The sequence below is a fragment of the Labilibaculum sp. DW002 genome, from assembly GCF_029029525.1.
GTDB lineage: Bacteria > Bacteroidota > Bacteroidia > Bacteroidales > Marinifilaceae > Paralabilibaculum > Paralabilibaculum antarcticum.
The window spans coordinates 1-57,671 of sequence record NZ_JAKJSC010000005.1 but is presented as its reverse complement, the minus strand read 5'-3'; the positions used below and the strand labels follow the sequence as shown (position 1 = coordinate 57,671).

General features: G+C 34.2%; 42 protein-coding genes, 3 tRNA genes and 3 riboswitches (1 of these 48 running past the window's edge). Of the genes, 16 read left to right on the top strand and 29 right to left on the bottom strand.

The annotated features are described in order from the left end of the window. Both L3049_RS16650 and L3049_RS16645 read right to left on the bottom strand, forming a co-directional pair. Positions 1-297, bottom strand: partial view of a PAS domain-containing hybrid sensor histidine kinase/response regulator gene (locus L3049_RS16650; protein ID WP_275110950.1) — the beginning only. It extends 1,842 nt beyond the left edge of the window; 297 of the gene's 2,139 nt are visible here — the first part of the coding sequence; it begins with the start codon at positions 295-297; its stop codon lies beyond the left edge, outside the window. Positions 298-302: 5 nt separating this feature from the next. Then, complete coding sequence (locus L3049_RS16645; protein WP_275110949.1) at positions 303-1,439, bottom strand: FIST signal transduction protein; 1,137 nt, start codon at positions 1,437-1,439, stop codon at positions 303-305. A gap of 250 nt (positions 1,440-1,689) precedes the next feature. Here L3049_RS16645 and L3049_RS16640 point away from each other — a divergent pair, with 250 nt between their 5' ends. Then, positions 1,690-4,083, top strand: a complete 2,394-nt coding sequence (locus L3049_RS16640; protein WP_275110948.1) for a penicillin-binding protein 1A — start codon at positions 1,690-1,692, stop codon at positions 4,081-4,083. Here L3049_RS16640 and L3049_RS16635 read toward each other — a convergent pair. The 9 genes from L3049_RS16635 to L3049_RS16595 form a co-directional block, all read right to left on the bottom strand. Beyond that, complete coding sequence (locus tag L3049_RS16635) at positions 4,080-4,901, bottom strand: CHAD domain-containing protein (protein WP_275110947.1); 822 nt, start codon at positions 4,899-4,901, stop codon at positions 4,080-4,082. The genes L3049_RS16640 and L3049_RS16635 overlap by 4 nt on opposite strands. A 116-nt stretch (positions 4,902-5,017) precedes the next feature. Further along, positions 5,018-7,270, bottom strand: coding sequence for a family 20 glycosylhydrolase (locus tag L3049_RS16630; protein WP_275110946.1), 2,253 nt, complete (start codon positions 7,268-7,270; stop codon positions 5,018-5,020). Positions 7,271-7,420: 150 nt separating this feature from the next. Next, positions 7,421-8,494 carry a YncE family protein gene (locus L3049_RS16625; RefSeq protein ID WP_275110945.1) on the bottom strand — a complete coding sequence of 358 codons (1,074 nt, stop codon included), beginning with the start codon at positions 8,492-8,494 and terminating at the stop codon, positions 7,421-7,423. Positions 8,495-8,504: 10 nt separating this feature from the next. After that, the gene (locus L3049_RS16620; RefSeq protein ID WP_275110944.1) at positions 8,505-10,415 is read right to left on the bottom strand and encodes a TonB-dependent receptor plug domain-containing protein; all 1,911 of its coding nucleotides are present in this window, start codon (positions 10,413-10,415) and stop codon (positions 8,505-8,507) included. 87 nt (positions 10,416-10,502) lie between these two features. Then, a riboswitch (cobalamin riboswitch) is annotated at positions 10,503-10,710 on the bottom strand. 150 nt (positions 10,711-10,860) lie between these two features. Continuing rightward, the gene (locus L3049_RS16615) at positions 10,861-13,014 is read right to left on the bottom strand and encodes a TonB-dependent receptor plug domain-containing protein (protein WP_275110943.1); all 2,154 of its coding nucleotides are present in this window, start codon (positions 13,012-13,014) and stop codon (positions 10,861-10,863) included. A gap of 162 nt (positions 13,015-13,176) precedes the next feature. Beyond that, positions 13,177-13,384: riboswitch (cobalamin riboswitch) on the bottom strand. 148 nt (positions 13,385-13,532) lie between these two features. Further along, the gene (locus L3049_RS16610; protein ID WP_275110942.1) at positions 13,533-14,570 is read right to left on the bottom strand and encodes an ABC transporter ATP-binding protein; all 1,038 of its coding nucleotides are present in this window, start codon (positions 14,568-14,570) and stop codon (positions 13,533-13,535) included. Between the two features lie 8 nt (positions 14,571-14,578). After that, complete coding sequence (locus L3049_RS16605; protein ID WP_275110941.1) at positions 14,579-15,634, bottom strand: iron ABC transporter permease; 1,056 nt, start codon at positions 15,632-15,634, stop codon at positions 14,579-14,581. Positions 15,635-15,637: 3 nt separating this feature from the next. After that, positions 15,638-16,819, bottom strand: a complete 1,182-nt coding sequence (locus tag L3049_RS16600) for an ABC transporter substrate-binding protein (protein WP_275110940.1) — start codon at positions 16,817-16,819, stop codon at positions 15,638-15,640. An 87-nt stretch (positions 16,820-16,906) separates the two neighbouring features. After that, positions 16,907-17,111, bottom strand: a riboswitch (cobalamin riboswitch). A 48-nt stretch (positions 17,112-17,159) separates the two neighbouring features. After that, positions 17,160-18,158: a TIM barrel protein gene (locus L3049_RS16595; RefSeq protein ID WP_275110939.1), complete on the bottom strand. Its 999-nt coding sequence runs from the start codon at positions 18,156-18,158 to the stop codon at positions 17,160-17,162. 427 nt (positions 18,159-18,585) lie between these two features. Here L3049_RS16595 and L3049_RS16590 point away from each other — a divergent pair, with 427 nt between their 5' ends. Further along, entirely contained in the window at positions 18,586-19,173 is a 588-nt protein-coding gene (locus tag L3049_RS16590) for a hypothetical protein (RefSeq protein WP_275110938.1), read from the top strand. 314 nt (positions 19,174-19,487) lie between these two features. Here L3049_RS16590 and L3049_RS16585 read toward each other — a convergent pair whose 3' ends face one another. Next, positions 19,488-19,793, bottom strand: coding sequence for a hypothetical protein (locus L3049_RS16585; RefSeq protein WP_275110937.1), 306 nt, complete (start codon positions 19,791-19,793; stop codon positions 19,488-19,490). A gap of 506 nt (positions 19,794-20,299) precedes the next feature. Here L3049_RS16585 and L3049_RS16580 point away from each other — a divergent pair. From L3049_RS16580 to L3049_RS16570, 3 genes are all read left to right on the top strand, one after another. Then, positions 20,300-21,136, top strand: a complete 837-nt coding sequence (locus tag L3049_RS16580) for a nuclear transport factor 2 family protein (protein WP_275110936.1) — start codon at positions 20,300-20,302, stop codon at positions 21,134-21,136. Between the two features lie 77 nt (positions 21,137-21,213). Then, a complete protein-coding gene (locus L3049_RS16575) occupies positions 21,214-21,852 on the top strand; it encodes a hypothetical protein (RefSeq protein ID WP_275110935.1) in 639 nt (212 codons plus the stop codon). 334 nt (positions 21,853-22,186) lie between these two features. After that, a complete protein-coding gene (locus tag L3049_RS16570) occupies positions 22,187-23,071 on the top strand; it encodes an AraC family transcriptional regulator (protein ID WP_342753461.1) in 885 nt (294 codons plus the stop codon). 225 nt (positions 23,072-23,296) lie between these two features. Here the strand turns inward: L3049_RS16570 and L3049_RS16565 are convergent, their stop codons facing one another. The 8 genes from L3049_RS16565 to L3049_RS16530 all read right to left on the bottom strand — a co-directional run bounded on the left by L3049_RS16565 (position 23,297) and on the right by L3049_RS16530 (position 31,092). Beyond that, the gene (locus L3049_RS16565; protein WP_275110934.1) at positions 23,297-23,800 is read right to left on the bottom strand and encodes a hypothetical protein; all 504 of its coding nucleotides are present in this window, start codon (positions 23,798-23,800) and stop codon (positions 23,297-23,299) included. Positions 23,801-24,068: 268 nt separating this feature from the next. Next, positions 24,069-24,608 carry a GNAT family N-acetyltransferase gene (locus L3049_RS16560; protein WP_275110933.1) on the bottom strand — a complete coding sequence of 180 codons (540 nt, stop codon included), beginning with the start codon at positions 24,606-24,608 and terminating at the stop codon, positions 24,069-24,071. An 8-nt stretch (positions 24,609-24,616) separates the two neighbouring features. Continuing rightward, the gene (locus L3049_RS16555; RefSeq protein ID WP_275110932.1) at positions 24,617-25,495 is read right to left on the bottom strand and encodes an alpha/beta fold hydrolase; all 879 of its coding nucleotides are present in this window, start codon (positions 25,493-25,495) and stop codon (positions 24,617-24,619) included. A gap of 780 nt (positions 25,496-26,275) precedes the next feature. Further along, positions 26,276-26,779 (bottom strand): hypothetical protein, encoded by a 504-nt coding sequence (locus L3049_RS16550; RefSeq protein WP_275110931.1) that lies wholly within the window; start codon positions 26,777-26,779, stop codon positions 26,276-26,278. A gap of 162 nt (positions 26,780-26,941) precedes the next feature. Then, positions 26,942-28,012 carry a hypothetical protein gene (locus L3049_RS16545; protein ID WP_275110930.1) on the bottom strand — a complete coding sequence of 357 codons (1,071 nt, stop codon included), beginning with the start codon at positions 28,010-28,012 and terminating at the stop codon, positions 26,942-26,944. Between the two features lie 491 nt (positions 28,013-28,503). Continuing rightward, positions 28,504-29,358 carry a hypothetical protein gene (locus tag L3049_RS16540; protein WP_275110929.1) on the bottom strand — a complete coding sequence of 285 codons (855 nt, stop codon included), beginning with the start codon at positions 29,356-29,358 and terminating at the stop codon, positions 28,504-28,506. Positions 29,359-29,501: 143 nt separating this feature from the next. Beyond that, positions 29,502-30,020 carry a DUF1648 domain-containing protein gene (locus L3049_RS16535; protein ID WP_275110928.1) on the bottom strand — a complete coding sequence of 173 codons (519 nt, stop codon included), beginning with the start codon at positions 30,018-30,020 and terminating at the stop codon, positions 29,502-29,504. Positions 30,021-30,309: 289 nt separating this feature from the next. Further along, positions 30,310-31,092 (bottom strand): hypothetical protein, encoded by a 783-nt coding sequence (locus L3049_RS16530; protein WP_275110927.1) that lies wholly within the window; start codon positions 31,090-31,092, stop codon positions 30,310-30,312. A gap of 15 nt (positions 31,093-31,107) precedes the next feature. Here L3049_RS16530 and L3049_RS16525 point away from each other — a divergent pair, with 15 nt between their 5' ends. The 8 genes from L3049_RS16525 (at position 31,108) to L3049_RS16490 (ending at position 39,186) form a co-directional block, all read left to right on the top strand. Then, positions 31,108-31,383, top strand: coding sequence for a hypothetical protein (locus tag L3049_RS16525; RefSeq protein ID WP_275110926.1), 276 nt, complete (start codon positions 31,108-31,110; stop codon positions 31,381-31,383). Between the two features lie 76 nt (positions 31,384-31,459). Beyond that, a complete protein-coding gene (locus L3049_RS16520; RefSeq protein WP_275110925.1) occupies positions 31,460-31,642 on the top strand; it encodes a hypothetical protein in 183 nt (60 codons plus the stop codon). 242 nt (positions 31,643-31,884) lie between these two features. Next, positions 31,885-32,196, top strand: coding sequence for a hypothetical protein (locus L3049_RS16515; protein WP_275110924.1), 312 nt, complete (start codon positions 31,885-31,887; stop codon positions 32,194-32,196). Between the two features lie 172 nt (positions 32,197-32,368). Next, positions 32,369-32,788, top strand: coding sequence for a hypothetical protein (locus L3049_RS16510; RefSeq protein ID WP_275110923.1), 420 nt, complete (start codon positions 32,369-32,371; stop codon positions 32,786-32,788). Positions 32,789-33,017: 229 nt separating this feature from the next. Beyond that, entirely contained in the window at positions 33,018-33,281 is a 264-nt protein-coding gene (locus tag L3049_RS16505) for a hypothetical protein (protein WP_275110922.1), read from the top strand. A 90-nt stretch (positions 33,282-33,371) separates the two neighbouring features. Then, the gene (locus L3049_RS16500) at positions 33,372-34,892 is read left to right on the top strand and encodes an efflux RND transporter periplasmic adaptor subunit (protein ID WP_275110921.1); all 1,521 of its coding nucleotides are present in this window, start codon (positions 33,372-33,374) and stop codon (positions 34,890-34,892) included. A 33-nt stretch (positions 34,893-34,925) separates the two neighbouring features. Continuing rightward, complete coding sequence (locus tag L3049_RS16495; RefSeq protein WP_275110920.1) at positions 34,926-38,018, top strand: efflux RND transporter permease subunit; 3,093 nt, start codon at positions 34,926-34,928, stop codon at positions 38,016-38,018. Continuing rightward, positions 38,011-39,186, top strand: coding sequence for a TolC family protein (locus tag L3049_RS16490; RefSeq protein ID WP_275110919.1), 1,176 nt, complete (start codon positions 38,011-38,013; stop codon positions 39,184-39,186). Before L3049_RS16495 ends, L3049_RS16490 begins: the two co-directional genes overlap by 8 nt. Positions 39,187-39,659: 473 nt before the next feature. Here L3049_RS16490 and L3049_RS16485 read toward each other — a convergent pair whose 3' ends face one another. Together L3049_RS16485 and L3049_RS16480 are read right to left on the bottom strand one after the other, a co-directional pair. Then, positions 39,660-41,771, bottom strand: a complete 2,112-nt coding sequence (locus L3049_RS16485) for an LruC domain-containing protein (protein WP_275110918.1) — start codon at positions 41,769-41,771, stop codon at positions 39,660-39,662. 173 nt (positions 41,772-41,944) lie between these two features. Further along, complete coding sequence (locus L3049_RS16480) at positions 41,945-44,422, bottom strand: AsmA-like C-terminal region-containing protein (protein ID WP_275110917.1); 2,478 nt, start codon at positions 44,420-44,422, stop codon at positions 41,945-41,947. A gap of 253 nt (positions 44,423-44,675) precedes the next feature. Between L3049_RS16480 and L3049_RS16475 the strand changes: the two genes are divergently transcribed. From L3049_RS16475 to L3049_RS16465, 3 genes are all read left to right on the top strand, one after another. Then, positions 44,676-44,749: transfer RNA gene (locus tag L3049_RS16475), tRNA-Arg, on the top strand. A gap of 150 nt (positions 44,750-44,899) precedes the next feature. Beyond that, positions 44,900-44,962 (top strand) — tRNA-Arg (locus tag L3049_RS16470). Between the two features lie 800 nt (positions 44,963-45,762). After that, positions 45,763-45,836 (top strand) — tRNA-Arg (locus L3049_RS16465). 291 nt (positions 45,837-46,127) lie between these two features. Here the strand turns inward: L3049_RS16465 and L3049_RS16460 are convergent. The 7 genes from L3049_RS16460 to L3049_RS16430 form a co-directional block, all read right to left on the bottom strand. After that, entirely contained in the window at positions 46,128-47,315 is a 1,188-nt protein-coding gene (locus L3049_RS16460) for a hybrid sensor histidine kinase/response regulator (protein ID WP_275110916.1), read from the bottom strand. Continuing rightward, positions 47,312-48,571 carry a sensor histidine kinase gene (locus tag L3049_RS16455; protein WP_275110915.1) on the bottom strand — a complete coding sequence of 420 codons (1,260 nt, stop codon included), beginning with the start codon at positions 48,569-48,571 and terminating at the stop codon, positions 47,312-47,314. Before L3049_RS16455 ends, L3049_RS16460 begins: the two co-directional genes overlap by 4 nt. A 14-nt stretch (positions 48,572-48,585) precedes the next feature. After that, positions 48,586-49,047, bottom strand: a complete 462-nt coding sequence (locus L3049_RS16450; RefSeq protein WP_275110914.1) for a hypothetical protein — start codon at positions 49,045-49,047, stop codon at positions 48,586-48,588. Further along, positions 49,044-49,694, bottom strand: a complete 651-nt coding sequence (locus L3049_RS16445; protein WP_275110913.1) for a cobalamin B12-binding domain-containing protein — start codon at positions 49,692-49,694, stop codon at positions 49,044-49,046. Before L3049_RS16445 ends, L3049_RS16450 begins: the two co-directional genes overlap by 4 nt. Positions 49,695-49,940: 246 nt before the next feature. Beyond that, a complete protein-coding gene (locus L3049_RS16440) occupies positions 49,941-52,085 on the bottom strand; it encodes an OmpA family protein (protein WP_275110912.1) in 2,145 nt (714 codons plus the stop codon). An 18-nt stretch (positions 52,086-52,103) separates the two neighbouring features. Continuing rightward, a complete protein-coding gene (locus L3049_RS16435; protein WP_275110911.1) occupies positions 52,104-53,048 on the bottom strand; it encodes a PorP/SprF family type IX secretion system membrane protein in 945 nt (314 codons plus the stop codon). An 11-nt stretch (positions 53,049-53,059) separates the two neighbouring features. Continuing rightward, positions 53,060-57,671 (bottom strand): Ig-like domain-containing protein (locus L3049_RS16430; RefSeq protein ID WP_275110910.1); only part of this gene is annotated, 4,612 nt, incomplete at its 5' end.

Below are 57,671 nucleotides of genomic sequence, written 5' to 3'. Positions count from 1 at the left end.
AATCCATTCACCTTCCGAATTGGTTTGAAATATCACTTCGTTAACATTATTCACAACAGATTCTAGTTTCGAATGTGTTTTTTCAATCTCTTCCGTCTTAGAAACCACCGCCTTTTTCAACTCTTGATTTGCTTTAAAAAGCTCTTGAGAACTTTTTTCCAGAATATTCTCCAAATGTCCTAAATCAGAATCAAACCCGAGATATGCCTCATCCACTGCATTTAAAAATTCAGAAAGTTGCCCTTCCTGTTCTATAGATAAATACTTCCGAATTTGTCTTTTTAATAATCGATGCATACAATCTATTTTTCTGAAAATGTAGTAACTGTCATGGTTTGATTATGCAATACAGAGGCGCTTCCATCTTTAAATGGTGCAATCTCACCATAAGAATAAAAACCAGTGATTTTAGCCTGATTTCCAAGCACCTCCGACACCGCCTCAACTTCCTCTTCAACCAATTGTTTTAAAACCAACCTGCGGCCAACACAACTTATTAATATAGCCAATTCAGATTCTCCTTTACCAATCATTTCAATACTTGCTTCAGCGGATAACTCAGCTCCATTAATCAATCGATCTACATTTGCTTTCATCAATTTCACATATGACCCTTCAGGAATATTCCCCGCAAACACCAAACTCTGATCCTCATCATTAACACCATGAATTGTTCTTACAACCGGCTCTTCTTTATCATTTTGGCGTAAACTTAGCGGAAAAAGTAATCCTGCAGCAGGTAATTCATTTACCTTTTCACCTAAAAACTCTTTATACAATAATAATGCGGGCTGATTATCTACTTCATAAAGAACATTACCTTTCGATTTGGTCACTAGCCTTTCTAAACCAAAGCTATTCCATCCACCATTCGAACCATAAGCCACATCTAACGAATTTCCATAAAAGCCAATTGCACTAACACAGTTTTCTATTGGTTTACCCAATTTATCGTATACAAATGTTTTATTGAAATCAACACCATCACCTGCTAAACCACCTGTTACAGCAATTCCATTTGGCAATTTATTTTGTATTCCTTCAACTAAACAAGCACCATTCACATTAACACCATCACTTAGAACCATAATATGTTTCAGACCATCCTTTTTAAACTTTTCACAAAGGACTTCACCACACTCTACACTATTCTTGTAGTTCGTTAACAATACATCCTCTATTTTTATCTCTGTCAATTCAAATTCAACGGCCGTAATTGTAATGGATCTCTCATGCACTTCCAAGCCCATTATTTCACCAGCACTAGAACAACCAAATTTGATAACATCTGAAAAATTTCGATCAAGTATTTCTTGAAAATTCTGATCACATAACAATTCCCTATCTCCGAAAATAAAAAGCAGGTTTGGTTTTATTTGAATCCGTTCTAAGTTTACAAAATCTCGTTTTGATTTTATGATAACTCTATCTACTTTCATTCTCCTTCTCCTTTTAAGTATAATCAAACAGAGAAGCTCATTACATCTCCATTTTACTATTGTTTACATCAAAATCATTAACACTGGTCAATACAGCTGTACGCATCTAATTTTATACCGTTACATTAAATTACGAAAAAAAGACACACTATTGATTAAATTTAATGTTAAATTTCTCAATAGAGTTCATGATTTTTATAATCTTTGAGGCAACTTTTCGTTATTACTTAAATTCGAAGACTGTATAAGCATGGCAAAGACTATTACGAGCAAAAGAAAAACAAGCTCCAAAAAGAAAAAAATCAGCAAAAAGAAAGGCTCTACTAAACGTTCATTCACGAACTATTTGATACGCTTCGCAGTCCTTGGATTTCTTGTCGCCTCATTTTTTATTGCACTATTATTTGGAAGCGTTTACATTGGAGCATGGGGAAAATTGCCAGATTATTATACTTTAAAAAGTATTAAAAATGCAAACGCATCTGAAATTTACTCCGGAGATGGCGTAATTCTAGGTCGTGTATATGCTGAGAACAGAACCAATGTCAATTTTAAAGATATCACTCCTGATGCAATAAATGCGCTGATAGCTACGGAAGATGCACGTTTTTACGAACATCAAGGGGTAGATCAAAGAAGCTTGTTACGAGTTTTAGTAAAATCGTTGATCATGCGCAATAAAAGTGCTGGTGGCGGAAGTACCCTGAGTCAACAATTATCAAAAAACCTATATCCGAGAAGAAACTTTGGGCCTTTTAGCATGCCCGTTAATAAATTAAAAGAAGCGATAACTGCTTCCCGACTAGAAAAAATATATTCCAAAAAAGAGATTTTGCAATTGTACCTAAATACGGTTTCATTTGGGGAAAATGTTTTTGGAATTGAAAGTGCCTCTCGTCAATTCTTTAGTAAGCCTGCACATCAATTGCAAATTCATGAATGTGCCACCTTAATCGGAATGCTTAAAGCACCTACGTCTTACAATCCTAGGCTTCATCCAGAAAGATCTAAGAGAAGAAGGAATACTGTATTGAGTCAGATGGCTAAATATGAATTTATATCTCAAAATAGATTAAAAGAACTTCAAGCACGACCTTTAAAAATTCAATATCAAAAACAGTCTACGAACAAAGGCTTGGCCTCTTATCTTCGTGAAAGAATTAGAATCGAGACCAACAAAATATTAAAAGACTATCCTAAAGAAGACGGGACTTTTTATGACATCTACCGAGATGGCTTAAACATTATTACAACTCTTGATGCAAGAATGCAGAGAAATGCAGAAGAAGCGGTTGCTGAACACATGAAATCTCTGCAATCGCTATTTAAACAGCATTGGGGGAAGAAAGCTCCTTGGGGTAATGATAATGGCGTAATAGAGGATGCAAAAAAACGATCAATTCGTTACAAACGACTTATTAGCAAAGGAAAATCAGCGAAAGAAATCGATAAGGTTTTTAATACAAAAGTGAATATGAAAATATTCACATGGCAGGGCGATAAAGAAGTTAAAATTTCTCCACTAGACTCACTTAAACATTATGCTCAAATCTTAAACACTGGATTTTTAGCGATGGAACCTAGAAGTGGGAAAATAAAAGCCTGGGTTGGTGGTGTTAGTTTTGATCACTTTAAATATGATCATGTAAAGGCAAAACGACAAGTTGGTTCGATATTTAAACCAATTGTTTATGCAGCCGCTATTGATGAAGGAATATCGCCTTTTGAATATTTAAAGAATGAACGAAAAGTATACAAAGAATATGATGATTGGTCGCCTCGAAATGCAGATAATTTGTACGAAGGCAGTTACAGTATGGAAGGAGCTTTAGCTGAGTCGGTGAATACAATTGCAGTAGATGTTCTGCTTGAGACAGGTATTCGAAACACAATTGTTTTGGCTGAAGAAATGGGAATTGAAAGTAATCTTCCAAAAGTACCATCATTGGCCTTAGGAACGGCTAACATTTCTTTATTTGAGATGATACAAGTCTATGCTACCCTTGCTAATAGAGGAGTTCATAGCGATCCATATTACATTTCAAAAATTGAGGATAATAAAGGAAAACTAATTGTTGATCTTAAATCTAAACGAGAGGAAGACAGATATGTACTTTCTCCTCAAAATGCAGATATTTTAAACCATATGCTACAAGCTGTTGTAAATGATGGAACAGGTAAAACATTACGTTCTATTTATGGACTACAAGGAGACTTGGCTGGAAAAACAGGAACAACACAAGTTCAAGCAGATGGTTGGTATGTTGGTTACAACTCAAATTTAGTAGCTGGAGCTTGGGTGGGCGCAGAAGATATGAGAGTACACTTTAACTCTCTAAGTTTAGGACAAGGTGCAAGCATGGCATTACCAATTTATGGAAAATTCCTTCATAAACTGAGCAAAAATAGAAATTTTAGACATTACACAAATGCCCGCATTGTAGAGCCAGATAGTGATATTTTAGCTCAATTAGAAATCCCTCACTACCTTCCTGAAAACACAAATATTTTTGATAAGATATTTGGAGTAGAGGCCACTGATCGTGACAAATTAATGAAACGCAAAGAAAGAAAGGAAAAACGTAAAAAAGAGAAGAAATCTATTTATCAAAAAATTAAAAATATTTTTAAGCGTAAAAATTAATTATTAATTGATCTAAAGTTTTCTCGAAGCAGTTTATCAGATTTATTTTTCAGTTCTAATTTAATTTTGGTATTCCTATTTTTAATACTCTTAATCAAACGTTTAATGTCAGTTCGTGAAAACTCTGACTCCATGCAAGTAAGATAATCATCTAACACCTTATAATCATGCCAATGACCTAAAGAACTTTCTGTTTGGTTTACAATTTCAACGGCAATTTGCCTGTCTTCATCTTCGCCATTTGATAATATCAGATGATGCAAGCCCTTGACTATTTTTAGTAATTTTCTAATTTCATGATGATAATCTTCTCCATGAGAAGAATTAAATAATTTACGTACAATTTCTAATTCATCATGAATTATTCTATCAGTTAAATCTTTGATTGTGGAGAAATCCATCTGATCAATGGCTATACAAATTTGCATAGCTCGTTTCTTAAACTTTGGGATATTGAATTGATGAATTTGCTTTACTAATTTTTGAATTGCATTCTCTTTTTGAGTCTCCAGATACTGAAAAATCTCTGGGTCAATCTCAAAAGAACTCTCCTTTAACAAATCAGTACTAATTTGAACGGTTCTTAAACTACCTGCATACTTAAAAAGTTTATTAAGTTGTTTCTGCATTTGAAGGCCTTCTTCAGTATTCGAATCCATCTCTTCAACCAATAAAAGAAGGCTTTTGATATTTTTAACCGACACTCTAAATCGATGAACATCATCTTGCTTTAAATCCTTAAGCACAGACAGGTAAATTAAAAAAGAATCAAACTTTTCCCTATAGTACCCACTTAAATTTGTATTTCCTTTTTTCATATTTATCTGTATCTATATACAAGATACATAAAATCAGAGAATTACTCAAAACACATTTTAAGTAAGCTTTAAACAAACAAAAATCTCCCATTATGAAAATGGGAGATCAATATTTTTTAATGAAATAGGTTTTCTGATTTAATTGGTATTTGATCGAAGTAATTAGAACACCAAGATACTTGTTGATTGGCGTAAGGCGTATTTTTGATCATCACAATTTTTATAGGATATATTCCCTCATCCATATGTATTCTACCTCTGCGTTCATGTCTTGAATTAAGACCTTCATGACTTACGATAAGCTGATTTCCAATAGAAATTTGAGTTGGATCTATTGCGTAATTAAAAAAGGTATAAGTTGCTTTTTTATCAACCTTTATAAATCCAGTAATTTCCATAGCATAGAATTCCTCTTCGATATCTTTAGGAAACTTAATTTTATCGAGAACTCCACACTCCATTACTTCATCATTCGTTATTTCAGCAATATTATTGAATTTCCCCTTAATGATCTTGTACTTTAATCCTGTAGCAAGTCCTGAGCTTGTATCTGACACTAATGGTGAGATTTTAATGCACTCCAGACTTCTAATTTTACTTGTTAAGCCAGATTTATGAACCGTCTGTAGTTTTATCGTACTTGTATTTTTCAACACAACTGGCTTGGTGTAAATTGTAGAATTATCATCAGGATCCGTTCCATCCAAAGAATATCGAATTTTGGCATCCTCTAACTTTACCTCAAAAGGCAACTTCATCTGATCGAAAAAGAAATTTTTATTAACTCCTCCGTGCGGTGCTTGTATAAATGAATTGATGTCCTTTTGATGTAACAATTCATAATGATGCCCCATTCTTGTTTGAAAATCATTCCAATTTCGTTGATCCTTTCCCGACCATACAACTTCTGCCAAAGCACAAATTCGAGGAGCAATCATGTACTCTACCCGATCTGATGTATGCATATATTCAGTCCAAACATTTGCTTGTGCTCCCAATATGTATTTTGCCTCATCTTCATTCAATTCTGAAGGCGTTGGTTCAAATTCATATACTTTTTGTAGTGGAGAGAAACCCCCAATAGCAGTAGGCTCAATATAATTATCATCCTGATAATGATCGAAATAACAATGTGATCCAGGTGTCATAATTACATCATGATGCTGTTTGGCAGCCTCAATACCGCCTTCTGTTCCTCGCCATGACATAACTGTTGCTTCAGGAGCCAAGCCGCCTTCTAATATCTCATCCCAACCAATAATCTTACGATTCTTGCTGAGTAAAAACTTCTCAATTCGCTGAATAAAATAGGATTGCAATTCATGCTCATTTTTTAAGCCTTCTTCTTTCATTCGCTTTTGACACAAATCACAAGATTCCCAATTTGTTTTAGGACACTCATCACCACCAATATGAATGTACTTTGATGGAAATAAATCAATAACTTCTAACAGTACATCTTCTAAAAATGAGAATGTTCCCTCTTTTCCTGCGCAATAAACATCTTTAAATACACCCCATTCATTTTCCACATTAAAGGGTCCATCAACACAAGCTAAATGCGGATAAGCAGAGAGAGCAGCAACAGAATGTCCTGGCAATTCTATCTCTGGAATAACAGTTATGAATCGATCTGACGCATATTTTACAATCTCTTTTATTTGATCTTGCGTATAGAAACCACCATACCTTGTTCCATCCTTTTCAATTCGCCATGCACCAATATCGGTTAGTTTAGGATATTTTTTAATCTCGATTCTCCAACCCTGATCTTCGGTTAAATGCCAATGAAAAGTATTCATCTTATACATTGCCATTAAATCGATATACTTCTTAATAAAATCGACCGAAAAGAAATGTCGGCAAACATCCAAATGCATACCTCGATACTTATATCTTGGCTCATCTAATATCTTTACATACGGAATTTTTATACCAGCATTTATAGGAATTATTTGCAAAAGAGATTGTATTCCGTAAAAAAATCCTTTTCCAGATTTAGCCTCAATCAAAACTCCTGTAGCATCAACTATTAAAGAATACTCTTCTTCTCCCCAATTGTGGTCATTAACCTTTTTAAAAATAATTTTATTCGATGCAGGCAGTTTTCTGCTTCCTTTTTTAGGAATTCTAACACCAGTTAACTCATTTAACTGATCAGACAAATAAGAAAGCAGAATTTCCTTATCATCAACTCCTTCAGAAAAGAATATCTTCACATCCTCCTTTAGCGATAAGCTACCAGTTGCCTCAACAATTCTTGCTGGTTTTGGTATTATACTTACAGATTTATTAGCTTGAGCAATTGCGGTAGAAGTATTCATAACTTGCATACTAAACAGTATCAAGAACGAAATAGAAGTTCTCATAAAATAGATAATTAGAATTTATTTCACTTTGGCTTTTGGAACCATAAACTTAATAATTTTATCTAAGATAACGACAGAAAATATTGAGCATAAAAAAAGCGTCATTTCTTAGAAAGAAATGACGCTTAAATTTATTTTACAACTACTGAATTAGTAGCTAAACATTGTTGAATTTGGTATAGCTCCAACTGTAAATTCTTTTAATTTCTCACCATTAGAAGAGTAAACAAGTACTTTTCCAGGATTTGTCCCTTCACATAACCAAAGGTTTCCATTTTTAGGATTTACATCCATTCCGTAGAAAGTAGCATCAACAAATTTTGTTGTTGGTAAAGCTGTATCAGTAATATTCATTGCATACACGGCATCAGACATAAAGTAAACTGTCTTTTTGTCCTTGCTTATCGCAATATTTTTAATGCCACTAGTACTTAAATTTGTCAAAACAAATGAGTTCACATCTTGTGTATCACCATCAATTTTTGAAATACCAGCATTTGTATAACTAACATTTGGATAGTTGCTATAATCAGGTACACCAGAACAATAAACCCAAAGATCCCCATTGGTATCTTTTACCATATCTTTAGGACATGACTTAACGGTAATTGTTTTTACAACTTCATCGGTATCAAGATCTATTACAGAAACTGTATTATCGTCATTAGACCATCCACCACTGTTTGCTACATATAATTTATTTCCTGAAACAATCATTTTTTCGGGTCCCGCACCAACAGTAATTTCTTTTGTTTTTGTCATTGTATTTAAATCAATAACAAAAACTTCATTATTTTGCTTTACTTGATTTGGATAAGTTCCTGTAACCCCATTTCCATTCGACACATATGCTTTACCATCTGCAAAAGCAATTTCACGAGGATATGAAAAGCCTTCAATTGTTGCATAATGCTTAAAATCCACAGCTGTAACAACTTCAACATAACCAGCTCCACTTCCTGTAGTTACAACAATAAATGCATATTCATCATTCATCGCCAGAGATTGAGGATACTGACCTAATGCGATACTATTAACTGATGCAAAATAATTTAAAGTAACATTATCATCTTTATCAATTAAACTAATTGACCCGTTTGTGCTTCCTTCATTTAATACAAAATTTCCTTTTAATTGAGGAATTTCATTATCATCACTAGAACATGATACAAACAACACACTTGCAACTAACAATCCTAATGCAAGATTCAAAACCTTTTTCATAGCTAATTAATTAAAAAATTACATTCACCCCAAAATAATAAGCTCTGCCAGGCATAGGGTAAAACCTAACAATTTCATATGATTCATCCAACAGGTTTTCTACTCGACCAGTTAGTTTAATATTTGCAAATTTGGTATTGAAACGATACCCTCCGTTAATATCTACCAATAAATTTCCGTCTACCTGATCACCTTCCCAAGTATTGGTATTTGAACGTAAAGTCCCCAACACGCCAACATCCCATTTACCAAATAAATAATCAGAAGAAAATTTGACGATATGATGCGGACGATAGGCTAGCGTTTCCTTATACTCAACACTTTCCTTATCATTATTGTACGCATCGTTATAGGCATATTTTAATGAAGTTCGTAGACTATTACTCTTGACCTTCATAAGATGAGTTGCCTCAATATCAACACCTTGAAGTACTGTTTTACCAATATTGATCGGTTTCCAAAGCGTTCCTGATACGGGTTGCCATGCAATTAAATCATCATTAAGAGCCTTATACGCATTTACATCAATGGTAATATCACCATACAATGCCTTCCGTTGAAGCATTATCAAACCTAATTCGTAATTCCATCCATTCTCTGATTTTAAATCCACATTTCCAGAATTATTCCAGTAACGTTCATTAAATGTTGGTCTTCTATAGTGAGTCGATGCCTTAGCTCTAATATCAATAATATTAGGAAAAAGATGAATCAACGAACTAAAAGAATACATTTCGGGTGGGTTAACCTCCGAATTCCATTCCTTTCCATAGGTGAATATAAATGTTCCGATTAAGGGTGTATATTTGGCAGCTAAAGATAAACGCGATTCATTTTCATGAATATTACCTTGGTAATTATTTGTAATTCCTTTTAACCAATTGTACTTTCCATTAACATCAACACTCCAATTATCGGAGAAATAATATCTAAAGTTGACATCATTTAGCCAGCGCTTCGATTCTATTTCTGAAAATATTTTATATCCTGTATTCGTAGCACTTCCCCTATCGGTATACTTCAAATAATCTGATAAATATGCAGATTTCGCTTCCATACGAAATTTACCAATCAATTTTTTCCAGCCAACGTAAGCTTTAAACGACGAATCTCTTTGTTTTTGAAAGCTAATAGGAGCTCCAATTCCCATTAAACCGCCAATATTCTTTTCTTTAACCTGATACCATACACCTAAATCAATATAATTTTCTTTGATTTTTAGATGTAGGTCTTGAATTGTCCCATATGCCCTGTTTTCATTATTATTTAGTCGCTCGGTTGGCGATCCAAAATCATGAAAATCAGTGTATGAAAAATCATTCTTTCCATATTGAAAAAATGCTTGTCCCGAATAAGAAATCCACTTATCGGAATATTTCCCAAAGATTTTTGTTTTTGTATTTGAGTAGCTACCTACTTCCGACATCAATCCTAATGAAGATTTCTTCTTCCAATCGGGATGATTAGACAACTCAATAGCTCCTCCTAAAGTTCCGGAACCATACAAAGAACCAACAGCTCCGTACACCACTTGAACCTGATCAAAAGAACCAGCGTTTATTAAAGATACATCAGCAGATCCTGTTGTTAAAGAATTAACAGGAATTCCATTCCAATTAACAGAAGTATGTGTACCTGATGCTCCTCGCATTCCAACGGTAGCGAGTGCTCCATACGCACCATTTGATGAGATATTTACTAAAGATGTTTTTTGAAGAAGACCAGATAAGTCCTTCCCACTATACCTTTTTATTAAAGTAGAATCAATTAGCACTTTTTTCTCTGTAGTCGAAAAGTGATTTAATTTAGGCGCAACAATATCAATGGATTCAATCTGAATCGTATCCACACCAAGCTTTTGCCCAAAACTACACAAGCTTATAAAGCTTCCTAACAACACAAATAAAAACTTCAACTTCATCTAATATTTGATAAAGAAGAAAATACAAGGATAGAACAATAGAAATAAAATCTTCGATCGTCTTCCAAACACCTTCTCCGAATGTTTTGAAAATCAAGTTAGCATTGGCAGGTCTTCTGACTTACTCAACTTTTTCCGCCTTCCCATTCGATTATATCAAACAGTGGCATTGTGGTGAAAAAGCTTTCTTCTGAGCTTACAGCTACGGGAACAGCTCCGGACTTTCACCGGATTCCCTTTTCATCTCTATCTGACAAAAATCAGATTCACGAGAACCAATTATTTTGCAAATATAGATAAAAAAAATCAAAATGAGACTTACTAATCTCTTATTTAAAACCTATTTTAAAACACACTGTATATCAACACACAACAAACTATAAATCATAAAAAAAAGGGACATCCCATAATTGGAACATCCCCTTTTAACTGAATAAAATTCTTTTTAAAATCGATAACTAAATTTGGCAGTAATAGCTCTTCCTGGCATATTATAACCATCCTTTTCAGTATAATTCTCATCTAATAAGTTGGCTAGCGTCAATCCTAATGTGTATTTTTCATTAAATGAATAACTTGCAGAAAAATCAAACACATAAGATACAGGATGGCGTAACAAAGCTTTATTAAGTACATCTGGTCTAACTTCCTTTGCATTGTAAACAATTGGCGCTTTACTTACCGTTGGCCAATTTGAATAATCAGCTACATACATGTAATTGTTCTCGTATCGATGTCCAATATAGCGACCACTTAAACGGGTTGAAAAACCTTTCAAATTATCGAATTCAACTCCAAATGTTGCAGTATTGTCACGCACATATCGCATTTCTCCTGTTTGAGTAAGACCTGTAGCATCTTTATAAGTTACATCAGCATCAAAAAGATGAGTGTAATTCAAATATACACGCAAAGAATAATCGTAGTCTTGCACAGCCCCAAAATCATACGATGCTACGATCTCTAAACCATCCATTTCAGACTTCATTGCATTGATGTAGGTTATATCACCATTCTGCAAACTGCTTCTCACAATCTTATCTTTATGGTAGGTGTTGAAATAAGTCAAATCAAAATTAATTCCTTTTTTGAAATTTTTAAAAGCAAATCCCACATCAACAGTATTTGATTTTTCCGGGTTCAAATCTGCATTTCCAATTGTTTTTACTGTACCTCTTTGATAGAAACCAGCTACCTGATATGCCTTAGGAGCTAAAAAAGCATCTCCCCAACTAGAATGTACTGACAGATCTTTAGTCAACTGATACTTCACACCAATGTTTTTAGTAAAAACCCAATAATCTTCAGAGCTTTTATCGTTCGCCAACAATTTGTCTGCTTCCAGTTCAAATTTTATCATATCTCCCCTTGCACCTACTGACAAATCAAGTTTTTCATTCAAAAATTTAAAATGAGTTTGTCCGAAAATTCCAGTAGCAATATTATTGTAATCTGGTTGATAAGGAGCTTCTAATACACCTGCAGTATCGAAATTAGAACTTTCATATTTCTGAGTTTTATTATCAATCCCCAAGGCAACAGAATGCACATCAAAGGCATAGGTATCATATAACTGAAATCCATAATTTTTGTAATCACTCTCAAAATCGCCATAACCATCCGAACCAACATCTACCGTTTTGTTGTCTTCATCTGAATAAAATGGAGAAAAGGTAATTTTATGATTCCCAATACTTCCCAAAACATCAAATCCAGCGGTATACCGTTCAATATCTTTTGAATCCATACCTTCTGTATGCCAGAAATTACCAGGTGTTTCAATACCGTTCCCAGCATAATAGCCTCCATTTAGATTAAGTTTCCAATTTTCGGCTAGTTTAACCCCCACACGAGCATCAAAATTTGATGTCTGAAACTGAGTATTTTCCATTCTTCCGCCATAAGTAGATGGATCCAAAATCGATTTTGCATACTCCTCATCATAAAGGTTACGATCTCCAGTTTTGTAATCCTTATCCTGACTTTGTATAGCGTAACTTAGATCAAAATCCAATGCATCGGATAGTGAACCACCGATATTGAAATTTGCTTTCGAACTTGCAAAACTACCATACTCAAAAGTAACTTTGCCAGATAATTCGCCCGTGCTGTTTTTGGTCACGATATTAATCACACCAGCCATTGCATCAGAACCATACTGAGCTGAAAAAGGCCCTCTCAAAACTTCAACCCGCTCAACATTTGCAAGATCGATACTAGCAATATTTTCAGTTCCTGCAGGTTTTCCGTTCACTAAAATACTAGTATACTTTACCGATGGAGATGGTGTAAAACCGCGCATACTAACAACAGCCGATACACCAGGATATTGCAGTATATCAATTGCCACAGCATTTTTCAACAAACCTGCAACATCACTAGCAGGAGATGCTTCGATCATTCTTTTGGTAATAACCTCAACCTTTTGAGGCAGATCCTTGATTTTCGAGTTCACACGTGAAGCGTTTATCTTCACTTCTGATAGGTTTAGATGTTTCACAACCCCTTTATCATCTGTTGGGTTTGGAACTTCATCAGCTTTTACTGCAGAATTTAATAGTGATAGCAATGCAAAAGCCGTTAAAAATGTTCTTTTCATGTCTTTAAGATTAAATGAAAATAAGTTTAACTAATGCAATGCAGACAGGGAGCGAAAAGAAAATTTAGAACATGACATAGAGGACCAGTTATGACAAAGCAATCCCTATTATCGATATTGATAAAGTTTTCGTTCACTTGCTCTTTTTCCCGAAAGCAATGACTTGTATTGATTGCAAAGGCAGGTCTTCTGACTTGTTCTACTTTTTGAGGCCTTCCCATTCCGATAAAACGAAACAGTGGCAAGGAGTAATTCAAAAAGCTGTTTTAGAACTTACAGCTACGGGTATAGTCTCGGATTCTCACCGAATTCCCTTTTCATCCCACTCTTCGAAGAAGAGTATTGGGAGCCAAATGCGGTGCAAATGTATATAAAATCAGATTAATTAATCTCTTCTTTAGTATCTATTTTAAAACATAATCCAAATCAAGACACAATACAGTTAGCTAAATGAAAAAGAGACATTCCAAAATTGAAATGTCTCCTTTTCACCAAATAAAATACCATTTGGAAATTGTCTATTTTTCTTTCGACAAACTATTTCTTAAATAAAAAAGTAATTCCTGAATGCTCACGCATTTTATAGTACTTCCATTTTGCTTTACTTCCCATTCCATTGTGTCCTCCAATAGGTTAACACAACAATCTCCTACTTGCTCACAGCTAACCTGATAACCTTCACGAGACAAAGCTCTTTGTGTCCAAAAGCCCATTACATCATTACCCAAAAGCTGTATAGATTGCTTTTTCTGATAATTCATGATGAAGTTTCCCGTTTTGCGATCGAAATTAAAGGATTTGTTATGAAATGTTCCTTCAATGCTTCCATTCAGGACTAAATCTTCAGGAGCTCCAACCTTAACGGGTTCATTACGTGACATCAACCAAATTAAATCGGCGGCTTGAAGTGCTAAATCTAATTCATGTGTAGATAAAAGAATGGCTTTATTAGTTTCCCGAGCCAGTCGATGCAATAAACGCATAATCTCTACTCTATTTGGTAAATCTAAATGCGCAGTTGGTTCATCCAACATGATTAGTGGTGTGTCTTGAGCCAAAGCTTTTGCAATCATTACCCTTTGTCGCTCACCATCGCTTAATTCATTAATGAAGTTATTAGCATAATGCAACAAGCCTACTTGTTCCAAGGCCCACTTAATCTTCTCGTTGTCCTCATTAGATAATTTCCCCATCCATGAAGTATAAGGATGACGCCCTAAAGATACTATGTGGTAAACGGTCAGATTCCCAACATTAATTCTCTCGGTAAGAACGATGCTTAACAATTGAGCAATCTCTTTATAATTTCGATCCTTAATAGGAATCCCTTCTACTAAAGTACATCCAGCCAATGGAGGTTGAATACCAGCAATGGTTCTCATTAAAGTAGATTTCCCTGCTCCATTTGGTCCTAAAAGGCATACCATTTCACCCCTTCTGATGGTTAGATTTACATCAGAAAGTAAACACAAACTTTCCTTCTTTCCTTGCTTGTAACCAATGGAAAGATCTTGTGTTACCAATATATCTTGAATTTCTTTTTTTTCTGCTTTCATACGCTCAATTATCCAGCAAAAGATGCCTTTACATTTCTACTTCTCATGATTACCCAAATCACCACTGGTCCTCCAAACAAAGCGGTTACTGAATTAATTGGTAAGGTATTTTGATTGCCCGGTATTTGTGAAATGATATCGCAAACCAACATGATAGCCGCACCTATTAAAACGACTGCTGGCATTAATACTTTATGGCTTGCTGTCCTAAAAATAGAACGTGCGATATGCGGTACCGCAACACCAACGAATGCTATAGGTCCTGTAAATGCCGTTAAGGTTCCTGCAATTAATGCCGTACTAATGATAACTGCAATTCGTGTTTTATTAACTGATATTCCAACGCCGCGAGCATAATTCTCCCCTAGCAACAAGGCATCCAAAGGCTTAATCAGAAAGAATGCTATAATTAAACCGCAAAAAACAATTGGGGCCATAACCTGCATTTCGTTCCAGGTAACACCTGCCAAACTTCCAAATGTCCAAACTATGAAACTTTGAATTTGCTCCGGATCACTAAAGTATTGGAGAATATTTACTACAGCACCCGTTATACTTCCAAACATGATTCCAATAATCAGTAAAGAAACACTGTCGGAAATACGAATAGAAGCCAAAGCCACAAGCATAAACACAAGAGATGCTCCTACAACTGCTGATACAACTAAGGCCCAACTTCCCAAAAATGCAGAAATAGCTCCAAATAAAACAGGAGCAATTGCCGATGCCATAACCATTAAAGCAACGCCTAAACTTGCACCAGAACTAATTCCCAAAACATATGGACCAGCCAAAGGATTGCGAAATAAAGTCTGCATCATAAGCCCGGTTACAGAAAGTCCTGCACCAACAATAATTGCCGTGATTGCTTTTGGTAAACGGAAATTAAGAACAATATAATTCCATGAGTTTTTCACATCTCCTCCCGAAAGAATTGCAAATACTTTCTCAAAAGGAATGTTTACACTTCCAAAAATCAAATCGAGAAGAAAAACCCCAATAATAATCAGAAATAAAATCCCAAATAGGAGCGATAACCAACTTCCACCTTTCTTCAATATCATATCTTATTTTAATTGCTGATAATAATACAATTCATAATCTGGTAACAATTCAGGATGTAATATTTTAATTGCATCTTTAAAAACAACATCGGGTTGCATTACACCAGATTCAAACCAATCATTGGCACCACGGCTGTTCATTCTTTTCGTATAACAAAAAACATTTCCAGTTTTATATGGCTTAAATAAGGTATAACGATCATCTAAGTTTTTCAAATCCTCCAATGTTTTGCATTGTCCCGGACCAAACCAAATATCTGCTTCACCTTGCTTATCGAATACCACTTCGAAACTTAAAGGAATACTACCACTTGTGCTATCTGAGAACCAATAATAATCTGCTTTCCCATCACGTAAAAATTGCCCTAAGTACGATTGGCCTCCTGGCATATACCAAGTTCCCTTAAAATTGTACCCAGACAATATGGATGGCTTATTTTCTACTTCGTAAACCAACTTTTTAAGCCCATTATAGCGATCTTCAACTTCCTTAAAATGCTTTTCAGCTTCTGCTTCTTTATTAAAAAAAGTTGCAATGAATTTTGCCCATTCAGCTCTTGCTAATGGTGAAGATTCCATCCATTCGATATTATAGGCAACAGGTAAACCCGCTTGCATTAATTTGGTTTCCCTTTCGGAGATTTTCATAAAACCAGCAACCATTACCAATTCTGGATCAATCTCTACAATCTTCTCAAAGTTTAACGTCTCGGAATGACCAACAGCTTGTATTTCGCCATTTTGCGCCTTTTTATTCAAGTCCTCATCATAAATACGATCCTTAAGAGATACCGCTACAATTTTATCTTGAACATTTAAAAATTTTAGGATCCCAATTTGGGTACTCGATAGTGCAGCAATGCTTCTTATTGGCACTTCAACCAATAAACCATCACTTGGAACTGTATCTTTCAGTTCTTCACCACGATTCTTTAAATAGTACTTTTGAAATACTTTCCCTTTGTTCCAAGGATCCCAAACGGTAAGTTCTTTTAAACCATTATCCAAGATTTTTATTTCAAAACCTTTGGCATGCTTAATAATAGTAGGATGGTAAAAGGCTAAATCTATTTTAGTATTAGCATCGTTGGCAGCGATCTTTTTTTGACTTGTAAATTGACAAGATGCGCTGCTTAAAAGTACAAACAGGAGAATTGCCCAAGGGCTTTTGTTTACTACACTCATTTTCTTCCACAATAATTGTGGGGATCGAACTCAAGAAAATACAATTGCGAGAATCATACCTTCGTTACTCAGTTCCCCGAAGTTACGAAACATTTTTTTCCTTAGGCAGGTCTTCTGGCTTACCCATCCTGACGCCTTCCCATGTGAAACTACATTCACTTAGTGGCTAATCTGTCAGAACTTATCAATGAATTATTCATTGAGGGCTTACAGCTGCGGGGACAGCTCCGGTATCACACCGGATTCCCTTTTAATTCCCAAAAACTTGGAAACCTAATTGCTGCAAATCTATGGATTATTTTGGAGAAAAAAGAAATTAAAACAAAGCCCGCAGATATTCCTAGCCCAATGCATTCATTTGAGTAGCTAACTTTTCCGAAAATTCATCCATACTCTTTGTAATAAATTCATGAATCACAATCTCTGGATTAAGCTCTGCAAGAATCTCTTTCACCCTCGATGATTGAAAAGGCAAATGCTGGTCAATTTGTAAAACATGATTACGAGCACTTGAATATTTATCTGAAAAATTAAGTTCTGACCAATTGAAAGGCAATCCTTCTTGTACCTGTTTCAGTTGATATTCGCCAGATAAACTACAGTTTAAATGCAAACTCTTTATTTTCTCTTGCACATCCTTCGAAAGACGAGATACACGATCAAGAACAAAATCAATCGCTTCATCTTCACAGCGCAGAGCAATATTGGTATTCATCAGATGACCTGTATCCAGCAAGAAATTCCAATTGGAAAATTCCAATCTAGCAGCAAAGTCATCCACTTCAGCCGGAAATAAAAAATCAAGACCAGGCCACCACAAATTCTCAATTGCTAAAGTAACAGGCGGCTCTCCATCAGAAAATTCCTGTGCTGTTTTATTCAGCATATCAGCAAAACTTGCCAACACTTCGGCACTTTTATAAGTAAAATCGCGAGTAAAAGCATGCTCTAATTCAACATGAGCAGCATGCAAAACCGCATGTTGAGGATTCAAAAGGGCAGCATATTCCCACAATTGTTTTTGTGAGGCAATCATATCTATTTTATTGCTTCCACCACAACGATACTTTAAATCTTCTGCAGATGTTTTTGGGAAATAAGCTTTTGCCCCATCTTCTCCCTTTCTCCAAACATCTAACCAAGTGACCCAAAATGGTAAATGCACACTTTTCACAATCTCTTTTGGAATATCATTAGAAGGACGATCATAACCAATCAAAAGTTCTACGCCATCCAATTCTTTTCTTTCTACATATTCTTCAAGTCCCTTCCAAGCATTCTCAAATCGATTCAAATCTGGTGGGTAAATGGAAAAATCAATCAAATTTTGATAATTCATATATAATAGTGTGTTTTTACCTTGTTATTACTAAAAAAAATAGGGTGTGAATTAAAAATCATGTCAAAAATAGTCTTAATAGATCATATTTACACCCACCCTAATCCAAAAATCTGATCATTTTTTTCATGAGCCAAGTCAAAAAATGACGTTTTGCCCATTTTTCGCAAAATTCGAAAACGTTATCATAAGTCTTAAAAAGTCAAATTAAGCTTAATAATGATAAAATTCTTTATTAAATCTATGTAACGCAAACAATTTCGGGAGCTTCCGCAACCGTTTTAAGTGATTTTTTTTGTTAATTCTTCAATTTTCTGCATTATTATTTAGATCATTTCTACGATTATTACATAGATTTACAATGTCAGTTAATCACAAATAAACGATGACTGATTTAATAAATATTTAATCACTAAAAACTAAAGAAATGAAAAATTTAAAAAGAATCGTATTAGGGGTCGTCTTATTCTTAGGAGCCAATTCTGCTTTTGCAACAGGTAACATTCGTATCAACTCTTATTTAGACACCGACTATTCAATTGTGTCAATCATTAATCCTTCAGAAGCTGATCTTAAAATGAAGATTTATGATGAAGCTGGAAACTTGTATTACTCAAGAAAAGTAGATGCAGCAACAACCGCTCAAAAATTATTCGACTTCTCTTACCTTGAAGATGGTAGCTACAAAATTATTTTAACTGGAAAAGAAGAAAGTCTTGAGAAATCATTTGAAGTTGTAAACAACAAATTGGTTACTGAAGCAGCTGAAGAAATTGCTGAGAAAACTCTTTTCAGAACTGACGACAAAGCTTTATTTGTAACTTACTTGTCATTCCAGAACAATGATTTTGATATTTTAATTAGCGATGCATCGGGTAATGAAGTATTTGAAGGAACTTACTCTGCTGAACCAACTTTCTCTAAAAAATTCAATGTAGAAGCATTGCCAAAAGGAGATTATAAAGTTCGTTTAGTATCAGATAAAAAAGAGTACAATTATGCCTTCAGAAAATAGTGACCAAAGTGGTTCAAGTGACCAGATGATTCAAAAGAATCATTCCTATATAATAAGTGTAAGCCCAGAGAAATCGGACCTACACTTATTTTTTTGTAGTTAATTAAGCAAAAAAAAACACCTCACAAATAAGGCGTTTTTATTTTTAAGATTGGCTTATTAATAAAAGCTTGTTGGTGTTTATTAATTGTACTATCTCAATAACTATCGAGATCAAATGGCTCATCCGCGCCCATGACAATTTAGCTTTTGTTGAACGCTTAGTTGTTGTAGGCTGACTTTATATCCTCGCCATTAAATTCAATCAGGTCATTTTACTTCTTCTTAAACAAGATTCCCCCAAATGTTCCAATTAGCATTCCAAAACAAATCCCATAAGTTAAGGTAATCGTTCCAAATTTGTCACTTAACGATAATCCAATAGCTATTCCAAAAAGCATCCCGTACGTAATATAATTCTTTTCGCCATTTTCATTAGCTGTTTCCTCATCAGCAATATTATCAGTTCTTTTATTAGAATAATATTTTCCTCTCTTTTTGTTACTCTCATTTGCAAGAACCAACGCAATCGTAATCCCCATAGCAATCCATGGCAAAGCAGCAATAACAAAATCATACATAACTTATATCCCTCATTGTTTTAATTACAAATTCATTTTTATAAAAACACCCATATTAAGAATCATTAAAATTGTAAATTGAGTTCTAATTACAATAATTTTTATCAATTGCTAAATTTCAAATTATCCTTATTTCATTAGCAATAGTTTCTCAAACTTGTCTACGTTGAGAATATGGGGCGTTTGGCATTTTGAAAAGCCAACCTGTGAAACTAATATAATTTGTATTAAATGTACACATTTACTTTTTAATTGCTATCTGCCAAATGGTCTATAATTATTGTTGTGAGTAGTTGTTTTTTACAATAAAACGGCTCCTTCTAAGTTAATCTAAACCCAATTATCCTATTTTTATTTACTACCTGTTTCATTCAACAAGAATTAGTTTATAAGATAAGAAAACACCTCCTTGGTTACATATTTACCCTATTATTGAAGATTATTACCTTTTAAAAACTAGCAAGCTGGGATAGTTTTGTGTCGTTGAAAATATAATTCACGACGAAATGAGAACAGCAATAATTAGTTTAGTATTAATCATGGGTTTAATCGCTTGTAAACAGAAAAAAATGGAATTAACACAAAAAGAAAAGGCAGTAGCATTTATTAAATCATTCGAAACTGGAAGTTCAGATGTTTTGAATTTTATAGATGAGAATATTAAAAGTCATAATTATACATTACCGAATGGGAAAAATACATATGAAATGTATTTTACCAATGAGCCCTCAGGTTGCAAGATAGAATTCATCCGTATTTTTGAGGATAAGGAATTCGTGATAATGCACAACAAGTATACCAATCTTGAAGGTTACCCTGGGCCAATTATTACTTTTGATATTGTACGATTCGAAAACGGAAAAATTGCAGAACATTGGGACAATATTGCTCTGGAAATTAATGAGTCTATTAACGGAAATAGTCAAACTGATGGTGCCGTAATAATTAAAGATATTTCATTAACAGAAAAAAATAAAGCTGTAGTTTCAGAATACATGCAAGTTATGTTGAGTGGTGAGTTCGATAAAATAGCAAAGCATATTAATGGCGAGAACTACATCCAGCACAATTCTATAATCGACAATGGTGTATCTGGAGTTCTTAACACCATAGAAAAGCTTAAAACTGAAGGCATTGATGTTGTATTTAATAAAGTACACCGCATTTTTGCTGAAGGAAATTTTGTTCTTGCCATAGTAGAAGGAAGCATGGGAGACAAACCAACATCCTTTTACGATTTATTCAGAATTGAGAATGGCCAAATTGTAGAACATTGGGATATTTTAGAAGAAATACAAGCCTCAGAAGATTGGCAAAACACTAATGGAAAATTCCATTTTTAAATAAGATTAGAAGTGCTGATAGCACTTCTAATTGTTTATTCGTAATTGACAAATAATATAATAACAGATCATATATCATGAGAAACACAATTTTAACTTTACTATTACTTGTAGTATCTATATCCTGCAAAACAGCGAATAAGAAAGAAATCGTAACTATTAAAAAAGAAAAATCAGTTACGATAGCGCCTGTTTCTTCCGTTCCTGCTGATGATCAAGATTCGCCACAGATAACCTTAGCTACTCGCCCTGCTAAAATGGAAGATTTCGATTTTTTAATAGGTAACTGGACTGCAACGAGTAAACGTTTCCTTCCCGAAGGAACGGTTAAAGGTGAATATAAAGGCAAATGGGAAGCACAACTTTTAGATGAAGGCAGAATGATTTTTGACCTTGTTACTTGGTTTAATATGGATGGCACAAAAGAATCTTTCTTCCCTACTCTACGTACATTCAGTCCAAAAACTAATCAATGGGAGATGACGTTTATATCTTCTCTTAGTTATATGCATTCTCAAACTTTTCGTGGAAATTTTGTTGACGGAGAAGGATATTTCGATGCTATTGTTAGTCCATCTCCTGGTACAATAATTAAAGCAAAAATACGCTTCTACGATATCACAAAAAATAGTTTCGAATGGTCCATGAAATTTAGTGATGACGAAGGTGAAAACTGGTTTGTCGCCGAGAGAATTACTGCTAAACGAGTTCGATAAGTTGATGATGTTTATCGCTTAGGAAATAATAACAACTGATTACGAAGTAGTTGTGAGATTTGGATGGTCAGGCAACATGATTGACAAAGTAAAAGATCATCACAAATTTAGTTTAGAAAAAACCGAAAGAGGGACAACTAGCTTTAGACAAGAAGATGGCTTTCATAGTAAAATAATGAATGTTATATTGAAATATTTCATGCTGCCTTCTTATAATAAATTCAACAAAAAAGTAATCTATGACACTGATAAAAATTATTCTATCAGTGTTATAGATTTTCTATAAGTTTATGCAGATTTTGTTTATTAAGAATCATCAATTTATATTGCATTTATGAGCGATCCTATTCCAGATTTATATTGTGTTAGTAGTGAATTTGATGAATTTCAATTCTACATAGGTTCATTGGCAAGCATGCACACTACTGAAGATACGAACAACTCCATTTACGAAATACATCGCTTTTCGTATTATACCATGATGCTAATTACAGAAGGAGAAGGATGGCATTACATTGATTATGAAAATTATTTTTTAAAGAAAGGTTCCTTCATACTCATTGCTAAAAATCAAATTCAAAAATTTGAAAAGAATTCCAAAATGAAAGGTATCGTTGTTTTATTCTCCGATAACTTTCTTCAAAAAAACTTAAATCATACGCATCTTAAAAATCACGTAAATATATTTAATTATCACATAAACAAACCATTGCTCAATTTAGATGATAGAAGCTACAATGATCTTCTTGGATTAATTGAACGTATCAATTTTGAATACAATATAGATCAGGACGAAATGAAAGGGAAAATTATAGGAACTTTTCTGAATGCTTTACTTTTAAAAACGGAAAGAATTTCTCGTGAAAAGCGTACGTCATTTGAGCAACATAAATATTATGAGCAATTTAAAGAATTTGGTAATTTATTAGAAAAAGGATTAATAAATAATAAAAATGCTAAGTTTTATGCAGAAGCTATGAATATTAGCTATAAGCATCTAAATGAGGTATGCAAAGCAATAAGTAATAAAACAGCCAAGGAATTTATCTCATATTTTTTAGTATTAGAAATAAAAAGGTATTTGAGCAGTACTAATTTATCCGTAAAAGAAATTGCTTATAGGTTTGGATTTGATGAACCGACCAATCTCCAAAAAATATTTAAACGGGAAACAGGCAATACTGCAATGGGATTTAAACGATTAACTTTAAATCAATAATGTTGTTTTCTAATTACTCACAACGGCTCAGCTATGTATCGTAGGGCATTAGAAATCACTTTCCTTCTTAACCGTCACAGAGCCAAATCAGAGATTTTACGAGTAATTTCAAAGTTCAGACTCTGTCAAATCTCTGATTTGGCGGAGCTGCTAGAAACTGCTGAAGCTCGTGTAACAGCTTAAACGCCCTATGATATATGAGCTATTGTTGTGGGTATGTGCTTATTATTTACTTTCATTCATTACAGATTCGATTTTGCTATCAATTAGCGCTTTTAGATATGGAAAATATATTGTCCCCCATACAGGCCTTTTGTCAAATCTAATAACTTGCATTTTGCTCAAATCAACTATTACCGGAATTTCAAAAGCAGACCAATGTTTTTTTGATAGCTTTTTACAATAATCAATCGATTCCTTTGAGACACTAGTTCCAATCAAAACAGAAATTGAACCAACTCCAGCTTGTATTCCACGTGGCCAACCTTTATGATTTTTCAGTGCATACTTATATGTTTTTGACGAATAGTCCTTAAGAGTATCCTTTGTTATTTCACCTTCAATCTGACTGATTGCGATAAAGGTATTTAACTGTGTCGCAAACCAGGACATTTTGAATTTTTTAAGATATGCAAATACTGTGTCGTATTTGTTATCTATTTTTTCTTGGGCAAAGAACATTTCGTCGTTAACGAATCTTGATTTGAATATTTGTAAATAGTCTGTCATCTTTGTGTTGATTATAGTTGTATCGATAAATATACTAGTGTGCTGTTTTTTTGCATTACCCACAACGGATGGCGCTGTGTAACGTAGGCGCCTTAGTTGATTTATGTATCAATTTTTATAAAAAGGCAAGGTAGCTATTTTAGGATTAAATTTAACTATAACTATTCTGAAATGGCTGCCTTGCCGTTGCCCATAAAAGCATAAAACCTTCGAAAACCCCCTATCCGCCTATGTTATGTGAGCGTGTGTTGTGGTGTCGTATTTTTTCCTATTCATTAAATTCTTTAGGATATTCAACCATTCCATTCACGCCATTTAGTCCATTCTCAACTAATTCAATTGCCATACAATTCTCTTTTGGAACTTCAAAAGGTAATTTAATTCCATACTTAGCAGCTTGTTCGTAACCAAATCTGGGATAATATTTTTCGTGTCCAAGAAGAACGATTGATTTATACCCTAATTCTTTTGCCATTTTGTGTGCTTGGTTTATTAGCTTTCCTCCAACTCCCTTTCCTTGATATTCAGTTGAAACGGATACTGGAGCTAGAGCTAAAGAATGGAATACATTTTTATCACTTATAATCTTCAACTTGGTTAAGAGAATATGCCCAACTATTTTATTATCATTTACTGCTACTATTGAAAGTTCTGGAATAAAAGCACTTGATTTTCTTAACCGCTCTACCAAGAACTGTTCTTTATGGTCACTATACTGTTCATTTTTAAATGCTTCTCTGATTAGTGTAAAAACTGCCCGGAAATCTTTAGTTTTTTCCTTTCTTATTTTCAACTCTTTAGAATTCATTCTGTCATTTATTTTTGTTCTATAAATCTTTCAAGAAGATTATTAAATTCAATTGGCTTTTCCATCATAAGAAAGTGATTTACATCTCTTATCTCATGATATGTCAGGTTATGAAATAGTGATTCCAAATATGACTTATTATCTACAGGAAGTTCAAAGGTTTTAGCGTAAATAGCAAGTGCTTGATTATATATTACATCTTCCTTCCAGTATTTTTCATCAATCATATCATTCATTGAGCTACAACCAACATACTCTGGATTACTTGTCATTGTTGACAATATATATTCTTTTGCATATTCTGGTGTTTTATCTGTTATAAATCCAGAAATAAATTGTCTTGCATTTTTCTCGTAGTTAATTCCTTTAAACATTTTTGCAAAAGCACTCAACTCATTTTTATACTTTACATTTTCAATGCTGTCTTGGGGAAATTTGAAATACACACCATCTACATTGCAAATGCTAGCAGTGTTATCATTTAATTTTCTTATTACTTGTTGACAAACTGGGAATCCCATACTATGTCCAATAAGAATCGGACTTTTAATTCCTAAATCATCCATTACGTATTTTACCGATTGAGCAAAATAATCAATCGTATAATTTATTTTTGGTTTATCGCTTTTTCCATGACCTGGCAAGTCTATAAAAACCAGATGGTACTTGTCTTTGAAATAATCAAACTGATACTTCCATGTGTTTAAATCACATCCCCAACCGTGAACGAATATCAGGGTTTTATCGCCTTGTCCGTATTCTTTGAAATGAACTCTTAAATCATCAACCGAAATATAATTAGACGGAACAGAATCAAGTGTTCTTTCATTTTTATCGCACGATATTATAAAAATTAATATGAAGAATATTGCCAATAATTTATTCATTTGATAGTTTTTCATAGTATGAAGCCCTCCACGAGAATAAATACTGCTAAATCAGTATCCCCCCTTGAAGCGTAATAAGTTAAAAAATATTTGGATTATATGTACCTATATTAGGTCTGACTTTAAAGTCAAACTAATCGGTGTTAATGAAGTTTCGACAGGTCATTCTTGTCAAAGAATTGGAAACCTGCCTATTATACCGACTTCAGTACTGATATGTAGTTAATATCTTGAACCATGAGCATGCAAATATATAAAATTTAATCTTTCAAGATAATTTTGCTGCTGTTCTTTTTGGAAATGCACCACAACTAATTTATAACAACAACATTGTTGTTATCCCTCCAATAGGGAATGCTAACTACAATTAAAAAAAATACTTAGCAGAATCAAATCTAACAATATATTCTTTTTAAATCAACAGTCGAATCTGGTTTTTGAAAGCTTAACACGGCCTATGGATTTAAATCGTAATTGCTCAGGCAAACAAGGTGATGCACATGTCAGCTAATGCTTACAATCTTAAAAAGATGTTGAAGTTTATTAGAAAAACAGCTGAAACAATGACTAATCAGGCGATTAGTCATTTCGCTATTTTAAAAAGCATATTTGGCTTACTCAAACCCGTTTTAAGCACTTAATAATTCAAAATCTACAACTTATTAACTGAAAAAGTAAAGCCTTAAAAGCTTGTGAATCCACAAACATTTAAGGCTTTTATCTTATTTCTTAGAAATATTAGTTGATTGTGCAACGGTTACTTTTGTTAGCAGGCGTTTTTTATTCAAATTTCCATTCCTGATCAATTATTTCTAATTTCTGTTTTTGTAATTTACAGTCTTGTTCTGCTCGTTTAATTTCGTAGTTAATACTCTTCTTAAAAGACATTAATTTATAAATCATTAATAATGAAAATGTTATATTACATGCAATAAGAAGATAAGTTGGAGTCATTCTATTGTCAGGTAATTCAAAATACCAGTAAATATAAAATGAAACTATAGTCACAGTAAAAATCAAACTATGAATTAAGCTCTTCTTTTGTTCTTTTCGTATTTTATATTCAAATACTGATCTGTCTTCAAATTCCGCAATCTGTCTCTTTAATGATTCTTGAAGTTTTGATTTTTCGCTGATTAAAATTTTGGTGTCATAATTTCTTTCGTGTAGAACTGTTCCCGCAACAATCTTTTTATTAAAGTCCAATAAACCCTCAAATTTGAAATAATAGAATAGTTTATCTGAAGTTTCTGATTCTAAATATTTCTTTAATTCTTGATTCATCGTTGTTTTTTTTTTAAAATGCCTGCTAACGGTAAATTGTATGAGTAGTGGCAGATTACGTGGTAGTTCCCTGTCAAACCGCTACGCAGTTTGGGCGGGCTACAAACCTTGATATTTACTACTTTGGCTGCCATTACTTATACAAAATGTTGGGCAAAGTTTTTATTTATAGTATTCATATTCATACCGATACTCACTCTCTGTTTTCTCTTCAGAACGAAGGTCTTCATCTGTTTCTTTAATTACATTTCCTTCTTTATTGTATGTGTATGTTTCAATGCTTGCAATCTTGTTAGGGTTATAAACATAAGCTGTCCGCTTAATTACTTGTCCTAATTCGTTGTATTCATACACATATTTATCCTGAAATTCACCTTTGTCATACTTGGATTTTTCAATAAGTCTATCATTCTTGTCGTATTTGTAAAAGGTAATATCAGATATTCTTTTTCTGTTTTCTCTCCAGTCAAAGTCAACACGAACACTTTGCAGTAAGTTTGTCTGTTTTGGTTCAGTTTCTAAATCCTCCTCATAAAATGAATATTCCTTTTCATATTCATAATAATATTCCCAATGATTTTCTTTAGACCATTCATTATAGAAGTAAATATTGTTGTTATTTTCATCGTATTCGTATCGTTGGTATCCAGATGTATCACCATTTTCTTTAAATGATAACTCTGTCAGCATATTTCCAATAGAATCATAAGTCCGTTTCCAATGTAAATACTTCTGTGCTTTTCGTTCAATCTCCTTAATCTTTGGATGAGAAGCAAGTTCATTAATGTTCGTGATTTCAGCAATGTAACGATAAGGATTTGTATTTATCAAACTATCATGATGTTCGTAGTCATTATTCCTCATTGACAGTTCAATATTATTACCAAGACTATCATATTCGTAATACCAAATCGATAATCCTGCATTTGAATGTAAATGATATGACTTTAACAAAACGCCCGAATCGTCATAAAGATTTCCAGTTATCATCGTTATGTATTTTCCATTCCAATTCTCACGCACATATTGTTTATAATGACTAAAAGTCATATTCATTAATGTGTCATATTCTCTAACATTTAGTAATAAATCTCCCTTGTATTGTCTAATCGTTTTAATCTTATCGGGTAAGAGTTTCTTTGCTTTGGAAATGTCATTCGGTAAAAATGATAATTGTCCAAATGCCACTGTTCCGAAAATCAAAAAAATCAATATTGCTGTTAGTTTCTGCATCGTTCTCTTAAATTTTGCCCAACTAATTTATAACAACAACATTGTTGTTATCCCTCCAATAGGGAATGCTAACTACAATTAAAAAAAATACTTAGCAGAATCAAATCTAACAATATATTCTTTTTAAATCAACAGTCGAACCTGGGTTTTGAAAGCTTAACACGGCCTATGGATTTAAATCGTAATTGCTCAGGCAAACAAAGTCATGCACATGTCCGCTTGTGCTTATAACCTTAAAAAACTCTTGAAATTTGTTACAAAAAATGCAGAAACAATGACTAATCAGGCGATTAGTCATTTCGCTATTTTAAAAAGCATATTTGGCTTACTCAAACCCGTTTTAGGCACTTAATAATTCAAAATCTACAACTTATTAACTGAAAAAGTAAAGCCTTAAAAGCTTGTGAATCCACAAACATTTAAGGCTTTTATCTTATTCCTTAGAAATATTAGTTGATTGTGCAACGGTTACTTTTGTTAGGCACTGGCATTTATTTCCCCAATTGAAATATCGCTGCTTTTAATACTTGCCATGAAATTTTAGCAGTATGTTTATCAGGATTAAAACCAGAACTCATATGTTCGTACGGGTGAATGTAATTTCTAAAATCTCTTAAAGAATGACTAAATTTCTTTACATCTTCTTTAATAAGACCTAATTCATATGCTGTGTTTATGTAATTACTCAAAGTCCAGTCATGAAGTTTTTTTACTTTCCCATGTTTATCTTTTGCTGCAGATGATGCTGTATTAAAACCTTTTGGACTTTTTAAAGCAATTCCAAGTAAAATTCCTTCGAGCGCACTACCACAAAGAAAAATTACAGATAATGGAGCATCTGTATTTAAGCATTTTTTTATTTCTTGAATTCTTTGATTTAGGACATCAGTTATAGCTCCATCAAGTCCTATAGTCTCAAGTTTTATCTCTTTAAACTCATTCTTTAGAAAATCATCTTCTTTTAATTCAGACTTAGAATCAGTTTGTTCTATTTTAATTTTATCTGCTCTTTTAAATGAAATTTCTGCATCATTTCTAATAACGTTCCACTTATCAAATGCAAGATATTGGTTGAAGTCTTTAATAAATCCATCAAGTTCTTCAAAGCGACCAATATAATTTATAGGAGCAAATACTTTCTTTATACATCTATCAAGGTCAGCTGTCCCATTTATTTTGGATAGTTTCTCGTCTGTAAATTTCCATCTAGAAGGAAATCCTTGCCCATAAGCATTATTAAATCCTAAGTCATTAAAAAAAGAAATGAGATTTGGCCCAGAGCGATATTCTGTTTCTTCGTTTATAAGAATTCTTAATTTTTCTAACGTTTTTTGACTTAGTTCCATATATTATTTCGTATTGCGTGTTTTGCTTGTGCCTAACGGTCTTGCTAAAATTTGTGGGCGATTTACAACTGCCACCTTATCAGAGCCGTTACCGTTTATTGTTTTTGTTGCTTTATCAAATTGAGCGTCACCGCCCATTAATTTTAACTTTTGTTGTGCGTTCGTGTTCTATTTTTTGTCATTTTATAAATCATTGTTCCTATTAAAGTTCCCAATACAATTAGAAATATTAGTAAATAAAATTTCCCTATTCCATCTGCTCTATTTAATGCGATTTCTATAGTTTTAAAATTCAGGAAAAGAAATGAGAGTGTGACAACAACTTTCAAAAGTCGAACTGTTCTGGTTCCAAGTGTATAAAGCCTTTCGGCATTGTCATATGTTACTTTTGTTGGATAATTGAAAGCAAAGGGATATTTATTCAATATAGTCATTCCAACATATAAGACCAGTCCAATTGTAGGTAATAACCAAATTACTCCCCGTTTCCCATATGAGTCAACTTGTCCAAGAGTATTAAAATGTTTTGGAATTATATTTGGCAAATCGGCATAGAAATAAATAGGTAAGAAAATAAGGCATGCGATTCCAACAACTCCGATAATTTCAAAAAGATAATCAGTCGTGGTTAATTTTATTGGTATTCTAGGTCTTTTTTCCATGATTGATTATTTTGATTCTCTGTTCTTCAACATGACGCACAACTTATATATAAACGTAACTTAGTTACGTTTACATTTCCTTTATCAGTAACATTTACACAAGCACACAAATAATAAGGATGTGTCGTAAATGCAAAGTTTAAAATTCCTTTAATCCGACATAAATTTAGTTTTTGTTTACAAAACATCCGATAAAACATAGTAAATAATTTGAAAAGCATTTACAAACAAAACAAGAGGCCACCTCTTGCGAGACGACCTCTTGTTTAAATTCAAAATATACCACCTATTATGCCTTTTCTACCTGAGGTTCTTCTTCTTTCTTTTTTGCCTCGGCAGTTGGCGTTTGGGCTGCAACTGGTGGTGTAACTTTCTTTTGATTCACCGATTTAGTCGGAACTTTTCTCACTTTAGTAAGCACATTGGTCAACATGTAATCTTCAGCTTTCGCCTTATCTTTCCTCATTAGCAACTTACCCAATTTGGAAATATCAGTAAGCATGTTCCAAAGCTTATCTAATTCGACATGGTTTTCGACCACCAATTGTTTTCTCTCACTCGTTTTATTCTCTTGTTTTAGGTTCAGATCATAAATTTTCTTGGCCAATTTTTCAATTGCTGTACCCAATTCTTTTTTATAACCTTTCGCCTCTAGCGCTTCATAATTATTCTCAACATTTTGCAGAACCATTGTCGCTTTAATCGAAAATCCTTCCACATTTTTTTTGCGCAATTCTTTCTTACACTCTTTAACTCCAAAATCGGAACTCCTCACACGTAAGCTTTTATTTGCTCTTTGTGCATAAGCGCCTACCAAATCGAGCTTCGGCATAATCTCTTCCATATTGGCATACAAATCTTCAGTAATTTTCGAAATCTCGGCAGTTAATCGTGGCGCCAATATCAAATCCTGAACCTTTTCAATTTGAGCTTTTACCGATTTCGCATACTCATCATTATAATCTTCCGAAAATCCTTTGAATTGTTTGCGATCACGTTTAAATGATTGTAAAAGAATGTCTCCTACTACAGGCAATTCTTCCTGTCTGAATTTAAAATACGATGTACTCATCTTAAACTATTGGTTTTGTTTATACTATTAATAAAACTGTTTATTCCATTTCTAGTCTTTCTACACTTCCAACAACTATATTTAATTCTTATTTCTGATTTTACTTTCTTTAGCCTATTACTATTTTACACTTCGGTTTGGTTCGTTCAACAGTCGGAAGAGTTAAAACAACACTCCGAAGAGCTAGAACATCACTCCGATTTGTTAGTGCAACACTACGAAGAGCTAGAACATCACTCCGATTTGTTAGTACATCACTCCGAAGAGCTAGAACACTGTCCGATTTGTTAGTACAACACTACGAAGAGCCAGAACACTGTCCGATTTGTTAGTACAACACTCCGAAGTGTCAAAACAACATTCAGATATGTTAAATCATTTATTCGAACAAGCAATACAATACCCCAACCCACCAGAACAAGCTACTTGCAATTTCATCATCACTAAAAAATTCCAATTCGCCATCGAAACTTACAATCAATCATCTCTCTTTCATACAGTAAAGAATAAAACCGCAACAACACATACTCCTACTCTATTTAACTACTAAATAATTATTAAGCAATAACTAATTTAACCTATTAAAATAAAAATGTCAAGTCTTTTTTTCATTCAGACCGTTCATATTCAATTTCTTTTATTAATTTGAGAAAAATTCAATCAGCATATCATAAGCACTATAATTGTTTATTGATAAAGGATGTAGGATTTGTTTTTGCGACCAATAAGCAATATATTCACACGGCCAAAAAAAAATAAAAAAAATTATATCATCATAAAACAATAACAATTATGAAAAAATTATTATTTGCCATTGCAATCTGCGGATTCGTATTTACTTCTTGTGGAAACAAAACAAAAGCAGCTACTGAAGAAAAAGCATGTTGCTCTAAAGAAAAGACTGAAGTAAGTGCAGATCTTAAAAAAGACTGTGAAAAAGGTTGTACTCACACAGCAGAAGCTAAAAAAGCTTGTTGTGATGGAGAAAAAGCAACTACAGAAACAGCTAAAACAGAATGCTGTTCAAAAGAAAAGACTGAAGCTACTGCTGAAGCAAAAACAGAATGCAAAGGAGATTGCACTAAAGATTGTTGCAAGAAATAATTTGCAAAAAACACATATTAAAAATAGCCATGTAGTTTTACTGCATGGCTGTTTTTATTTAAACAACTATTGTATAAGCATTTATTTTAATGTTAACGAAAGTATAATACCAACTAGTAGCTATTGGAAATAAAATTTCGATCCTCTATATTTGTTGCATACATTTTAGAAAATGAGGAATTTAAAGAATCAATTATTATGTCTGATCATGATAATACCGATGCTGGTATTGCTTGCGCATGATGTAATTCCTCATCACCATCACAGTGAAGTTCAGACTGAAAACAATCAAGTTTCCGTATTACAATCACATCATCACATTCATACTGGTTCTTGTAATTCTCACAGTAATAATAGAGCACACTGGAATCACCAACACGAAACCAACAATGAATCCTGCTGTATATTAACGCACAACAGAGTTCAGAAAGAAGTAAAATATCAGATCTTTCTTAAGGCTGATTTAATTAATTTTGACGTTAATGACACCCAAAAAGTTCAAAAATTCAGGGTTCATAATTACCAATTAATACCCGAACCGCTCCGGTTCTCTCCTCTTCGAAGAGGTCCTCCTAGTTTAAATTTAGTGTAAGCTTATCAATATTGTAAAATTGTTGACTGGTTGCTTTCGCATGCAATTTTATTTGCTGTAGGCAAACTTACCATCGTACAATATAAAATTCTGCTACACGAAATCCATTCAAACAAAATAATCAATATTATACTTTTTCGTTTTTGAATGAACCCACTCTCTGCATAGGTCTACACGTCTTATTTAGAGAGAGGTTATCAACACAAAAACACAACTCAAAATTACTCAAATGAAAAAATTACTATTTATTCTAGCCATCAGTGGATTTGTATTTACCTCTTGTGGTAATTCTACTAAGAAAGCAAAAAGTGAAACTGATGTTCACCAACACGATGATTGCGACCACAAGCATGGTGAAGAAGGACATTCACATGATTCAGATGCAAATCATCATCAGGAAGAATTTACGGTTGATTCAACTGCAAATGAAGCTCATGATGCTGATGCAAAACATGATCATGACCACGAACATGGTCACGATCACCAACATTAAGAAATAGAGCGACCACTAAGCCTTAAACAGGTTTAGTGCTTGCATCATTTGGTATTGATATTTTGAGTTATTATCACAAAAAAAACTAAAATGAGAAGATATATCTGGATAAGCTTTTGCTTAACAATCCTATTAGCAGCCTGTCAGTCTGCGGGCAATTCCAATGCAGGTCACGAAGGACATGATCATTCAGCGGGAGCAGAAGCCCACGAAGATCATGCCACAGAGAGCTTGACTTTATTTAATGAAAGCACAGAGCTTTTTGTAGAATTTCCAACCATGATGTTGGGTCATTCGACTAAATTCCTTGCTCACCTAACCAATCTGGAATCGTATAAACCCTACACCGAAGGTAAATTTACAGTTAGCCTGATAAAAGGGAAAAAGGGAGTTCGCCAAACAATTGAAGCCCCTGCACGAGATGGAATATTTACGCCAAGCATTCAAGCCAAAGAAGCTGGCGTTTACACCTTAGTATTCGATATTGAATCAAAATATGGAAAGGAACGTTTCACAGCAAAAAACATTCGTGTTTATAAAGATCATGCTGAAGCAGATGCAAACAAACCTGCGGAAGACGAAGGAATAACTTTTCTAAAAGAACAAGCCTGGAAAATTGATTTTGCAACTTCGGAAGCTCAAAAAACTCCCTTCCAAGAAGTTATTAAAACAACAGGAACTCTTCTACCTGCTGTGAACATGGAAAAGCAAATTGTAGCAAAAAGTAATGGAATTGTTCATTTTCAATCGAACGATATTCTTGCTGGTAAAACAATAAAGAAAAATACACCAATTTTCATTTTATCAGGAAAAGAGTTAGCCGGAAACAATATCTCGACAGAATATACAAAAGCTAAAACGGATTTAACCAAGGCTAAATCTGAATTCGAAAGAACCAGAACCTTACGCGAAGACCAAATTGTTTCGGAGAAAGAATTCATCGAAGCCAAAAGTAATTTTGAAAATGCTGAAGTAAGATTTAATAGCATCAACAAAGGCTACAATGCCAATGGCTTAAAAATCAACTCGCCAGTTACCGGCTTTATTTGTGCTGTTTATGTTCGAGAAGGCCAATATGTCGAAAAAGGAACTGTTTTGGCAAAGGTTGATCAGGGTTCAAAACTACTATTAAAGGCAGATGTTTACCAAAAGCACCTAAAGCATTTGGCAAGTATTAAATCTGCCAACTTCAGACTTCCTTATCGTGATGAGATATTTAACACAGAAGATCTGAACGGTAGATTGATAGCTTATGGAAAAGACATTCATGAAGAAGACTACACAACTCCTTTGTATTTCGAATTGGATTTAACAGCTGATTTGTATGCTGGTTCTTTTGTAGAAGTCTATCTAAAATCTGAACGCACAAATAATGTTCTTCACATTAAAAAGTCTGCTATCCTTGAAGATCAAGGTTTAAAATATGTATTTGTGCAGATATCAGGCGAAAGTTTCGAAAAACGATTTGTAAATATTGGTGTTAGCAATGGCCAAGAGGTAGAAATTACTTCAGGACTAAAAGCTGGCGAACGAGTAGTAAGCAAAGGAGCTTATTTTGTAAAGTTAGCCTCAATGGCAGGTGCTTTACCAGCTCATTCGCATGAACATTAAACCAATTTTACAAAAACTAAAATTTAAAATATCGTGTTAAATAATATCATACAATACGCACTACACAACCGTATATTGGTCATGTTTGCAGCCTTCCTCCTGATTATTGGCGGTAGCTACACAACAGCCAATATGGATGTTGATGTGTTTCCGGATCTGACTGCCCCAACGGTGGTTGTGATGACTGAAGCACACGGAATGGCACCTGAAGAAGTCGAAAAACTGGTGACCTTCCAAATCGAAACTGCCGTTAATGGCGCCACTAATATCAGACGTTTACGTTCATCTTCGTCGGCTGGATTCTCCATCGTATGGGTTGAATTCGAATGGGGAACCGATATTTACTTAGCTCGCCAAATTGTGAGTGAAAAGTTAATGGCAGTTTCTGAGAGTTTACCAGAAGGTGCTGGAAATCCAAGTTTAGCTCCCCAGTCTTCAATAATGGGTGAAGTTTTAATGATTGGATTGCAATCAGACAGTATTTCTCCTATGGATTTGAGAACCTTGGCCGACTGGAGTATTCGCCCCCAACTGCTTGCCATCAACGGCATTGCACAGGTTGTTGTTACCGGTGGTGATTACAAGCAATACCAAATTCAGGCCAATCCTCAAAAAATGCGTCATTACAACATCAGTTTGGATGAACTAATGGAAGCAGCCAATGCGACCAATCAAAACTCAGCGGGCGGTTTCATCAACGAATTTGGAAACCAGTACAACATACGTGGTATGGCTCGTACTTCTGATGTGAATAAACTGGGGAATTCAGTGGTTAAAGTATACAACAATGTACCCATACGAATTAGTGATATTGCCGAGGTAAAAGCGGCAGCAGCACCAAAAATTGGCTTGGGAACCATTAACAGCAAACAAGCTGTCTTGTTAACGGTTAAAAAACAACCGGGTATCAACACGCTTAAGCTGACTGAAAAACTGGATGATTCGATCGAAAAATTATCAAAATCACTTCCTGAAGATGTGAAAGTTAACACCCACATTTTCCGTCAGGCTGATTTTATCAATTCATCCATTAGTAATGTACAGAAAGCATTACTGGAGGGTTCCATTTTTGTGATTGTTATTTTATTGGTGTTCCTAATGAACTACAGAACAACAATCATATCACTTTTGGCCATTCCAATATCGCTTTTGGCAACCATGATCACTTTAAAATTTTTAGGCATTACCATTAATACCATGACCTTGGGTGGTATGGCTATTGCCATTGGCGACCTTGTAGATGATGCGATTATCGATGTTGAGAATGTTTACAAACGGCTTCGTCAGAATTTCAAGCTCCCAAAAGAGAAACGTGAAAAATCACTTACCGTTATCTATAATGCTTCGTGCGAAATTCGTTCCTCTATTATAAATGCAACCTTTATTATTATTGCAGCCTTTATACCTCTCTTTTTCCTGTCAGGAATGGAAGGTCGAATGCTTCAACCTCTGGGAATTGCCTTTATTGTGTCGCTATTTGCATCTTTAATCACGGCACTTACCGTAACACCCGTACTTTGTAGTTTTATGCTAACAGGCGACAAAATGTTAACTAAAAAGAGCAAAGAGAGTTGGTTGGTAACTAAGCTAAACAAATGGTACAAAAGTTCGTTAGAAAAGGCTTTAGATTACAAAAAGTGGGTTTTAGCAGGCACATTTGTCCTGTTTATTGGTTCTGTTTTTATCCTTACCGGATTAGGTCGAAATTTCCTTCCTGACTTTAATGAAGGTTCTTTAACGATTACGGCCATTACAAAACCTGGTATCTCTCTTGAAGAATCGAATAAAATCAAGAATATTGCGGAAAAGGCTCTAATGACCATACCTGAAGCAAGATTAACAGCTCGTCGTACCGGTCGTGCCGAGTTGGATGAACACTCTTTTGGAGTGAATACCTCGGAGATTGAAGTACCTTTTACCCTAACAGACAGAACCAAGGCTGAATTCCTTGCTGAAGTAAGGGAAAAGTTGGGGCAGATTGCTGGTGTTAACTTTGCAATCGGTCAACCCTTAAGTCATAGAATTGATCATATCCTATCGGGAACTAAAGCGAATATCGCCATTAAAATATTTGGCTCAGATTTGTCTAAAATGTTTCAAATGGCCAATGAAATTAAAAGCTCGATAGATCAAATTGAAGGTGTTGTGGATGTGAATGTGGAGCAGCAAGTTGAAATCCCACAAATTCAGATCCGCCCTAAGCGTGATATGTTGGCCAAATATGGTATTTCTATTTCAGATTTCTCTGACTTTATAGATATCGCCTTTGCCGGCGAAAAAGTATCAGACGTTTTTGAAGGCGTAAAAGCCTTTGACCTTGTTGTCCGATATGACGAAGAAAATCGTGGCAATATCAACGCCCTACGCAATGCTTTGATTGATACATGGGATGGTAAGAAAATTCCATTTAGCTATGTTGCGGATATCAAATCACAATCAGGACCGAATACGGTTGGTCGTGAGAATGTTCAGCGGAAGCTGGTTGTATCAGCCAATGTTGCCGATCGTGATTTACGAAGTGTTGTTAATGACATCCAAAACAATGTAGATCAAGACATCGTGCTACCCGAAAGTTACAGAATTGAATATGGCGGTCAGTTTGAAAGTGAAGCAAAAGCCTCTCGTACATTGATGATTGCTTCTTTGTTTAGTCTTTTGATTATTTTCCTATTATTATTTCAGGAGTTTAAATCGTTTCAGTTAGCTAGTATTATTTTAATTAATCTACCGCTAGCACTTATTGGTGGTGTATTTACCATCTATTTTACTTCGGGCATGTTGAGTATTCCGGCTATTATCGGTTTCATTACCCTCTTTGGTATTGCCACCCGTAATGGTATTCTGCTCATCTCCAATTACCAGAATATGCTTGCTAAGGGTATCGAGATAAAGGAAATTATTGTACAAGGATCTATCCACCGACTAAGTCCAATTCTAATGACAGCATTAACAGCTGCTTTAGCATTGATACCTATGGCATTGGCTGGTGATGAGCCAGGGAATGAAATTCAAAGTCCAATGGCAGTTGTTATTCTGGGTGGATTATTAACATCTACTTTATTAAATATTTACATTATTCCGATTGTGTATTTGTTGCTGAACTCTAAAAACAAAGAAAATGCTTAGAACACTATTAATCATCATCATAACAGGATTAAGCTTTCAAGGAATGGCTCAATCCTCTGTTCAGGAGATTCTAAAAGAGATTGAAAAAAACAATCCAAAACTAAAAGCACATCAGCAATATCTTGAAGCTCAAAAATTAGGAATTCGCTCTCTAGACAACCTTGCCAACCCTGAAGTTGAATGGGAAAAAAGTTTTTCTTCACCAGAGGGCAAGCCATATGAAATTTTACTAAGTCAGAGTTTTGATTTCCCAACCAGCTATATTTATAAAAATCAGCTAAAGGAAGAAAGAATAGCAAACCTTAAAAATATCAGAGAAAAAACTAGACAGGAAGTCTTGCTAGAATCTGAATTGCTTTGTTTCGAATTAATTTACAGGAACAAACAAAATAAGGAACTGAGTAAACGAATGAAGAATGCAGAACAGCTGAGTGTCTTTTTCCAAAAGAAGCTAAAAGCCGGTGATGGGAACATTTTAGAGCTTAATAAAATTAAGATGCTAGCTCTTAACACTAAAAACCAGTTGCAATTGGTACAAAGCAGAATAAGTAATTTAAAGCAAGATCTTAGAAAACAAAATGGAGGTATTGAATTAGATTTTAAATTAGAAGATTACCCTGCACTGCAACTAGACGAGAATGCTAAATCGCATATCGAAAAAGCTGTTAATGCGGATCCCTACTTAAAGCAACTAAGTTCTACGGAACAAATGGCTTCTAAAGAAATTTCATTGGTTAAAACCGCTTCTTTACCCAAAATCACAATTGGCTATCGATATTTAGGTTCAGATATCATGAAAGAAGCAAATGGTGTAAAGCTTGGCGTGAGCATCCCTCTTTGGGAGAATAAAAACAAAGTGAAACAAGCTAAACTGATGAAACAATTCCATATGGAGGAATTTTCATATCAGAAAATGGAAAAAGAAAATGAGTATGAAAAACTTTTTCAAACTTTTTCAAACCTCAAATCTAGCTTAAAAGATTACCAAAATGTATTTTCTGAGAAGCAGTACGACACCCTTTTACGAAAGGCCATGAACTACGGCGAAATATCTGGCATTGAATACCTTACAGAAAGCATCTATTATTACGACAGCTTTGATACTTACCTTGAAATAGAGTATAATTATTTCAATACAAAAGCGAAACTATTAAGGTATCTACTATAGTTCTTATGTAGATTCGTTCAAAATATCACTTTTCTTATAACTTTTTTGAAACCCATGGCGTACAAATAGCAAAACGGTTTCCGTTTTTAAGGTTTAAAGTGAATAGATTAAAAGAGGATGGGGTGGTTACCATCCTCTTTTGCTATATAATAATCTGTTGATTAGAGTATTGTTTTTGTAAAATATTTACATCTTGTTTGACAATAAAAATATTTATTATTATATTCGAACCGAATTTTCTTCGGGAAATTCAGGTTTTAAAGTGAATTAGAAAAGGGATGGAGTGGTTGCCATCCCTTTTTTCATGTCTTGTTTTTTGGAATAAAAGTGCCAATTAATCTACCTTTTGATATGTTGATGTAATCCTTATCTCCTATTTCACCCCACCAATATTTAGCAATATCAAACCAATAAAAAAAAGGAAAACCATTACGATTCTCCTTTTCCTATTATCTAATCAACTAATCTAATTTTTACTTACTGTATATATTTCCTGAATTACGGTAACCAGATTCATTCATGTACCAATCTTGGCTATTTACACCATTACTGCTAGCCCAATCATCAAACTTTAGGTAGCAATCAAGAATACTCTTCTTCTCTACTGGATGATCAAAGGATACTGGCAGGTTAATGGCCCATGGTAAATATTTACTTGAAACGTAATAATCACCTAAACTTGGGTTCGTATTGTCATCATACTCACCAAATAAACTTGTATCGGCAAGATCTGTTGGTTCGTGATTTGGTAGATGTACTTCTTTCCCTCTTTCCTGATTAAGAATTATAAATGGATTGTAAGGAGGAGTTCCCAAATCATCAAAATTAACAGGATTTGTAAATTTAATGGACAAATTCATTACCTCTGGAGTTGAATAAGGAGCATTAGGATCGGTATTTACACCACTTCCTCCACCTGGATGAGCAAGAATATTATAAGGATCGTCAAAACAAATAATCGTTGCCTTAGACTGCCCATTCTCTGTTCCGTTTGAAGCAATACTTAAAGATCCACCTGTAATTTGTTGTCCTGAAACAGAAGCAACATTAGACGAAGCTGTTTCCAAAGCAAAACCAAAAGCATTCTTTTTAGATGCACCAATTGCTCTCACCTTAAACTTAGCATCAATCTCTACGATAGCATTATCAGCATTCGTAATCTGATTAAAATTATAGGCAACTACTAAATCATTAAAGTCAAAATCGCCTTTACTTGGCCATAAATCTTCAAAAGCAAGCGAGCCATACTCTCCTTCTGCTACATAGTAATTGTTAAAAGCTTTTGTTGCATCTTCAGGATACTCGTCATACTCATCTCTAATTCCATCATTATCTGCATCATCCGACTCATCATCAATCGCCTGATAATCTTCAGTCTTCACAGCTGTTATTGGATTAAATGTCGCATAAAAAACAGCATCATTAAAATCATGATCACAAGATGAAGAATTTCTAGGAATGTCCTCAAAACCTAAAACAAATCTTTCAGAATCATCATCGTAAAGAACAACATTGTGCTTTTGAAGATCTTCAGATTCCTCTTCATTCAAATAAATATTTGAAAAATGGGTGTATTTTCCTTCATCAACCTCACGCTTACCATCTTGCCAACCGTGTGCAACCAAAAACCAACCAACAGAAACTCCTGCAGGAAATAATTTAGTATATTCCTCTTTGTCTTGATCTAAGTACAATAACTGCACCTTATTCCCAGACTTTAATTCATCTTTATTACCCATTGAAACATTTGGATATATGATCGTCATGTCTTCAATTGCATCAATATTTTTAGGTTCACTTCCTGTTGGGTAAGTATAATATCCAAGAGCATTTTTCCAACCGGCACCTTCGTGTACAAAGGTTACCCAAATCTCACCCTCATCAATCATTTCAATATTCGCATCATCTCCATCTGCCAAATATTCCGGATGTGTTTCCATTAAAGTATTTCCCTCTGGTAAAGAAGCATTTACTTTTTCTAAAAATTCATTTGTAATTTCATCATCAAGAGCCTCAAGGTATTCAGGTAAACCTTTTTTACCCCAATCTCCTAAAATATAATAGCCATTATCTGTTTTAACCGTAGGGATTTCATCAACTTTAACGGCCATTGACTTAACGGCCGACTTGGTTTGATCAGAACCTCCTATTGCAATATTTAAATTCTCTCCACTTAAAAATGCAGATGTTAGCCTTGGCAAACCTACATGATAGGTTAACACAAATAAACTATCCGTATTTGCAGCCGGATTCACTTTGCATTCAATAACTCCATTGCTATTAGTTAAACCTTTATAACAACGTATTTTTAGATGATCAGGAATTAAGACACCAGCAGTATCTAAAGGATTGTTTGTGTACATTTCTAAATAAACTTCTCCCAACGCCTCATTTCCAACATTTGATGTAGTAACAGAAACCTGATACTCTTGTACAGTTTTAAAATCAAATCCCGCATATTTTCCTTCTGCTTCTTCTGGTATAATAGGATCTTCAGTCTCTGAAGAACTATCAGAACAAGAATAAAAAAGAAAGCTAATAAGGGATAAAACAAAAATCCACTGGTTAATTTTAATTCGTCTCATGGTCTATAGTAGTTTTAAAATTTTCAGATCTCTCAAACTAACGATACGCCATTCGTCACCAAAAGTTGATCATTCACCACCAACTAGGATTTATTGCCATACAAAAAGGGTAGATAACCTCCATGATTATCTACCCTTTACCATATCCTTAAGATATCTAATTTATAATTATTCTATTTGAATAATTTCCTCAATAAATCTTTTCCTTTCTTCTCAATTTCCTTTTTTGCTTTACGCTCCAATTCTTTTGCAACAGCTTTTTGAGCTTGCTTTATCGCTTTACTTAAATCCAATTTCACATTCGGATTATCTACCGTTCCTGTAATTTTAACGGCAACATCTAAGGCTTGCACAGCATCAAAACCTGGTAATTTATCAAAGTACTGATTTACTTCTTTACCCAATTCCTCTTTCGGCAATTTCATATCCATTGTAAAATTTAACTTACCATCAACAGATTGCGTTCCATAAATACGAGCAGGATGGCCAGCAACTTTTGCATCGAAAGGTTTTACCTCTACATTTCCGTTTGTAATCACAAAATTCATATCGAATTGCGTAACTGAAATGCGTTTGTAATCATCATTTTTCAAGGCTGCAGCTAAAGCATCAAAAGCTTTATTATCCTTTATAATAATTTCCTTAGAATGAATCGCACCATTTCCATTCAATGTTTTCATTACTGGATTCATTTCCTGATCCAATAAAGAAGCAATCTTCAAATCAGATGATACTTTTCCTTCGCAGTTTAATGCCATGGGGATCATCTTCTTAACCATACTTAAAGACTCGTAAGTCGATTTAATATCAAACTCTTTTACATCTAAACCAAAATCGAAATTTGGCTTTTTAACATCCTTGGTACTGTATGAGCCATTCATGGTCATTTGCCCTTTTAGCATATCCATCGATAAATTCGTTAATTGAGCTTTTGCGTTTTTAACCACAATTAATCCTTTTACATTTTCGATATTCATTTTATCGAATTGGATTAATTTCATTGAAGACACCAATTGAAGATCTAAATTAGCAGGAATCTCAACCACGCTTAATGGAATTGTGTCGCCGGTAGCTTCAGTCTCTTCCTCCTCTGTCATGAATTCATTTACATTAAACGAATTCGAAGTCAAGTTAAAATTTCCTTTCAACACCTGATCTTTTAATGCATAAGGAATGTAGTTTTCAATTCTTCCCTTTAATTTAATATCCGATTTACCAATTCTAGAATCGAAAGAAGCTAGACTGATATACTTAGGCGTAAAATTTAGAACGGAATTGATTATTTTAATTCCTTGTGGGAAATCTGGCGTTGCAAACTCAAAGTTTTTCAACTTCACATCTCCTTTAGCCATGAATTTCTCATACTCCTCTTTCTCTATTGAAGACATTCTTCCACTAAAGCTAACATCAGAAGTTACAATTCCCGTGATTTTAACACTATCCATTGGGATTGCATGACGAATTTTAGAAAAGTCGATAACTCCTTTAAAAAGGCCATTTATGTTCGGATCAGAAATTGGATTTTTCACGTGCATTTCTGCATCAAAAGGATTGTTAGCCACCTCAAAATGGAAGGCATTCACATCGGCTGTAAGTAAATCCATATCTCCACCAGGATGATTTACTTCCGCATCAATATTAATATTCTGAACAGATTCTGGTAGATCTGGATATTTTATAGTAGCCTTTTCTACGTTCAGCTTAGCTCCAAATGAAGGAAGTTGTTCTTCTTTGTATTCTCCCTTAGCAAATGCTGTTAAGGCTAATGAGCCAGTTGTTTCTAATCCTTCAAAATCAGCTTTAAAAACATCCGGAACCATAGAAAGTAAGGTTTTAAAATCAGCCTTTTGAGCGTTCATTTTTAAATCCATACTGTAACCATCATCAAGCATTCCAACATTTCCATCCACACCAAACACCAACTCATTAAGTGTTAATTTGTTTTCTTTAAATGTGAATAGCATGTTTTGAAGGTCGGCTGCCAAAACAGCATCTAATGTTACTTCTGCTTTCTTTAAATATTTTACGCCTTCATAATCTAAATCAATTCCTGTTATTTGAGAGTTAACATTTAAATTGGTTGATTTAACAGAAAAATCACCATTCAAAGCCAAATCTAAATCATCTATTGTCATTAGCGTTTTTAAAGATGCATCGTCATAACGTAATGAAAAATCTTCAATGCGAACTTCCTCAAACACAACTTTAAAATCAGAAGCTTCTCCTGTTTCCTCTTCCACAAGCTCTTCTTCTGATTCCTTTGCAATATCCCAATTCGCTTTACCCGATTCAAGCACCAAAGCATTTACTTTTGCATTGGCTAAGACAATCGCCCCAACTTCAATTTTTGTTCCTGATATTGCCGATCCTAAATCAACAGCTGTATATAAGCTACCTACGAATGCAAGCGTATCATTTTCAAATTCATTATTCCCAACAACAGAAACATTTTCCAACTCCACATACAAATTTGGAAAATTCTTAAACATGGAAAGTGATAAATCCCCTATCTCCACCTTCGCATCTACGGTATTATTAATTTCAGTTTTTACTTTTTCTAAAATCTGATCTTTAAAGAAAAAAGGCAAAATGATTAACAACGCTAAAACTACGACTACAAATCCTCCAAAAATTTTGAGAAATTTCTTCATTATATTATTTATTTATAAGATTTTACATAACAAAAGTACAAAACCTGAAGTATTATACCCCTTTCAATTCTAAAATAATCCTGATTAAGGTAAATTTAGTTTTTTTTATCCTTTCTAAGAATCGTAACCAAAAGATTTAGAGTTTTTTAATATTTCAAGCTTGTAAACAAACGAAAATTATTGAAAAAAATTCTCTTGAAAGTGAATCTAATATTAAATTTTACCTATATTTGCAGTGTCTTTAGGACGAAAAGGACGTGTAGCATAACTGGATAGTGCACCTCGTTACGGCCGAGGAGGTTGGGGGTTCGAATCCCTCCATGTTCACAGAAAAGCTTCAACATTTGTTGGAGCTTTTTTTGTTTTATGTGGTTAACCTGACAAGTAAGAAAAACCTAAACAGTCTTTATTCTAATTCCTTCATAGTATCTTACTTAAGATTCTTTTCTATTAACATCTTCAAACGAAAAACACAAAAGCATAACTGGATAGTGCACCTCGTTACGGCCGAGGAGGTTGGGGGTTCGAATCCCTCCATGTTCACCGAAAAGCTTCAACATTTGTTGGAGCTTTTTTTGTTTTTATATGCAAAACCTACCTTAGAAAAAAAATACATTGCAATAACTTCAAAGTATATTACTTAAGACCATTTTTAATTGATTTCTCAAAACACATAAAAATAATAGCATAACTGGATAGTGCTCAACAAACATCAAGTTACGACCGAGAAGATTTGGGGTTCGAATCCCTCCGTGTTCACAGAAAAGCTTCAACATTTATTGGAGCTTTTTTTGTTTTTATATGCAAAACCTACCTTAGAAAAAAAATACATTGCAATAACTTCAAAGTATATTACTTAAGACCATTTTTAATTGATTTCTCAAAACACATAAAAATAATAGCATAACTGGATAGTGCTCAATTACCATCAGGTTACGACCGAGAAGATTTGGGGTTCGACTCTCTCCGTTTCACAGAAACTCATCAAGAAATTGATGAGTTTTTTTGTTTTTATACGATCAATCTGCTTTAGGAAGCAAAACTTATTAATTCATTACAAAACGAATTATATATACTCTACTCGTCTATTTCTATCAATCACTAATTGCACAAATTAATTCTTCTTTCCAGAAAAACTAAAGTTATAATCTTCATCACTAAAAAAATCAATCTTTTTTTTCAAAAAACACACAAGCCATAACAAACACAAAACATGATATTTAAACAATGATTCGTGACAAAAAATAAAACAAAAGCGAAAAAATATCGTATTTTTAAATGAAAGGCTTGCAAAACACAGATAAATATCCCTATATTTGCACCGCCTTAACAGGAAAAAAGGACGCGTAGCATAACTGGATAGTGCACCACGTTACGGCCGTGGAGGTTGGGGGTTCGACTCCCTCCGTGTTCACAGAAAAGCTTCAACATTTGTTGAAGCTTTTTTTGTTTTTAAGCAAAGCCTACCTAATTTGATGAGCCTAAAAATCCAAGCAATATGGATTTCATATTATAATAGCTACGACACCTTTCAATTAATTAACCCAAATACATAAGAAAAGCATAAGTGGATAGTGCTCAATAACCATCAGGTTACGACCAAGAAGGTTGGGGGTTCGACTCCCTCCGTTCAAAGAAAAGCAAAGTCTACCTATACTAGAAACTTACACTCTCAACTTTGAGAGTTCTTGGTAACAGATTCCTTCTATAAAGGAAAAGAAAAGGTAAAAACACTCCCTTTACCTACCGTACTATCAACAGAAATAGATCCTTCATGTGCATTAATAATCTTTTTAACGATAGCCAAACCTAATCCTGTAGATTTTTCGCCTCTTGTTCCCTTTACAGAACTTGTTGTATAAGAAGCAAAAATAGCATCTAATTCATCAACCGGAATTCCTTGTCCTTCATCGATCACTCTTGTCACAATTTTACCATTTTCGGTGGTAACATCAATAATTATTTTTGAATCAGCTACTGAATATTTCATTGCATTACCTATAAGATTATTCAACACTTGCTCCATCTTACTTGAATCAAAGCGAGCCGAACAACTTTTTAAGTCAGATTTTAATTCCAACATTTGAGATTTTCTTTTCGCCAATAAAATATTTTGTTGAATATTATCCTGAACAAAAGAAATGTAATCCTGCTCTTGTTTTTGCAATTCAAAAATGCCTGCTTCAATTTTTGACAAATCAAGGATATCAGTAATTAAATTCAAAGCAAAAGCACACCTCTCTTTAATCGTTGAAATATAATCTAACTTATCAACTCGCTGTATATCATCATATTCATCAATCAACAGCTCCGCAAAACCTTTGGCTACACCAATTGGATTACGTAAATCATGAGCAACAATTCCAACGTATTTATTCTTTTCTAAATTTAGTCCCTTTAATTTTGAATTGAGTTCCTGCAACTCAGCAGTACGCAACTTTACTTTCTCTTCTAATTCAGAATTTGAAATCTGAAGTGACTTTGTTAATTTTTTATTATTTGTAATTAATTCATATTTTTCAAAGGCTTCGGATAAAATTGACTCTAGTTCAATAGGATTCCATGGTTTGGTAATGTATCGAAAAATCTGTCCCTCATTTATGGCTCCAATCACCGCTTCAATGTCAGAATATCCTGTGATAATTAACTTTAAAGCTTCAGGAAACTTCTCTTTTACAATATTCAAGAACTCAGTCCCACTCATTGCAGGCATTCGTTGATCTGAAATGACAACTTGTATGCTTTCATTCGCCATAACCTGCAGTGCATCTATTGCATTTTCAGCTGTAAAAACATTATATTTTTTTCTAAATTGTCTCTTAATTGATTTTAGAATTTCTATTTCATCATCGACAACAAGTAAGTTGTATTTTTCCATATCATTTAATATCATAAGCTAATTACTTTGGGAATAGAAATAATAAACTTGGCTCCTTTATTTGGCTCCGACTCCACTTCAATTTTACCTTGATGGACTTCACAAATTATTTTGTGAGTAATGCTTAAACCTAAACCCGTTCCAGTACCTATTGGTTTTGTAGTGTAAAACGGATCAAAAATTTTCTCTTTATTATTTTCAGCTATTCCACAACCATCATCTTTAATAGAAATTTGAACTTCCTCTTCAAACTCTATCAAACTCATTTCAATTCGTCCTGCATAATCAATTGCCTGAGTGGCATTAATAAGAACATTAAGAATAGCTTGATTCAACTGCCCTGGATAACATTCAACATATAACTCGTCTGGACATTCAAAATTAAAATTCGCCGCTTTCTCATTAAACTTTGTTTTCGCAATTGAAATGGTGGATTGTAGGTTTTCCGTTAAATTAATCTTTTTCATTGCAGATTCATCGAGCCTTGAAAAGGTGCGTAAATCTTCAACAATTTTTTTCACACGATCCAGCCCTGTTTTCGATTCCTCAAATACATCTGCCATATCCTCTATCTGGTAATCTAGATCATTTTCTTCTCTAATTTTTTTTGCTTCCCCAAACAGTTTTTCATTCTCCTGATTTTTGATTAATTGCTCAAGATCCAAATAAGCATTTACCAGATCTTCACCAATACCTTTCCAAGAAAACAAATTACTATAAACAAAGCCAATTGGATTATTAATCTCATGTGCAACTCCAGCTACAAGCTGTCCCATTGCATTCATTTTCTCTGACTGAACAAGCATTTGTTGCGTATCTTTCAGTTCGGACAGCGTGTACTGTAAGTTTCTTTTCTCTTTAATTAATTCTCTTTGCAAATTATTAACTTGCTGATTAAGAGTACTCATTTTTTTATTCTCTGCAAAAAGTTGCAATAGGTTTGCCTCTGCAAAAACTAAAATCTCACCACCCAATCGATACACTTTAGATTCTAAACTATAACTAACATCGAAACGGTTACCAATGGTTAAACTACCATCAAAAACAAGACCTTGCTCTTCTTTATTTACAAATACATCAAACTCAGGATTAACAAAAGCATTTACAGGCTTTTGATTCTCTGAATCAACATTTAAAAAATGATTCATAGCATTATTTGCATACAAAATATTCTCTTCAAAAGAAAAGATTCCAATTGCAACCGATTTCCCCTCTATCATGTTTTCTTGCAATATGGGGTACCAATTGCGAAGTAAATCATCATTACGCACTAGACATTCAGTTTTTAGTGTTCAGACTTGGTTGAATCTAATTCTTCAACAGCATATCGTTTAAAAGAAGGTATATTAACAATCATCCAATTGTAGTAAGGATAAATGGCAGCAAAACATTCTTTGGTTAATTCTTCTTTATACAATTCAACCCAAGTGTTTAACTGTGCTGACCAATATAGCGAACTAAAACCTCTTGAGGAATACGATTTAAAAACCCATAAAACCGTTTCCGTAAAAACATCTGCTGAATATTCACAAAACAACGATTCCAGAAAGCGTGCATGATTTGCATGATTGTCTTTCATTAATTCAATATTATCCTCTCCAACTAGCTCCTTAATATCTGCTCTCGACTGCATTTTTTGATTCATGAGCGATACAAGATTCTCTCTTTTTTCTGCATATTCCTTTAAATATTGTTCTTCAACTTGTTGAAGTTTTTGTGCGCTTTCCAGTAGTAAATCTTTGGTCATAATCGTTTTTGGTTAATTGATTTTATATAACTCTCTAATAAATTCAAATCTGGAATGTAAAGCAAGTTTTCTAATTTATCGGATAGACTATTCTTCTTATTCGAAAATGCCTGACCTCCTACTATAATTATTATATCAGGAAATTCCTCATTAATTTCCTTTATCATTCTAGTGAAATTAACATAGTTAAAGTAAATACTTAACGAAATCGCAACAATATCTGGAGAAACCTCTTTGATGTACCTGATCAATTCAGAAAGAGGGATCCCACTCCCTAAAAAATAACTATCCCAACCTTGCATCTCAAAAATATCAGCTACCATTTTAACTCCTACTTGGTGATGTTCATTTTCAACACAAGCAACTACAACCTTTTTATTTAATTTTTTTATGGGAGTAAGTTCCATGAAAAGTTCATTTAAAATCCCTTCTGTTATTGCCGTAGCTATGTGCTCTGTGGCAACACTAATCTTGTTGGCTTCCCAAAGTTCACCTACTTGATAAAGAGAAACCTTCAGAATCTTTTCATAAAGATCCTTTATTGATGGGTTCTGTTGAAGAAAATCTTTTACTATCGTCGAACATTTTAATCTATCACCTTCTAGTATGGCATCAAGATAATTTTTTACGTAGATGTCGTATGTCATTGTATTTATATTAGTTAAGACTAGCCTCTACTGCATTTATAATTTTTTGGCTTGTAGATGCTTACTTTCTTATTAACCCAAAAACATCTTCCTATGAATATAATAATTTACTTTCATATGTCCAATCTAAATCTTCTCTCTATAACCTATATTATAAAAGCCATTTCCAATTAAACTAAATTTAATAGGGCATAAAAAAATCCATCCTCTAAAAGAAGACGGATTTTTAAATTCTTATAAGCTCTACTACATTGCCAAAATCTTAACTTCAGTTCTTCTGTTAGCCTGATGTTCTTCTTTGCTGCACTTTACTCCATTAGAACATTTATTTATCAATTTGGTTTCACCATATCCTTTCGCTTTCATACGATCAGGTGAGATTCCTTTCGAAACAATGTATTCCACAGCTTCCTTAGCTCTTCTGCTGGATAAGGCCATATTGTAAGGATCGCTACCTCTTGAATCGGTATGCGAACTTAATTCGATTTTTAGGTTTGGATTCTCAGTCATTACAACTACCAATTTATCTAATTCGATTGCTGCATCCTCACGAATGTTTGATTTATTTACATCGTAAAAGATATTATCTAGGACAAATACTTTTCCAACCTGCACTTTATCTACCTCTTCTTCAACAAAAATTTCACTTCCTTTTATCATAGAAGTTTCCACTCTTCGCGTTTTAGATAATATGCCTTCTTTGTGATATTCGATTGTGTAATCCATTCCTCTCAGCAACTCACAAGAAAATGTACCATTTGTATCACTTGTTAAATTAATCGAGTCATCAGATTTGCTATTTTTAATCGAAACATTCACATCAGCAACAGGAGAACGATCCTCTTTGAACACAACCAAGCCTTTTAATGATAAAATATTATCTGGTGCCTGATATACAATCTTATTCAGTTCTCCATTCTTTCTTAATTCGCTAGCAGGAATAGCTACATCTCCATCAAAATAATATTCTTTAGTAGATCGGATTTGATAGTTATCTATCTTAGAAATCACAAATTGAAAGTTTGCATCTTTATCTGTTACTACTCTTTCAGCTACGTTCCCATTTTTATCAATCAATGAAACTTCTGTATTGCCTAAGATCTCTTTTGTTTCGGAATTAAACACCTGACCTTTTATCGTTCGTCTCATTAGAGCAAAATGATATACATCATCGAAACTCTCCCCTTTTATTCTATTTGAAGCAAAGTATCCACTCCCCTTCTTGTGAATTAAATTAAAATCATCTTTCGACGAATTAATTGGATAGCCCATATTTACTGGCTTTGCTTTTTCATCATCTAAGTCAATTGAAAACACATCTAATCCGCCTAAGCCAACATGCCCCTTTGATGCAAAAAATAAGTTGTTTGTTTCATCAACAAAAGGAAACATTTCATTCTCTGAAGTATTAATTTTGTCGCCTAAATTTACTGGTTCGCTCCAACCTGATGCTGTTTTCTTAGAAACATATAAATCAGTCCCTCCAAATCCTCCTGGACGATCAGAAATAAAATACAAACTCTTTTCATTATCTGACAAAGCAGGATGTCCTGTTGAAAAAGCTTCCAAATTAAAGGAAAGTAATTCTGGTGTAGACCATCCATCACCTTCTTTTTTACAATGGTAAAGCTTAATACTTACCACGCCTTCCTTATTTCGCTTTGCCTTTTTCGAATCGGATACGTAATTACGTGTTAAAAACATTTCCTCGCCCGACTTCGTAAAGCAAACTGGACCATCATGAAATTTAGTTGTAATATCTTTCGAGAATAATGTTGCATTCAATAGGTTACCATCCTCACCAACATGAGTTTGATACAATCGAAGGTAATTTTGATTGTTCCATTTATGATTCCTCTTTATTACAGACATTTTCTCTCTAGCTGATGAAAAAATCACATCATTTCGATAATATGCTACTCCAAAATCAGATTCTTCCGAATTAGCAGAAACTGGTTTCACCTTATATTTTAAGGAATCGCTTTTCAGCTTATTAATCACATCTTCATCAATGAGATCTTGCTTTGATCCTGATTCTTTTTGACGATATTTCTCCATCCACTCATTTGCCTTAGCGTACTTCTGATTGCTTTGCAAAGCCCTTGCGTAAAACAAATAATCATCATTTTCGACATTCGGCATTTCCAAAACCTTAGCATACCAAAATTCTGCTTTTTGTGAATTATTAATCAATCGATAGGAAGCAGCCAATTGCCTGGTTACGTTTTCATTTAAACTATCTTTCTCCCAAAGCATTTCATACAAGTCAATGGCTTCTTGATATGCAAAAGATTCAAAATGTTTATCTGCCCTTTCTAACATTTGAGCATTCAATGAAAGATTCATCAATAAAAGCCCAAAGAATAATATAGTGCGTGTCAATTTTCTCATAATTTTCGATCAGTAGAATTAGAAATACCTTGGTGTCATTACTTTCTTTTTGTTGAACTGGAAGTCGAATGCAACCATGATTTCATGCGTTCCATTATTGTACCTGCGCAATTCCGATTCGGTTAAATCAAAAGCATAACCTACACGAAGTTGCTCTGATATTTGATAATGGATTAAAAAACTCATTGCATCATCGATACGATAAGCTGCTCCTAACCAAAGTTTATCATTCAATATAAAATTGGCCGAAAGATCTAAGGAAACTGGAGCATTCCAAACAATTTTAGATAAAATTGATGGCTTGAATTTCACATTCTCGTTAATATCAAACAAAGCACCTGCAGTTATAAAATAATGACGTTCCTTGTAACCTAAACTTGTTGTATTCACTCCATCATCATCGTAATTGTTCTTCAACATTCTTGGTATTGACACACCAAGATAATAACGTGGTGTATAATAGTACAAGCCCAAACCAAAATTCAAAATAAAATCTTCTTGAAAATCAGATGAGAAAGAAGCATCATTTTGCTCATTAAGAGTCAAGTTCATCAAGTCAATCTGAATCATATCAAAACCTCCTTTTATTCCCATCGCCAAAGTTCCTCTTTCACTTAGCTTCAGTTGGTACGCAAAATCGGCATATACACTATTTTGCTTTACTGGCCCTAGCTCATCATTAATGTAAGAAAAACCCGCTCCAACATTATACTTTGTTATTGGAGCACTAAGCGTTAAGGTTCTTGATTTAGGTGCACCGTCAAATCCTACCCACTGTTCGCGTGCGAGAAACATGGCACTCATCATATCGGTACTTCCGGCGTAAGCCGGATTTATCGTTAATGGGTTGTGCATATATTGAGTATACATAGGATCTTGTTGCGCTTTTAACACTTTTCCAAAAGGAAAAATTAAAACCAATAAAGCAACACATTTAATAATTTGTAAACTAGATCTATTCATGTTCTTCGTAATTAGTAGTTTATGTAAATGAATCCTTTAATAACTTTTGATCCATTTCCAAGATCGATCACATAGTAATAAGTTCCTTCTGGAATAACATTGGTTCCAACGGTCATGCTGTTTTCAGCTCTACCGTCCCAATCATTCTGATATCCCTTCTTACTATATATTTTAGCTCCCCAACGGTTGAAAATCATCAACTCACTATTTGGGAAATCTCTCATTCCTTTAATGACCAAGCGATCATTAATTCCATCGCCATTGGGAGAAAATCCTTCTGGTATAATTATGTATTCAGCGCAATCATCGTAAGAATCCATGTAATCTAAAATTCCATCTCCATCACAATCATCATCGCCTTCTTCTTCATCTGGGTAACCATCATTATCACTATCTGTATCAAGATAATCAGGCATTCCGTCCTGATCAGCATCAACTGGAAGATCATTACAAGAATCAGAAATCCTTGCTTCATCTTCATCGGAAATACCATCATTATCGCTATCTAAATCCAGATAATCAGGAGTTGAATCAGAATCCGTATCTGCAGTTAATGTTTCAATTGCATCAGGAATGGAATCTTCATCGCTATCCATAACATCAATTTCAATTGTAACCACTGCTTCATCGCATAATCCTGATGGATCACAAATACGATATGTAAATTGATCGGTATTACAATAAGCTCCCAAATCAGCCAAATAAGAAACAGTACCATCACCATTTACAACTACAAAACCAAACTCAGGTTCCGTTATAATAGTTACGATTAGATCATCTTCATCGGCATCAGAATCATTATCTAAAACAGAAATAATAATCTCTTCATTATCTCTAGCAATCTCCTGATCATCGGTAGCAACAGGTGCATCATTCACACCAATAATTGTAATCACTACAGTTGCCACATTACTGTTAGCAGTTCCATCTGTTACCACATAAGTAAAGCTTTCTTGAACCTCTTCTCCTTCGTTTAGGTAATCGTACTCACCATTAGGATCGAATTCGTAGAAACCATCAGCATTCAATTGAAGAATACCTCCGCCTGACATGATGATATCAACACCTAAATTAGAACTTGAACCATTCAACTCAACAACTGTTAATTCATCGTCATCAAGATCAGTATCATTAGGCAATACATTACCTATAACAACTGTATCTTCATCAGTTGAATTCACATCATCAACAGCTACTGGCACATCATTTATTGAATTAACCGTAATTGTAACTGTTGCCGTTGATTGCTCGCCATCCTCGTCTTCAATGGTGTAAGTAAACGTATCAACACCATTAAAATTCTCATTTGGAATGTAAGTATATGAACCATCAGGCTGAACTAAAACCGTTCCATTTGCTGGATTGGTATTTGCCACAACATTTACCTCTGCATCACCTAAATCAGTATCATTACTCATCAAATTACCACTAACACCAGCATCTTCATCTGTTGTATTTTCATCTGCAACAGCGATTGGTGTATCATTAACCGGATTTACTGTTATTGTTACTAATCCAGTGTCCTGATCTCCATCCACATCTTCGATGGTATACTCGAAAGTATCAGTACCATAAAAATCTGCATTTGGAGTATAGGTAAATGTTCCATCAGCATTGACTACAACTGTTCCGTTTGCCGGATCAGTATTTGAAATCGCAAGTACTGGAGGATTAATGAAATCTTCATCATTGGCAAATAAATTACCGCTTACTGCAATTTCTTCATCCGTTTCTGCAAAATCATCATTTGCAATTGGTGGATAATCTAATGGATCAACAATAATGGTAACTGTCGCAGTTGATTCACTACCATCTACATCTCGTAAAGTGTAGGTAAATGTTACTGTTCCGTAATATCCTGAATCTGGTGTATAAACAAATGTTCCATCAGAATTAAGAACTAATGTACCTGAAACTGGGTTTGTATTCGCAACGATCAGTACTGGTCCATCAACCAATCTTTCATCATTATCAAATACGTTTCCACTCAAGACATCGTCCTCTTTCATGAAGTAGTCATCATCCACTGCCAAAGGTTCATCGCTAATCTGATCAACAGTAATTGTAACCGTTGCTTCATCGCACTCTTGACTTAAAGGAGAAACTGCATCATCGCAAACCTGATAAGTAAATGTAACATCTCCAAAGAAATCCGCATTCGGCACATAAGTGAACGTACCATCTGTATTCAATACAAGATTTCCATTGGTTTCAGCAGTTCCACCATCAATTAATGAGTAAGTGAAATTGTCTGAGTCACTATCTGGATCCGAATCTGCTCCATTTCCATTATCTAATTTTACATTTCCTGATAAATTCTCATCCTCATTCACTGTAAACAAGTCATCCTCTGCTACTGGAGCATCGTTAACCGCCTCAACAGTTATTGTAAATATTTGAATGGCCGATGAATCTACGCCTCCATTAGCTATTCCTCCATCATCAAATAGTTGAACACCTAATGTTGCCAATCCAGATACATTAGTAAGAGGAGTAAATCGTAAATTACCCGCTGCATCTAATGTTGGTTGCTCACTGAATAAGGCTGGATTATCATTCGTTAATTTCAAGTTCAAAGCTTGACCTGTTTCATTTACAGGACCTGCAAACTGTGTTGCTACTTGTCCATTGATAATCACCAATCCTATATCCTCACTCACCCAAATGTCTTTTGGATTCATTAAGGTAAAGTAAGGAACATCATTAACAGCTGTAATATCAATACTCATTGTATAAGTTTCAGAGCTATACGCCGTTCCATCAAACACTTTAAATTCAAATGAATCGTAATTTAATCCATTCTCATTAAGCAGTGATCTAAATGTTAATTTAGAAATATCAGTTTTTGTAATTTCTAATCCTGAAACAACTGCAGAACCATTGTATTCCAATTCGCCAACAGATTCAATATTCACAATCTTAATTCCCTCAAAATCGTCAAGCTCTGCGTCTAAATAATTTACAGAGAAATCTGTTTCTGCAAATAATAAATCTTGATCTTCAAAACCAGTAACACTTTCATTACTTGCTGTTGGGAAATCATTTATGGTAATTGAGATCTCATCAAAATCATCTGAACAAGCACCTGCTCCTAATCCTGTTGCAGTCATTCTAAGAACAACATTATCGGTTGTTGATGGAGTGAATACTGGATTAATTGCAGTTGGATCATCAAATGAACCACCTGTACTTGTCCAAAGTATGCTAGCATAATTAACTGCTATTGCTCCCATGACAGTATAAGTCTCACCTTCATTAATTGTAGCAGTTTCATCGCCTGCGTTCAGAAGCACTCTTGGCCAAATCTTCAATGTCATTACATCGCTATCTGTTCCACTAATACCAGATACACCTAGTGTTAACTCTACTTCACCATTTGTTCTATCCAAATCACTAGGAATGTAAACTGCATTTAAAATACTTGCATTAACGAAATTACCTGTTCCATTAGTTGTCCAGGCAAAGTCACTTGCATTGTTTTCGGTCGCAGTACTTAAAGTAACATTTGCATCCGAAGAACAAATTTCTAGATCATCACCAGCATAACAATCAATATCATTATCAATTATTGTTGCAGTTGCTTCAACTGGAGTTCCTAATGTTGTTGTAATATCACCAGAAGTAATTCCTGTTAGTGTTATAATAACAGTTTCAGAATCCTCAAATAAAACATCATCAAGTACACTAATATCAATAGTTCCACTTGTTGAACCTGCCAGAATTGTTATAGTTCCTGTTAAGGATGTAAAGTCACTTCCTTCCGTTGCAGTTCCACCTATGGTGTAACTGATTATCGTATTAACAGCAGAGGCATTAGTCATTGAAACTGTAAACTCTGCATTATCAACAGCAGGAGTACCTTCCTGAGCTGTATCATCGGTAGCACTTATTGTTACTTCAGTTGAATCATCATCTCCTAAGTTCATATTTGCAGAACTAGTCGCTGACAAGGTCACTGAATTGTTGGTAGAATTCAATGTCACAACAACACTTTCACCTCCACTTTCAACCAGCGCATCATCAATAACATTAACTGATATTATTGCTTCCGTTGAATTAGCAGGAATCGTTACAGTAGTTCCAATTGCTGAATAATCAGTGCCTTCTGTTGCTACACCGCTTACTGCAAATGTGATTTCTGTATCTACACTTACTGCATTGCTTAGCGTCAAAGTAAACAAACCATCAGTTCCTGGCTCACTTGCCTGAGTTGTAGCTGCAATACTTACTTCTGATGCATCTTCATCTGAAATAGTTACTGTTGCTTCGTCTGCTGCAGCGATTGTTACCGCTGTATTGGTTGAAACTAAACTTACAATTACTGTTTCGCCTCCAGTTTCTACTAGATCATCATTAATTACACTTACTGGAAGTGTGATCGATGTGCTGTTAGCTGGAATGGTAACTGTTGTTCCAAGTGCCGAATAATCGGTTCCTTCTGTTGCTACGCCACTTACTGCAAATGTGATTTCTGTATCTACACTTACTGCATTAGTTAGCGTCAAAGTAAACAAACCATCTGTTCCTGGCTCACTTGCTTGAGTCGTAGCTGCTATGCTTACTTCTGATGCATCTTCATCTGAAATAGTTACTGTTGCTTCGTCTGCCGCAGCGATTGTTACA

Coding starts and splice junctions, on each gene's coding strand:
- L3049_RS16645 (WP_275110949.1), bottom strand. CDS start 1,439: ATGAAAGTAGATAGAGTTATCATAAAATCAAAACGAGATTTTGTAAAC.
- L3049_RS16640 (WP_275110948.1), top strand. CDS start 1,690: ATGGCAAAGACTATTACGAGCAAAAGAAAAACAAGCTCCAAAAAGAAA.
- L3049_RS16635 (WP_275110947.1), bottom strand. CDS start 4,901: ATGAAAAAAGGAAATACAAATTTAAGTGGGTACTATAGGGAAAAGTTT.
- L3049_RS16630 (WP_275110946.1), bottom strand. CDS start 7,270: ATGAGAACTTCTATTTCGTTCTTGATACTGTTTAGTATGCAAGTTATG.
- L3049_RS16625 (WP_275110945.1), bottom strand. CDS start 8,494: ATGAAAAAGGTTTTGAATCTTGCATTAGGATTGTTAGTTGCAAGTGTG.
- L3049_RS16620 (WP_275110944.1), bottom strand. CDS start 10,415: ATGAAGTTGAAGTTTTTATTTGTGTTGTTAGGAAGCTTTATAAGCTTG.
- L3049_RS16615 (WP_275110943.1), bottom strand. CDS start 13,014: ATGAAAAGAACATTTTTAACGGCTTTTGCATTGCTATCACTATTAAAT.
- L3049_RS16610 (WP_275110942.1), bottom strand. CDS start 14,570: ATGAAAGCAGAAAAAAAAGAAATTCAAGATATATTGGTAACACAAGAT.
- L3049_RS16605 (WP_275110941.1), bottom strand. CDS start 15,634: ATGATATTGAAGAAAGGTGGAAGTTGGTTATCGCTCCTATTTGGGATT.
- L3049_RS16600 (WP_275110940.1), bottom strand. CDS start 16,819: ATGAGTGTAGTAAACAAAAGCCCTTGGGCAATTCTCCTGTTTGTACTT.
- L3049_RS16595 (WP_275110939.1), bottom strand. CDS start 18,158: ATGAATTATCAAAATTTGATTGATTTTTCCATTTACCCACCAGATTTG.
- L3049_RS16590 (WP_275110938.1), top strand. CDS start 18,586: ATGAAAAATTTAAAAAGAATCGTATTAGGGGTCGTCTTATTCTTAGGA.
- L3049_RS16585 (WP_275110937.1), bottom strand. CDS start 19,793: ATGTATGATTTTGTTATTGCTGCTTTGCCATGGATTGCTATGGGGATT.
- L3049_RS16580 (WP_275110936.1), top strand. CDS start 20,300: ATGAGAACAGCAATAATTAGTTTAGTATTAATCATGGGTTTAATCGCT.
- L3049_RS16575 (WP_275110935.1), top strand. CDS start 21,214: ATGAGAAACACAATTTTAACTTTACTATTACTTGTAGTATCTATATCC.
- L3049_RS16570 (WP_342753461.1), top strand. CDS start 22,187: ATGAGCGATCCTATTCCAGATTTATATTGTGTTAGTAGTGAATTTGAT.
- L3049_RS16565 (WP_275110934.1), bottom strand. CDS start 23,800: ATGACAGACTATTTACAAATATTCAAATCAAGATTCGTTAACGACGAA.
- L3049_RS16560 (WP_275110933.1), bottom strand. CDS start 24,608: ATGAATTCTAAAGAGTTGAAAATAAGAAAGGAAAAAACTAAAGATTTC.
- L3049_RS16555 (WP_275110932.1), bottom strand. CDS start 25,495: ATGAATAAATTATTGGCAATATTCTTCATATTAATTTTTATAATATCG.
- L3049_RS16550 (WP_275110931.1), bottom strand. CDS start 26,779: ATGAATCAAGAATTAAAGAAATATTTAGAATCAGAAACTTCAGATAAA.
- L3049_RS16545 (WP_275110930.1), bottom strand. CDS start 28,012: ATGCAGAAACTAACAGCAATATTGATTTTTTTGATTTTCGGAACAGTG.
- L3049_RS16540 (WP_275110929.1), bottom strand. CDS start 29,358: ATGGAACTAAGTCAAAAAACGTTAGAAAAATTAAGAATTCTTATAAAC.
- L3049_RS16535 (WP_275110928.1), bottom strand. CDS start 30,020: ATGGAAAAAAGACCTAGAATACCAATAAAATTAACCACGACTGATTAT.
- L3049_RS16530 (WP_275110927.1), bottom strand. CDS start 31,092: ATGAGTACATCGTATTTTAAATTCAGACAGGAAGAATTGCCTGTAGTA.
- L3049_RS16520 (WP_275110925.1), top strand. CDS start 31,460: ATGTTAAATCATTTATTCGAACAAGCAATACAATACCCCAACCCACCA.
- L3049_RS16515 (WP_275110924.1), top strand. CDS start 31,885: ATGAAAAAATTATTATTTGCCATTGCAATCTGCGGATTCGTATTTACT.
- L3049_RS16510 (WP_275110923.1), top strand. CDS start 32,369: ATGAGGAATTTAAAGAATCAATTATTATGTCTGATCATGATAATACCG.
- L3049_RS16505 (WP_275110922.1), top strand. CDS start 33,018: ATGAAAAAATTACTATTTATTCTAGCCATCAGTGGATTTGTATTTACC.
- L3049_RS16500 (WP_275110921.1), top strand. CDS start 33,372: ATGAGAAGATATATCTGGATAAGCTTTTGCTTAACAATCCTATTAGCA.
- L3049_RS16490 (WP_275110919.1), top strand. CDS start 38,011: ATGCTTAGAACACTATTAATCATCATCATAACAGGATTAAGCTTTCAA.
- L3049_RS16485 (WP_275110918.1), bottom strand. CDS start 41,771: ATGAGACGAATTAAAATTAACCAGTGGATTTTTGTTTTATCCCTTATT.
- L3049_RS16480 (WP_275110917.1), bottom strand. CDS start 44,422: ATGAAGAAATTTCTCAAAATTTTTGGAGGATTTGTAGTCGTAGTTTTA.
- L3049_RS16460 (WP_275110916.1), bottom strand. CDS start 47,315: ATGATATTAAATGATATGGAAAAATACAACTTACTTGTTGTCGATGAT.
- L3049_RS16450 (WP_275110914.1), bottom strand. CDS start 49,047: ATGACCAAAGATTTACTACTGGAAAGCGCACAAAAACTTCAACAAGTT.
- L3049_RS16445 (WP_275110913.1), bottom strand. CDS start 49,694: ATGACATACGACATCTACGTAAAAAATTATCTTGATGCCATACTAGAA.
- L3049_RS16440 (WP_275110912.1), bottom strand. CDS start 52,085: ATGAGAAAATTGACACGCACTATATTATTCTTTGGGCTTTTATTGATG.
- L3049_RS16435 (WP_275110911.1), bottom strand. CDS start 53,048: ATGAATAGATCTAGTTTACAAATTATTAAATGTGTTGCTTTATTGGTT.